The 57,671-nt window shown below is 34.1% G+C and carries 43 protein-coding genes, 1 tRNA gene, 1 other RNA gene and 1 pseudogene (1 of these 46 only partly in view); 18 read left to right on the top strand and 28 right to left on the bottom strand.

What is annotated here, in order from left to right; genetic code table 11:
- Positions 1-453: 453 nt before the first annotated feature.
- The 3 genes from FBFL15_RS05725 to FBFL15_RS05735 all read right to left on the bottom strand — a co-directional run bounded on the left by FBFL15_RS05725 (position 454) and on the right by FBFL15_RS05735 (position 3,893).
- Complete coding sequence (locus FBFL15_RS05725; protein ID WP_014083691.1) at positions 454-1,014, bottom strand: hypothetical protein; 561 nt, start codon at positions 1,012-1,014, stop codon at positions 454-456.
- 224 nt (positions 1,015-1,238) lie between these two features.
- The gene (locus FBFL15_RS05730) at positions 1,239-1,958 is read right to left on the bottom strand and encodes a hypothetical protein (RefSeq protein ID WP_014083692.1); all 720 of its coding nucleotides are present in this window, start codon (positions 1,956-1,958) and stop codon (positions 1,239-1,241) included.
- A 189-nt stretch (positions 1,959-2,147) separates the two neighbouring features.
- Complete coding sequence (locus tag FBFL15_RS05735) at positions 2,148-3,893, bottom strand: DUF262 domain-containing protein (RefSeq protein ID WP_014083693.1); 1,746 nt, start codon at positions 3,891-3,893, stop codon at positions 2,148-2,150.
- A 420-nt stretch (positions 3,894-4,313) separates the two neighbouring features.
- On the opposite strand from FBFL15_RS05735, the gene FBFL15_RS05740 reads away from it, so the two are divergent.
- The 7 genes from FBFL15_RS05740 (at position 4,314) to FBFL15_RS05770 (ending at position 10,651) form a co-directional block, all read left to right on the top strand.
- Positions 4,314-5,123 carry a sulfite exporter TauE/SafE family protein gene (locus FBFL15_RS05740; RefSeq protein WP_014083694.1) on the top strand — a complete coding sequence of 270 codons (810 nt, stop codon included), beginning with the start codon at positions 4,314-4,316 and terminating at the stop codon, positions 5,121-5,123.
- 79 nt (positions 5,124-5,202) lie between these two features.
- Positions 5,203-6,477, top strand: coding sequence for an NAD(P)/FAD-dependent oxidoreductase (locus FBFL15_RS05745; RefSeq protein ID WP_014083695.1), 1,275 nt, complete (start codon positions 5,203-5,205; stop codon positions 6,475-6,477).
- A 222-nt stretch (positions 6,478-6,699) separates the two neighbouring features.
- Positions 6,700-8,043 (top strand): cytochrome ubiquinol oxidase subunit I, encoded by a 1,344-nt coding sequence (locus FBFL15_RS05750; protein WP_014083696.1) that lies wholly within the window; start codon positions 6,700-6,702, stop codon positions 8,041-8,043.
- 19 nt (positions 8,044-8,062) lie between these two features.
- A complete protein-coding gene (gene cydB, locus FBFL15_RS05755) occupies positions 8,063-9,100 on the top strand; it encodes a cytochrome d ubiquinol oxidase subunit II (RefSeq protein ID WP_014083697.1) in 1,038 nt (345 codons plus the stop codon).
- Between the two features lie 415 nt (positions 9,101-9,515).
- On the top strand, positions 9,516-9,833 hold the full coding sequence (locus FBFL15_RS05760; protein WP_014083698.1) for a rhodanese-like domain-containing protein: 318 nt from the start codon (positions 9,516-9,518) through the stop codon (positions 9,831-9,833).
- A 23-nt stretch (positions 9,834-9,856) separates the two neighbouring features.
- Entirely contained in the window at positions 9,857-10,222 is a 366-nt protein-coding gene (locus tag FBFL15_RS05765) for a rhodanese-like domain-containing protein (protein ID WP_014083699.1), read from the top strand.
- A 126-nt stretch (positions 10,223-10,348) separates the two neighbouring features.
- The gene (locus FBFL15_RS05770; protein ID WP_014083700.1) at positions 10,349-10,651 is read left to right on the top strand and encodes a DUF202 domain-containing protein; all 303 of its coding nucleotides are present in this window, start codon (positions 10,349-10,351) and stop codon (positions 10,649-10,651) included.
- 107 nt (positions 10,652-10,758) lie between these two features.
- On the opposite strand, the gene FBFL15_RS05775 is transcribed toward FBFL15_RS05770, so the two are convergent.
- Positions 10,759-11,733 carry a zinc metalloprotease gene (locus FBFL15_RS05775; protein WP_014083701.1) on the bottom strand — a complete coding sequence of 325 codons (975 nt, stop codon included), beginning with the start codon at positions 11,731-11,733 and terminating at the stop codon, positions 10,759-10,761.
- 1,167 nt (positions 11,734-12,900) lie between these two features.
- Here FBFL15_RS05775 and FBFL15_RS05780 point away from each other — a divergent pair.
- Together FBFL15_RS05780 and FBFL15_RS05785 are read left to right on the top strand one after the other, a co-directional pair.
- Positions 12,901-13,644: a DUF2625 domain-containing protein gene (locus tag FBFL15_RS05780; protein WP_014083702.1), complete on the top strand. Its 744-nt coding sequence runs from the start codon at positions 12,901-12,903 to the stop codon at positions 13,642-13,644.
- 171 nt (positions 13,645-13,815) lie between these two features.
- Positions 13,816-15,165, top strand: a complete 1,350-nt coding sequence (locus FBFL15_RS05785) for a DEAD/DEAH box helicase (RefSeq protein ID WP_014083703.1) — start codon at positions 13,816-13,818, stop codon at positions 15,163-15,165.
- Between the two features lie 287 nt (positions 15,166-15,452).
- Here FBFL15_RS05785 and FBFL15_RS05790 read toward each other — a convergent pair whose 3' ends face one another.
- Both FBFL15_RS05790 and FBFL15_RS05795 read right to left on the bottom strand, forming a co-directional pair.
- Positions 15,453-15,962: a hypothetical protein gene (locus FBFL15_RS05790; protein WP_014083704.1), complete on the bottom strand. Its 510-nt coding sequence runs from the start codon at positions 15,960-15,962 to the stop codon at positions 15,453-15,455.
- 15 nt (positions 15,963-15,977) lie between these two features.
- Complete coding sequence (locus FBFL15_RS05795) at positions 15,978-16,742, bottom strand: MBL fold metallo-hydrolase (protein ID WP_014083705.1); 765 nt, start codon at positions 16,740-16,742, stop codon at positions 15,978-15,980.
- Between the two features lie 97 nt (positions 16,743-16,839).
- On the opposite strand from FBFL15_RS05795, the gene FBFL15_RS05800 reads away from it, so the two are divergent.
- Positions 16,840-18,288, top strand: coding sequence for a hypothetical protein (locus tag FBFL15_RS05800; protein ID WP_014083706.1), 1,449 nt, complete (start codon positions 16,840-16,842; stop codon positions 18,286-18,288).
- A gap of 414 nt (positions 18,289-18,702) precedes the next feature.
- Here the strand turns inward: FBFL15_RS05800 and FBFL15_RS16480 are convergent, their stop codons facing one another.
- Together FBFL15_RS16480 and FBFL15_RS16770 are read right to left on the bottom strand one after the other, a co-directional pair.
- Entirely contained in the window at positions 18,703-25,518 is a 6,816-nt protein-coding gene (locus FBFL15_RS16480; RefSeq protein WP_231847503.1) for a T9SS type B sorting domain-containing protein, read from the bottom strand.
- Between the two features lie 54 nt (positions 25,519-25,572).
- Positions 25,573-28,227, bottom strand: a pseudogene (locus FBFL15_RS16770) (valine--tRNA ligase); the annotation flags it as partial.
- Positions 28,228-28,415: 188 nt separating this feature from the next.
- Between FBFL15_RS16770 and FBFL15_RS05810 the strand changes: the two are divergent.
- Together FBFL15_RS05810 and lpdA are read left to right on the top strand one after the other, a co-directional pair.
- The gene (locus tag FBFL15_RS05810) at positions 28,416-28,847 is read left to right on the top strand and encodes a DUF1573 domain-containing protein (protein WP_014083708.1); all 432 of its coding nucleotides are present in this window, start codon (positions 28,416-28,418) and stop codon (positions 28,845-28,847) included.
- Positions 28,848-29,369: 522 nt separating this feature from the next.
- On the top strand, positions 29,370-30,758 hold the full coding sequence (lpdA, locus tag FBFL15_RS05815; protein WP_014083709.1) for a dihydrolipoyl dehydrogenase: 1,389 nt from the start codon (positions 29,370-29,372) through the stop codon (positions 30,756-30,758).
- A 53-nt stretch (positions 30,759-30,811) separates the two neighbouring features.
- Here lpdA and FBFL15_RS05820 read toward each other — a convergent pair whose 3' ends face one another.
- The 11 genes from FBFL15_RS05820 to FBFL15_RS05865 form a co-directional block, all read right to left on the bottom strand.
- A complete protein-coding gene (locus FBFL15_RS05820; protein ID WP_014083710.1) occupies positions 30,812-31,231 on the bottom strand; it encodes a protease complex subunit PrcB family protein in 420 nt (139 codons plus the stop codon).
- Positions 31,232-31,278: 47 nt separating this feature from the next.
- Positions 31,279-32,424 (bottom strand): N-acetyl-alpha-D-glucosaminyl L-malate synthase BshA, encoded by a 1,146-nt coding sequence (gene bshA / locus FBFL15_RS05825; RefSeq protein ID WP_014083711.1) that lies wholly within the window; start codon positions 32,422-32,424, stop codon positions 31,279-31,281.
- A 20-nt stretch (positions 32,425-32,444) separates the two neighbouring features.
- Positions 32,445-35,435: a serine hydrolase domain-containing protein gene (locus FBFL15_RS05830; protein WP_014083712.1), complete on the bottom strand. Its 2,991-nt coding sequence runs from the start codon at positions 35,433-35,435 to the stop codon at positions 32,445-32,447.
- A 9-nt stretch (positions 35,436-35,444) separates the two neighbouring features.
- On the bottom strand, positions 35,445-35,927 hold the full coding sequence (locus FBFL15_RS05835) for a hypothetical protein (RefSeq protein ID WP_014083713.1): 483 nt from the start codon (positions 35,925-35,927) through the stop codon (positions 35,445-35,447).
- Positions 35,928-35,932: 5 nt separating this feature from the next.
- Positions 35,933-36,562 (bottom strand): hypothetical protein, encoded by a 630-nt coding sequence (locus FBFL15_RS05840; protein WP_014083714.1) that lies wholly within the window; start codon positions 36,560-36,562, stop codon positions 35,933-35,935.
- A gap of 86 nt (positions 36,563-36,648) precedes the next feature.
- Complete coding sequence (locus FBFL15_RS05845; protein WP_014083715.1) at positions 36,649-37,440, bottom strand: (Fe-S)-binding protein; 792 nt, start codon at positions 37,438-37,440, stop codon at positions 36,649-36,651.
- A gap of 276 nt (positions 37,441-37,716) precedes the next feature.
- Entirely contained in the window at positions 37,717-38,163 is a 447-nt protein-coding gene (locus FBFL15_RS05850) for an LNS2 domain-containing protein (RefSeq protein WP_014083716.1), read from the bottom strand.
- Positions 38,164-38,338: 175 nt separating this feature from the next.
- Positions 38,339-39,658, bottom strand: coding sequence for a 4Fe-4S dicluster domain-containing protein (locus FBFL15_RS05855; protein ID WP_014083717.1), 1,320 nt, complete (start codon positions 39,656-39,658; stop codon positions 38,339-38,341).
- Positions 39,659-39,661: 3 nt separating this feature from the next.
- On the bottom strand, positions 39,662-40,618 hold the full coding sequence (locus FBFL15_RS05860) for an MlaD family protein (protein ID WP_014083718.1): 957 nt from the start codon (positions 40,616-40,618) through the stop codon (positions 39,662-39,664).
- A 72-nt stretch (positions 40,619-40,690) separates the two neighbouring features.
- Entirely contained in the window at positions 40,691-40,831 is a 141-nt protein-coding gene (locus FBFL15_RS16775) for a hypothetical protein (protein ID WP_158309088.1), read from the bottom strand.
- A 131-nt stretch (positions 40,832-40,962) separates the two neighbouring features.
- Complete coding sequence (locus FBFL15_RS05865) at positions 40,963-41,808, bottom strand: N-acetylmuramoyl-L-alanine amidase family protein (protein WP_148267896.1); 846 nt, start codon at positions 41,806-41,808, stop codon at positions 40,963-40,965.
- A gap of 96 nt (positions 41,809-41,904) precedes the next feature.
- Between FBFL15_RS05865 and FBFL15_RS05870 the strand changes: the two genes are divergently transcribed.
- The 3 genes from FBFL15_RS05870 to FBFL15_RS05885 all read left to right on the top strand — a co-directional run bounded on the left by FBFL15_RS05870 (position 41,905) and on the right by FBFL15_RS05885 (position 46,811).
- Positions 41,905-44,616 carry a putative LPS assembly protein LptD gene (locus FBFL15_RS05870; protein WP_014083719.1) on the top strand — a complete coding sequence of 904 codons (2,712 nt, stop codon included), beginning with the start codon at positions 41,905-41,907 and terminating at the stop codon, positions 44,614-44,616.
- A gap of 19 nt (positions 44,617-44,635) precedes the next feature.
- Entirely contained in the window at positions 44,636-45,016 is a 381-nt protein-coding gene (locus FBFL15_RS05875) for a RidA family protein (RefSeq protein WP_014083720.1), read from the top strand.
- Between the two features lie 367 nt (positions 45,017-45,383).
- Entirely contained in the window at positions 45,384-46,811 is a 1,428-nt protein-coding gene (locus FBFL15_RS05885) for an L-serine ammonia-lyase (RefSeq protein ID WP_014083721.1), read from the top strand.
- Between the two features lie 10 nt (positions 46,812-46,821).
- On the opposite strand, the gene FBFL15_RS05890 is transcribed toward FBFL15_RS05885, so the two are convergent.
- Positions 46,822-48,027: an NAD(P)-dependent oxidoreductase gene (locus tag FBFL15_RS05890; RefSeq protein ID WP_014083722.1), complete on the bottom strand. Its 1,206-nt coding sequence runs from the start codon at positions 48,025-48,027 to the stop codon at positions 46,822-46,824.
- Positions 48,028-48,215: 188 nt separating this feature from the next.
- On the opposite strand from FBFL15_RS05890, the gene FBFL15_RS05895 reads away from it, so the two are divergent.
- Both FBFL15_RS05895 and ssrA read left to right on the top strand, forming a co-directional pair.
- Positions 48,216-49,421: a serine hydrolase domain-containing protein gene (locus tag FBFL15_RS05895; RefSeq protein WP_014083723.1), complete on the top strand. Its 1,206-nt coding sequence runs from the start codon at positions 48,216-48,218 to the stop codon at positions 49,419-49,421.
- A gap of 31 nt (positions 49,422-49,452) precedes the next feature.
- Positions 49,453-49,849: a transfer-messenger RNA gene (gene ssrA / locus FBFL15_RS15990) on the top strand.
- A gap of 285 nt (positions 49,850-50,134) precedes the next feature.
- Here the strand turns inward: ssrA and FBFL15_RS05900 are convergent.
- The 5 genes from FBFL15_RS05900 to FBFL15_RS05920 all read right to left on the bottom strand — a co-directional run bounded on the left by FBFL15_RS05900 (position 50,135) and on the right by FBFL15_RS05920 (position 54,950).
- Complete coding sequence (locus tag FBFL15_RS05900; RefSeq protein ID WP_014083724.1) at positions 50,135-50,614, bottom strand: hypothetical protein; 480 nt, start codon at positions 50,612-50,614, stop codon at positions 50,135-50,137.
- 1 nt (position 50,615) lies between these two features.
- Positions 50,616-52,856, bottom strand: coding sequence for a M1 family metallopeptidase (locus FBFL15_RS05905; protein WP_014083725.1), 2,241 nt, complete (start codon positions 52,854-52,856; stop codon positions 50,616-50,618).
- Between the two features lie 124 nt (positions 52,857-52,980).
- The gene (locus FBFL15_RS05910) at positions 52,981-53,478 is read right to left on the bottom strand and encodes a DUF6702 family protein (protein ID WP_014083726.1); all 498 of its coding nucleotides are present in this window, start codon (positions 53,476-53,478) and stop codon (positions 52,981-52,983) included.
- A gap of 103 nt (positions 53,479-53,581) precedes the next feature.
- Positions 53,582-54,250 (bottom strand): carboxypeptidase-like regulatory domain-containing protein, encoded by a 669-nt coding sequence (locus FBFL15_RS05915; RefSeq protein WP_014083727.1) that lies wholly within the window; start codon positions 54,248-54,250, stop codon positions 53,582-53,584.
- Positions 54,234-54,950: a hypothetical protein gene (locus tag FBFL15_RS05920; RefSeq protein WP_014083728.1), complete on the bottom strand. Its 717-nt coding sequence runs from the start codon at positions 54,948-54,950 to the stop codon at positions 54,234-54,236. Before FBFL15_RS05920 ends, FBFL15_RS05915 begins: the two co-directional genes overlap by 17 nt.
- A 278-nt stretch (positions 54,951-55,228) precedes the next feature.
- On the opposite strand from FBFL15_RS05920, the gene pepE reads away from it, so the two are divergent.
- Positions 55,229-55,936, top strand: coding sequence for a dipeptidase PepE (gene pepE / locus FBFL15_RS05925; RefSeq protein WP_014083729.1), 708 nt, complete (start codon positions 55,229-55,231; stop codon positions 55,934-55,936).
- A 49-nt stretch (positions 55,937-55,985) separates the two neighbouring features.
- Here pepE and FBFL15_RS05930 read toward each other — a convergent pair.
- The 3 genes from FBFL15_RS05930 to FBFL15_RS05940 all read right to left on the bottom strand — a co-directional run.
- A tRNA-His gene (locus FBFL15_RS05930) sits at positions 55,986-56,059 on the bottom strand.
- A 71-nt stretch (positions 56,060-56,130) separates the two neighbouring features.
- Positions 56,131-56,847 carry a bacillithiol biosynthesis deacetylase BshB1 gene (bshB1, locus tag FBFL15_RS05935; protein ID WP_014083730.1) on the bottom strand — a complete coding sequence of 239 codons (717 nt, stop codon included), beginning with the start codon at positions 56,845-56,847 and terminating at the stop codon, positions 56,131-56,133.
- A 15-nt stretch (positions 56,848-56,862) separates the two neighbouring features.
- Positions 56,863-57,671, bottom strand: partial view of an isochorismate synthase gene (locus FBFL15_RS05940; protein WP_014083731.1) — the 3' portion only. The gene runs 253 nt beyond the window's last position; 809 of the gene's 1,062 nt are visible here — the last part of the coding sequence; the start codon falls outside the window, past its right edge; the stop codon is at positions 56,863-56,865.

Here is a 57,671-nt window from a genome sequence, read left to right on the forward strand (position 1 = left end):
TAACCAACAATAACACCAATAAAAAAGCCCTAATTTTGAAAAAAAGTAGGGCTTTTTTATACCAAATATATTTATAAAATAGTCCAAAGATGCGTAGTTATTTTTTAGAAAAAATTTTCAAAAAAAATCGTTGCATAGCTGGGCTACGGAACTATTTTTTTTTGAATAATTTTAGCAAAAAAGAACAAGTAGATTGGACTATTTTATATGTATATTTGGTATAAAATAGCATTTACTTACATTTTTTTTATAAAAAAAGAGGAACCAAATCCTCTTGAAATGCTAACAAAAACTTTTTGATAAACCCATAATGGTTGTTAATGGAATCGGTTTAACTCATGGATTTTTATTTTTTCTAGGTATTCGTTTTCTTTCAGTTCGTTCAACCCGAGTTTCATTGTTCGGCTTTTAGATGCAAGGAAAGGCTAGGTGTTAGTGGCTGGTTTTTATTTATTAAAATTTAACATCATCTCTTTCGCAATAATATTTTGCGGGTTCAACTATGCAACCTTCTCTATATTTATTTTTATAAATTTTGTTGTAAATCGTGTCTCCAAATTTATTGATTTTTCGAGTTACAATTGGTGAATCTGAGTAAAGTATTTCATAAATTTTATCTGTTTTTTTACATTTCAGACAAACAACTTTTCCCAGAATATTTTTCTTATATTTTGCAGTATAATTTAAATTCATTTCTACGTTGTTACTTTCAAATTTTTCAACTGATTTTAGCAAAATAGTTCCAATTCCAATTCCGCTACAAAAAAAGTCAAATGATTTTTCATTTTCAGGAGTAAATGTTAAATTAAAATCACCATTTTTGTCTGTATAACTTTCTGCTAATATTTGTCCATCTGCTTTAATAAAAATTTTCAGACCAACTATATCATTTTTTAGTATTGCATTTTTTGGTTTCAAATGTCCATTTATGAAAACTGGATTTTTTATGTTTTTGAAACTTAAAATGAGTAAAACAACAAAAATCAGTATAATATATTTTATCTTAAATTTCATTATAAATTTTTATCTTTCAATATTTTATTCTGTCTTCTATCGCTCGAAACTGAAGCATAACGGCAGTCTGTGAAAAAACCCCACAATCTTTCAACAAAAATAAGTAAAATTATTTGGTTTAAAAATTTATATTTAGTGTTTTTATGCCTGCAATATATTCAAGGAATTTCTTACAAGCCATGCGAAGGGATTCGCACGGGATGGGGGCGTGTGCGTTCGGTTTTTTATTTATTATATTCTTCGTCTTCTATTAATGGCTTGTAATTTTTAAATCGGTGAAAATATCCTTTTTCATATTTTTCAATTTTTAATAGTTTTTCCTTTCCGCTTTTGTCAATAAGTCTAACTTTTATTGTGTCTTCATATATTTCAACATTTGCAAATTCTCGCAATGTATCATTTTCTATTTTTGCAAAAGCCGTTTGTGAACCAAAATAAACTCTGAAAGCGTCGATGCAATTTAATTCCTTGTTGTATCTAATATTTGGAAAATTTTCTGAATTTTTGATGAATTTTAATTTTCCACTTTCCTTTTCAAAAATAAGTAACTTTCTAATTGTGTTTGCACCTCTTCCTGCAATTGAAGACTGGAAAGTTAAATCGTTTAATCCATCATTATTGTAATCTGTAATTTCTGGATTACAACTTAAAACACCATCTTTTAGAAATTCTAAACTTTGGATAATATTCCATTTTGAATTCTGTTTTTCAAACATTTTTATTACTACATAAACGCTGTCTATACATTTAAATTTTTTTAAGTCAATTTTATATTTTCCACTTATTCCAATTTTTGTACTATCAATAAAATGTTCTTCAAGTTCAGTTTTATGAGCTTTTTCAACTTTTACTGTTTTAGTAAATGGTTTTTGAATATCCAGTCTATTTTTATTTTTACAACCAATAATTATAAACACTAATAAAATTAAATATGAATTTTTCATTTTTTCGATTATTTTCTTGCGGTTTTCTGTAGCTCGAAACTGAAGTACAACGGCTCTCGGTTTTACGATGTGGCGGATTTTGAAGCACTTACTTTAAATTTAGCACTAAACTTCTTTTGAAAACTAAATGTCCAATTTAGCACTAAACCCGCCATTTCATAAATTTGCAGTTGTGTGCTGTGGTTCTTGTTAACTCTGTTTTATTAAATAATTTTGATTTAAAAATTCAATAAATTGATTTATAATTTCTTCAGTTCTATTTTTTATATCTTGCTCGGTGAAATCTGTATTACTAGAAGCTAAATTTACTAATTCAGAAATAATTGTTCCTTGTTTACGCTGTCCTTTATCATTGGTAAAGCCTTTATAATACTTTGTTTTATCAATAAATCTGTAATCAGCTGCTCTAATATTAATTTTATCCTCTAACAATACTTTATTGCCTATTGCTTCTAAATTTTTTGTGTTGGTTAAATTTTTGTCGTTTTCTTGCCTTTTTCTTGCAAATATGTGCTCTATATCAAAATTCGTGTTTATTGAGGGAATAATTTGATTTTCATTAATAAATGCCCACCAAGTTAAAATTGATCGTGTTATTGGCCGTCCATTTTTAAATTCAAAATTACTTATTGCTGTTTTTAATGAATTTACTTCAAATTTATGTTCCTCAAAACTCACATCCTTATTTGTAACTACATTTATCATTTCTGCATAAACAGGGGTACGTAATGCATTAACGCCTGGATTAGTAAATGCGTAACCCCAAACAAAAGCAATTACTTTATTTAAGAAAACATCTAATTTATTTTCGTCTAGCAATTCATTTTCATTTTTGTAATGCAAAAAATAGACTGATAAAAAGTAGGTCCACATTCCATTAGGTGCATAATTTAAAATGAATAATTTTCTTAAAATGTTTTGTGAAAATCGCTCTGTATTTTGAGTATAAACATCATTCCAAAAATCAACAAGTATTTTTAAATTAGGCAATGTTTCATCATTTTTAAGAATTGCATATTTATCTTTTTCATAAAATTTACGAAGTGCCTCTGTGGTACTTGACTTTAATCCCTGTTTTGCACGAACGAAATACATATACCTAGTAAATAGTTCGTCCATTGGAGTACCGTTTAAAGGTTTGAAAATTCTGCTACTTTTTTCTTCTAATTCTTTCCATTTTTCTATAAATACATCTTTTTGGTTTTTAGCACCATAATGTTTATAAAATTGAGCTTTAAAAATATCAGCATCAGACAAAGGAAGACCTCGGTCATTTAGTGTTGAAAAAATACGTAATGCAGTATCTTGAGACTCTGCTTCAATAGGAAGTAGAATACAATTCTGCAAAATTCTTGCTGGTAAATATGCAAAATAAGATGGGAATTCACTTAAAAAGTCATCAATTTTTTGTTGAAAAAAAATATAGTTTTTAGCATAATTACTTTTTTGTTCTTTCTCTACAACACCAGTTTTCAAAATATCAAGAAATTCATCTTTGTCATTATCCGTTGCTACTTCAGAATCTATTTTCAATTTACTTAAATCGGCTTCTCCAAATTCGTCTGTTTTCCATAGACATTGAGCGATTCTTTCTCTAGTGTTTTTGGAATTATTGTCTTGCATATTTCCAAACTTTGAGTAAAATGCACGTAATAATAACATTAAAGTTGTTAAACGTTGTTGTCCATCAATAACTTCTTTTTTATAGTTTTCATTTTCAAATGTAACTATAGAACCTAAAAAATATTCCTCATCTTTATTGAAATTTTCATAGTTATTATCAGGGAATGCAAAAGAAAAGATATCATCCCAAAGTGTTTGGCATTGTTGTTCTTCCCAAGCATAAGGTCTCTGATAATCAGGAATAAGAAAGTCTGATTTTTTATCAGAAAAAAGTAGCATTATTGTCTTTTGGTCAACATTTAGTTTTGACATATTTATATTGATTTTTTAATTTTTTAATTTTGTTCTTTTTTAGTAGGAGTTTCGTAATACCATAGCACACAACTACTAGCTATACGAAAGCTATTGCATTTTTTAAATCATTTATCAAATGCAAACATAAAACATTTTATTATTTTAGAAAACTATTTTACATTTTTAACACAAAAGTAAACATCTAAGCAAAAAGTTTGCGGTTTTATGTTTTGATGGCGGTGTCTTTGAGAGTTGTTTGCTCGAGCAATGTGCACAAGGTGCCGTGTGCTCCGTAATCACTTTTTTAGTATTTTTGTTTTCAAAAGGGGTTTCATTTTGATTTTTTTTGAATAAATGGGGGCATTGTGATAAATGTTACAGTCTATTGTTTTCTATTGGTACATCTTTGCATCATCAAATTTTAAGTTTTCAAAAATCATGGAATATATAGGTTATTTTGCATCCATTTTAATTGGTGTTGCTTTAGGATTAATTGGTGGTGGTGGGTCTATTCTTACAGTGCCTGTTTTGGTATATTTATTTGCCATCGAGCCTGTTGTGGCAACATCTTATTCGCTATTTATTGTTGGTTTAACAAGCGGAATTGGCTCTATTGGCTATTTTAAAAAAGGTTTGGTAAACATCAAAACGGCTATTGTATTTGGTATTCCGTCTATCATTGCTGTTTTTATGACTAGGGCTTTTGTAGTGCCTGCCATACCAAAAGTAGTAATGACTTTGGGCAGTTTTGTGGTTACTAAAAGCATTTTGATGATGTTGTTGTTTGCTGTATTAATGATTGCGGCTTCGTATAGTATGATAAAAAAAGACAAAAACAACAACAATGAATCAACTGCTGCTACTGAAGAACAAAAATTTAATTATCCCTTAATTTTGATAGAAGGTATTGTTGTGGGCACACTTACAGGTTTGGTGGGTGCTGGCGGTGGTTTTTTAATTATTCCTGCCTTGGTATTGCTTAGCAAATTGCCCATGAAGGAAGCCGTTGGTACATCGTTGGTTATTATTGCAGCCAAATCGTTGATTGGATTTTTTGGCGAAGGCGAGGGAGGCGTTATCGACTGGCCATTTCTGATGACCATTTCTGTTTTTGCTATCATTGGTATATTTATTGGTACGGCACTTTCTAAAAAAGTGGATGGAGCAAAATTGAAACCTGCATTTGGTTGGTTTGTATTGGTTATGGGAGTATATATTATAACAAAAGAATTATTTTTTGGAAAATAATTGGCTTTTGTAACAAAAGTTACATAACGATTAATTACAAATGTATAATATTGAAATCACAAATAAAATCAATAAAATTATGTCAAATCATTACCAAATATTAATTGTAGGTGGAGGCAATGCGGGATTGTCTGTAGCGGCTCAATTATTGAAAAAAAGAAGTAATTTACAAATTGCTATTGTAGAACCATCAGAAAAACATTACTATCAACCTGCGTGGACGTTAGTTGGAGCTGGAGTTTTTGATGTAAACAAAACCGTTCGGTCAGAAAAAGAAGTGATGAATCCAAATACCACTTGGATAAAAGATGCAGTAGCCACTTTTGACCCCTCTAATAACAAGGTTACTTGTACGTCTGGCACGTCTATAACTTATGACTATTTGATTGTATGTCCTGGCATTCAATTGGATTGGAACAAAATAAAAGGGTTCAAAGAAAATTTAGGAAAAAATAATATCAGCAGCAATTATAGTTTTGAATCTGCACCCTATACTTGGGAAATGATCAAAAATTTTAAAGGAGGAACAGCCGTATTTACCAATCCATCTACCCCTATAAAATGTGGTGGAGCTCCACACAAAATCATGTATTTGGCCGTTGATTATTGGCGAAAAAAAGGCATTTTAGACAAATGCGATGTACATTACGTGTCTGGAGCTACTATGATTTTTGGTGTGCCAGAATACAAAGCTACTTTGGAAAAAGTGTTGCTAGCAGGCAATATCAAAGTGCATTATGGAGCCAACGTTATTCAACTCGATGGCGACAACAAAACCATAGTATTTGAAACAAAAGATACACCAAGTAATTTAAAACAAGCCCTTTCAAAGTCGGCAGCTGGTTGTTACAGTATCAACGAAGCTAGTACAGAGGGCGATATAAGCAAAGTAACGTTGAGTTTTGATATGTGTCATGCAGTGCCACCGCAATCGGCTCCCGAGTTTATTAAAAATAGTCCAATTGCCGATGCTAATAATCCTTATGGATATGTAGAAATAAACAAAGAAACCATGCAACATACAAGGTTTGCAAATGTTTTTGCCCTTGGCGATTGTACCAATGCTCCTTGTAGTAAAACGGGTGCAGCTATTAGAAAACAAGCGCCTATTGTAGTAGATAACTTATTGGCCACAATGAGCAACAACACACCAACAGCCCATTATGACGGCTACAGTGCTTGTCCTATTCCTACACAATACGGCAAATTGATGTTGGCAGAGTTTGATTATTCAAACAAACCCAAAATGACCTTCCCATTTGATCAGGCCAAACCAAGATGGACCATGTGGATTTTGAAAACCAAAGTGCTACCATGGTTGTATTGGAACAAAATTTTGAAAGGAAACGCTTAAATATACTACACTTTACACTCGTAATCCTTTATTTTTTTTTATGTAAATCTCTTCCTATTGCAGGAAGAGATTTTTTTTGTTTTATTTTTCTAATTATTTGATAATCAAAATAATAAATACTTTTAAAAAAAGTAGTAGTGTAACATTTATCACATTTTTTGGTATGTCAATAAAGTAATTTTGCCCATACGATGAATTTATTACTTTTAAAACCCAACAACAATGAATGTAGAAATATTGGCCCGAATTCAATTTGCATTTACAGTAGCTTTTCATTACATCTATCCGCCTTTAAGTATTGGAATAGGTTTGATTTTAGTAATCATGGAAAGTTTGTATTTAAAAACCAATAAAAAAGAATATGAAGTTTTAACCCGATTTTGGATTAAAATATTTGCCATTACTTTTGGAATAGGGGTTGCAACGGGCATTATCATGGAGTTTGAATTTGGTACCAATTGGGCTACTTATTCAAGATATGTTGGTGATATTTTTGGAAGTGCTTTGGCTGCCGAAGGTTTGTTTGCTTTTGGGTTAGAAAGTGCTTTTTTAGGCGTTTTATTATTTGGTTGGCATCGAGTAAAACCTTGGGTGCATTTGGTGGCAACTGTTGGGGTGTTTTTAGGCTCTATGTTTTCGGCCGTTTGGATAGTGGTGGCCAACTCATGGCAACAAACGCCAGCAGGCTATCACATTGTAGGACAGGGCATTCATGCCAGAGCCGAAGTAACCGATTTTTGGGCCATGGTTTTCAATCCGTCTAGTGTAGATCGGTTGGTACATACTTGGCAAGGGTCGTTTCTGGCTGGAGCATTTTTGGTATTGAGTGTTCATGCTTATTATTTGCGTAAAAACAAATTTGTAGCCATTTCAAAAACGGCCTTTTCTATTGCATTGCCAGTTGCAACCTTTTTTTCCTTGCTTCAATTGGTTTCAGGACACAGTTCTGCAGATGGGGTAGCTATAAACCAACCCGCAAAACTGGCTGCCATGGAAGGGCATTATCAGCCCAACGCTCCTGCCGACTTGTATTTGGTTGGTTGGGTCAATCAGGACAAACAACAAGTCGCTGGACTCAAAATACCTGGCGGTTTGTCGTTTTTAGTACATCAAGATTTTCAAAAACCCATAGTAGGCTTGCATCATTTTGCCGAATCAGACAGACCCAAACAAGTAAACGCCATTTTTCAGTTTTATCACATCATGATTGCCATTGGAATGTTGCTTATAGGACTTACTTTATATGCCTCTTTTTTATTCATAAAAGGTCAATTGTTTAATCACAAACAACTGCTTTGGGTGTTTTCGTTTTCAGTATTGTTGCCACAAATAGCCAATCAGGTTGGGTGGTTTACGGCCGAAATGGGCAGACAACCTTGGGTAGTTTATGGTTTACTTCGTACTTCAAAAGCCTTTTCGCAAGTAGTTTCGGCCCATCAAATTGTGTTTTCGCTAGTATTATTCACCTTAGTTTATTTTGTTTTATTTTTATTGTTTATTTATATGTTAAACAAAAAAATCAAACACGGCCCAGATCATGAAAACATCGAATTAGCTTACAATTAAATTATTAATATATCATATCATGCAATATTTTTTAGGAATAGACTATCCAACGCTTTGGTATTTGGTTATAGGATTATTATTTTCGGGCTATGCCATTTTAGAGGGCTTTGATTTTGGGGCTGGAGCATGGCATTTGTTTTTTCAAAAAGATTTAAGTAGGCGAATTGCCATCAATGCCATTGCACCCGTTTGGGATGCTAATCAAGTTTGGCTCGTTATTGGCGGAGGGGCTTTATTTGCAGGGTTTCCCGTTATGTATGCCTCCATGTTGTCTATCATGTATGTGCCATTTATGTTGTTTCTCACCTTCAATATCTTGCGGGCCGCCGCCATCAAGTTTAGAAGTGCCGAGGAAATGTTGTGGTGGCGAAAAACCTGGGATATTGTTTATAGCGTATCCAGTATCATGATTGCTTTTTTATTGGGTGTTGTTTTGGGAAATATTTTGCAAGGATTCCCAATAGGCAAAAATTATTCATACAAAGGCGATGTTTTATTGGGTTTTCTTAATTCTTATGCCATCATGACAGGACTAACCACCTTGGCCATTTTTATGACTCAAGGAGCCATCTATTTATTGCTTAAAACAGAAGGACGACTTCACACCCGATTGACATTTTTGCTCAAAAAAGGAATGATTTTTTTCATCATCACTTTTGGAATTACAACCCTTTATACTTTGATATTTATTCCAAAAGTAACCGAAACGTTTAGAAACAATCCTGCTTATTTCATCATTCCGTTACTCTCCTTTTTAGCTGTTGCCAATGTGCCAAGGTTGGCTTCCAAGAAAAGGTATCTGTTGGCTTTGGTTTTTTCATCCATCACTATGATGTTTTTGTTGATGCTTGTTGCCCTTCAATTGTATCCAACATTGCTCATTTCTACCATCGATTCACGCTACGACATTACAATATACAATGCAGCCTCGTCCCAAAAATCATTAGGAATCATGCTAACCATTGTGGTTATTGGCACTCCATTATTAGCTGGATATTTCTATTTCCTTTACAGCACTTTCAACGGAAAAGTAAAACTAGACGATACCAGTTATTAATTCCAAAAAAACAGCACCTCAACACAAACCTTTTTTTGAGTGTTACCTATCTGTTTCAAACAACGATCATTGAACTCCAATAGAAATATCATATTATGAAATTATCTTTTTGATAACCACATTCAGAAACAATATTCGTGCAATATAATACCAAATATACATTTAAAAACAATTGCTTTTAAATAAATATGTTAAAATGTAACTTTTGTTACAATCATTTAGAACAAACATAACTAATTTTGCTCTATAAAACAGATACAAAACCATTTGAAAACAAATCTCCTATTTGTTCAAGTAATATCAAAATAAATAGGAAATGAATAGTTGAAGTGGAATTGAACAATTCATTTTTTTAGATTTAGTATCAAAATGTTTTAAATTAAAAAATATTTAACAATCATAAAATCAAATCATTATGGGAATTTTTAGTTCTATATTTGGTAGCAATCAAGACAGCCAAAATCAATTAGCATCAATAATCAACGACAATGCCTTTTTGGTAGATGTTCGATCAAAAGACGAGTATGAATCGGGTCATGTAGAAGGCTCTGTAAACATTCCTTTGGATCAAGTTCAAGCCAACATGGCACAATTTAAAAACCAAAAAAATATAGTGGTTTTTTGTAGAAGTGGCAACAGAAGCGGACAAGCCAAAGTTATTTTAGAACGAAATGGTATTCAAAATGTAACCAATGGTTGGACTTGGCAAGAAGTAAGAGCCATGTTGAATTAATTTTATTTTTTAAATATAAAAGCATGGATTTATTTATAAAAATTAGCTTTTGGCTCCTGTTTTTGGGATGTTTTCAACCTGCAAATGCCCAAATATCAAAATCAAATGGGTCAATCAAAAAAGCCATACAAGTGCAACAAACCACTTTTTATGTAGATGTACGCTCGGCAAGTGAGTTTGCGGCAGGAAGTGTAAAAGGGGCAGTAAATATCCCTTTAGACCAAGTAGCTTCCAATATCAATCGTTTTAAAAACAAAAAAAAGATCGTCGTATTTTGTAGAAGTGGCAACCGTAGTGCCAAAGCTATCGAAATTTTAAAACAAAACGGCATTCAAAACGCAACCAATGGAGGCTCTTTTCAAGACGTAGCCGCTAGCCTTGGTCAATAATATTTTTTATTTTTTTAGTTTATTACGCAAAAATGGAGCATTATTTTAGTGTTCCATTTTTTTATATATTTATTCAAAAATAATTTATTAATGTATCTTTTAATCAATTCAATATAAATACTTTACATGACAGCAACTGCAATCAATAAGGATTTAATCCTAAGAGAACAATTAGCCATACAACGCACCCATTTAGCCAATCAATCCACTTTTTTAGCCTTTCTTCGAACTGCAATGTATTTTTTAATGGCAGGATTAACACTTCATAACTTAATGAAAATCAACAACAGCTATTTGATAGAAGTGCCGCTTTTTGCTCTGGCATTTCTCCTTTTGTTGTTTGGCATAATCAATTATTTCAAACACAAAAAAAATATTATTTCAAGCCAAAAGCATATCGGCAAATACCAATTTGACTATTTGTCATAAAAAAACACAATTAAAATTATTATATAAATAATAATATTAATTGTGTTTTCTTAAATAATTACATAAACCTTATCAGATATAAGTAAATTTTATATCATGGTTTGATACTATTGTCCAAAAGAATATCTAGCACCTCCAGATACAAATAATGCTGCCATTCTGGCTTTTTGACCATTTGTAAACATGTACATGGCTAAATCATCGGTATAATCCATGTAATTCATTGTCATTTCTACCGGTGTTCCTGTACAGGTACTGTAATGTGGAAAAACAGGATTTCCATAATTTGGACCGTTATGGGATGGTGTGTCCAAAACCATATCATTTCCACATGTGGCATCTCCCCAAATGTGACGTAAATTTAACCAATGTCCTACTTCGTGAGTACCCGTTCTGCCTTTGTTATAAGGAGCAGAAACTGTTCCTGTTGTACCAAATGCATTGTTGTCTATCACAACCCCATCTGTTGAAGTTGCTCCTCCAGGAAATTGTGCATAACCCAATGTACCGCCCCCTAAATTACAAGACCACAGATTTAAAACAGTGGTAGGTGTGGTGGGTGCAATTCCTGTTGTAGTATTTTTCTTCATGGCATCATTCGTAGAATAAGAAGTAGTAGTAGTTTTCTTTCTAATAATTGATTGTAAATAAAATGTAATCTCTACATTGGCTTTTACACCTGCAAATAGTGAAGGTACAGATGAAAAATCTGTATTTAAGGCATTAAAATCTCTGTTTAGAACATCTATTTGAGATTGTATTTGTGCTTGAGAAATATTTTCGGCTGTTGTTTTATACAACACATTTACAACAACTGGAATTTGAATTTTACCATTGACCAATTTTAAATTTTTTGGATTTTGTAAAATCGTTTTTTCAGTAAAAGCCTCGATTTCTGCCATTTTAACAGATAAACTTGGGGTTTCAAGCAACTGCTGTTCTAAATGTTCTGCCGTAGCACAACCTCTTTTTTGCAAACTTCCTTCGCTTGAAGCTGCTTCTTCTGTTGTTGAACCTTTTTCTTCCTGACAGGAAAGCAAGCTCAACGACACAATTCCGATAGTAAAAATAATTTTTTTCATAATAAAATATGTATTTGTTTATAGTTCAAAAGTATTAAATTATTTTTAAAGTAATACTTATTTCATATTTATTTTTTTTATTATGTATATTTTTATCTAATTTATATATATATATTAGTTTATTAATAATATTATCATAAAATTATATAATATTATATTTAAAAATAAATAATTTTTAAATTAATTTATAATGTTCAATTAGGTATTGGAACTTTTTCTTAACATATATAATATTTTGATGAATAATATTTAATAATAACTTATTTTTAGATTTTTTGGAATTACTTTATTAATTTGGTAATGTTGTGTTCAAATTTATAAGCTTTATTGTACTACCATTCTTTTTTTTTATGCTGTAAAACCCATTTTTTTTCATAACTCCATTTTGAAGCAAACCTAAAAATATCTAGGAAAGTTAAAAACATAATACATTTGAATGCTTTTTTTCAAATTTTGAATTTATTTTATTCCAAACATCTATATAAAGAAGTCAAAGATGCATTCCGTGTAATTATACCAAATATATTTAAAAAATAGTCCAAAGATGCGTAGTTATTTTTTAGAGAAAATTTTTAAAAAAAATCCTTGCATAGCTGGGCTACGGAACTATTTTTTTTAATAATTTTAGCAAAAAAGAACAAGTAGATTGGACTATTTTATATGAATATTTGGTATTAATTGTTTTTTTGAAAAAATGTCAAATACAAGGAATACTTAGTGCTATAACAGAATTTATTTTGTCTCATTTTAACAAATAAGTAACAAAAGATTGGTTTATTTAATATTTGTATGTAGTATTATTTAGATAAATTACTAATTAAAATTATTATTTGTAATAAAATTTACGTTAATATATTTATATATTTATAAAATAAAATACATCATTCAACTTCGACTAAATTGAATTGAAGTAGCAAATTAATCGAACTACTTTATAAATTTAAAATATAATACAACATTATTTTTTAAATACCTAACTTTGTCGAAAGTTAAACTCTTAAAAATAAAATGGAATAAAATACCTATTTGCTTCGACTGTTGTTTTTTTTAAACTTGTGTATAAATTTGTTTTAGTTTGTTTTATAAAGTTACACATGTAATTTGGTTTAAAATTATTTCGATAATTATAATATTTTTATTAATTTTAATAAAATTAAAAACAATAAAATGCATCAAAAACACATTATCATCATTTTTTTATTATCAATTAGTCCACTTTTGGCACAATACCACATGAAAAATACGAATGAATTAATCAATCATCAGGAATCGGCTTGGCCATCTGTAAAGGATTGGATTGCAAAAGCTAAAAATCATGTTACGATTTTAGCTACAGATTCCATTAATGCTCGTCAAGCATTATATAATACTCAGGTTACAACTCGATCGCCCATGGGTGCAATAATTTTCAATACAGGAGGCTTGATGGTAGATCAGGGTTGGATTCGGATTTTGGGTTCTGGTAATGAAAAATTAACACGAAGTTTTTCAGATTGGAATAAAGGCAAGGCTTTTTCAGCATTTGGAAATAAGGCAGATTTCTTACTAATTGCCGACGACGCAGTTGGTGGTTTTTTTGTCCTTAATGGCGGTAAATTTGATGCAGATTTGGGAAAAGTTTATTATTTTTCGCCAGATAATTTGCAATATGAACCCTTGGATATGACATATACTGATTTTTTGAATTTTTGTTTTAATGCCAATTTGGATCAATTTTATAAAAATCTTCGATGGCCAAATTGGCAAAAGGAAGTATCCACATTACATGGCGATTCCGTTTTTTCTTTTTATCCTTATTTATGGTCTCAAGAAGGGCAACATTTGCAAACCAATACTAAAAAAATAGTTCCAATCGAAGAACAGTATTTTATTAATTTGTCTTTTAGAAAGCAATTAGGACTAGACGACTAACAATGTCTTTGTAGGATTTCATTTGTAAATGCAAGTCCACGAAATGCCATTTCAACTTTAGTTATTTAAAAAAACAAATTAATGATGAATCCCAATTTGATAGGTATATTGGTAATAAGCCTTTTAGAGTAATAAAAAAACGTATCTTTGCCAAAAATAGCAGCATATATAATGAGTACATTTGAATCCTTTAATCTCCCAAAATCACTACAAAAAGCTGTATCTGAACTGGGTTTTGTTACACCAACGCCTATTCAACAAAAATCTTTTTCGGTTATCATGTCTGGTAGAGACATGATGGGAATAGCACAAACGGGTACCGGTAAAACCTTTGCTTACTTGTTGCCCTTACTCAAAATGTATAAATTTACGCCTACTCATACTCCAAAAATTGTAGTTTTAGTACCCACAAGAGAATTGGTTGTACAGGTTGTTGAAGAAGTAGAAATACTTACTAAATACATGTCTATCAGAACATTAGGGGTATATGGCGGTGTCAATATCAATACCCAAAAAAAAGCGGTTTTTGAAGGTATCGATATTTTAGTTGGCACTCCTGGTAGAACCATGGATTTGGCCCTTGATAATTACATCCGATTTGATGAAACCCAAAAATTGGTTATAGACGAATTTGACGAAATGCTCAATTTAGGTTTTAGACCTCAATTGACTTCTATTTTGTCTATGATAAAAGGCAAACGACAAAACATCCTTTTTTCTGCAACCATGACTGATGAGGTGGATGAAATTCTAAACGATTATTTTGATTTTCCAGAAGAGGTAACCCTTTCACCATCTGGAACACCGTTAGAAAACATCACGCAATGTTATTATGATGTTCCAAATTTTAATACAAAAGTCAATTTACTTACCTTTTTATTGTCTGAAAACGAACAAATGTCTCGCATTTTGATTTTTGTCAACAATAAAAAAATTGCCGATTTGTTACACGACAAACTCGAACAAGTGTTCCCTAATCAGTTGGGAGTTATACACTCTAATAAATCTCAAAATTACCGCCTGAACACTATGGCCGCTTTTCAAGATGGCGATTTGAGGGGGATTATTACTACCGATATTATGGCTCGTGGTTTGGATATTTCAAATGTTACCCATGTTGTGAATTTTGAAATGCCCGAATTGCCTGAACAATATATGCACCGTATTGGTCGAACGGGTAGGGCAGACGCTATTGGCGATGCAATTAGTTTTGTAGCACCCCGAGAGGTGGAACAAAAAATAGAAGTAGAACTCTTGATGGAACAAGAAATTACTTGCACCCCATTTCCAGATGCAGTAGCAGTTTCTACCCAATTAATTGGCCCCGAAAAAGAAAAAAAATTAGTAAAGTTTTTATTAAAAAAACCCAAACTTGATGGCGATGGTGCATTTCATGAAAAAGCAACCAAAAACAAAAAAGTCAACCTTGGAGGCCCTTCCAAAACTAAGAAAAAAGTTTCGAGTTCCGTAAATAGAAATATTTTAAAAAACCGTGACAAAAAACGTAAGGAAAATAAATAAAAAAAATACCTCTAAATATTTATTTAGAGGTATTTTTTTATAGTAGCTATTCAGTTAAGAAACATCATCAATAGTAATACCAAATATATTTATAAAATAGTCCAAAGATGCGTAGTTATTTTTTAGAAAAAATTTTCAAAAAAAATCGTTGCATAGCTGGGCTACGGAACTATTTTTTTTGGATAATTTTAGCAAAAAAGAACAAGTAGATTGGACTATTTTATATGTATATTTGGTATAACTTATTTCACCATCAAATCTTCGTCTGAATTTCAAAAAAAAGGTTTCTAGGGTTGCACTTTTGGATACAATATCGTTTCTGCCACCTCAAAGGATAGCGACTCATCATCATTAATAAAATATTTCAAAAGTACCTCGCCCCAAATTGCCCCATCGCTATAATCGGCTATAATCCAGCGGTGATTCAAAACTTTTATTTTATTAATTACAAACTTGTTTGCCCCAATTGTAGTTTGTCCTGTATAAACATTGCCATCAGGATTTTTGTTATAATCCAATAATTGATCCCTAATTACAGGAATCAATCTTTGATAATCTATAACTTTTGTCCCTTGTTGATTTTCAAAATAGTCTTGTGCATTTTGGTTGTGTTCCAACGAAAAATAACCTTCGTCTAATAATTTACTGTTTATTACATTTAAACTATCAGTCATTTTTTTTTCATATTTTGCAAACCTTTTTTGCTCAAATGCCACCTGCTTGCTATAATAAGAATAAGTAAATATATTCAACAATACTATTGTAATACATAAATATAACATTAAAGAACGTTTCATATTGTAATTTTTTAATTAAACATTTAAAATTAAATTATCATAAGCCAAAAAAACATTTTCGGGCAAGTTGTTTTCTATATCTTGATGAAAGCCAAAAGTATGACTAATATGAGTAAGATAACTTTTTTTTGGGTTTATTTTTTTTATAAAATCCAAGGCTTCTTCCAAATTAAAATGCGTAGGGTGCGGTTCTATTCGTAACGCATTGATTACTAGCAATTTCAAGTTTTTTAATTTCTCCATTTCGTCTGCATCTATCGTTTTTATATCGGTCAAATAAGCAAAATCTCCAATTCTATATCCAAATATTGGCAATGTACCATGCCAAGCCTTAATAGGCCTAACAGTAGTTTTGTTTATTGTAAAATCCTGATTTTCAACTACTTCATTTGTAATAACACTAGGAGCTCCTGGATATTTATTTTCGGTTTCAAAAATATATTGAAATCGCATTTCTAAATTTTGTAACACCCTTTGGTGTGCAAAAATCGGCATATCGCCATACACAAAATTAAATGGCCTTATGTCGTCCAATCCAGCCGTATGATCTGCATGTTCGTGTGTAAACAAAATGGCATCTACTTTTTCACACTTAGATGCCAGCATTTGTTGTCTAAAGTCGGGGCCACAATCCACCACAATCGATGCGTCGTCTGTGGCTATCCAAACCGAAACCCGTAGCCGCCTGTCTCTTATGTCTTCACTCAAGCAAACCCCTTCTTTACAACCAATAACTGGTACACCCTGAGAAGTTCCTGTTCCTAGAAAATAAATAGTCATTTGATAATTTTTTGATAATATTTTGCAAAAATAAGGTTAATTTATTTTAAAAAACTAGCTAAATCATTAACTTTGCCATCGAATATCTAAAAAAATAATGGAAACAGCAATAAAACTAAAGGGAGACAAAGTCATACAGCAAATTCCTTCGATCAAAGACAAGGCATTACGTATCAATTTGAATGAAAATATTTATGGAACTTTTGCCGAAATCGGTGCAGGCCAAGAAACAGTTCGACATTTTTTTAGATCAGGGGGGTCCTCTGGAACTATTGCAAAAGCCATGTCGGCTTACGACAAAGATTTCAGCGATGCCATTTATGGCGTAGAAGACGATGGCAGATATGTTACAGAAAGTCGTTTGAAAAAAATGCTCACTTTTGAAGGCAAACTTATCGAAAGAAGATTAAGCCGTGAAAAACATCCTAATAAAATATTTTTTAGCTACGCAAATACTGTTGCAACTATCGATTTTGCAAAACAATTCAAAGGACACGGGTGGGTAGGCATTCGCTATCAAATAGAACCAGACGAAGATTATAACGAAATCATTTTACACATTCGTTTCAAAGAAACCGATGCCCGTTTGCAACAAGAAACCCTGGGTATTCTTGGTGTAAACCTTATTTATGGTGCTTTTTACAAATACAACGACCCCAAAAAATTACTCCGTTATTTATACGACCACCTCGATAAAGACCAACTCGAAATAGATACAATCAATTTTTCTGGCCCCCGTTTTGCCAACGTGGACAACAGATTAATGAGCTTACAACTCGTAAAAAACGGCATGACCGATGCCGTAATCTTTAATCCAGATGGTATTAACATTTTACCCGCTGCCATTTTATACAAAAAAAACATCCTTGCCCTGCGTGGTAGCTTTAGACCTGTTACGAAAGTAAATATGGATATGTATGAGAAATCCCTAAATATGTTTCTTCAAGAAAGCAAAGTAAGTAAAGAAAATACTTTGGTTATTTTCGAAATTACTCTTTCAAACCTTCGCACAGACGGCGAAATTGACGAAAGAGATTTTATGGACAGAGCAGAATTGTTATGCTCTCTCGGACAAACAGTGATGATATCTAATTTTCAAGAGTATTATAAAGTTGTAGAATATTTCTCTAATTATACAAAAGCTCGTATGGGACTTGCCATGGGAGTAAACAATCTTGTCGATGTTTTCGACGAAAAATATTACAGACACCTAAGCGGTGGCATACTCGAAGCCTTTGGAAAATTATTTTATCGAGATTTAAAAGTTTTCTTATATCCAATGATCGACGAAAATGGAGACATCATTACTTCCGAAAACCTAAAAGTACACCCTCGTATGAAAGAATTATATAAATTCTTTGCCTACAACGGAAAAGTAATCGATATTGTCGATTACGAAAAAGACAACCTCAAAATTTTCTCCCGCCAAATCCTCAAAATGATCAGCAAAGGCGAAAGAGGTTGGGAAAATATGCTTCCAAAAGGCATTGCCGAAATTATCAAAGAACACCAACTTTTTGGCTTCTTACCAACAAAATTAATCTAATACACTTCATCAATCATCATGCTCTTCCAAAAAATTAGGGCATGCCGCCAAAAAAAGAAAGCCCCCAATCAGCCAAACTGTTGATTCGGGGCTTCCTTTTTTTGTCGTCGGGCTATCACGAGCACATGGTGCCTTGCTCTATCCCTCATGCAAAAAAAAAAGGTCGAAAACAACATTCTTCATAAAATGTTGTTTTCGACCTCAAATGCAATATTTAAAACTTCCTACTTATAGTCAAAGTATGTCATCTACTTATCCTTGGCATGAAATGACCCCCCCAGAAAAAAGAACGAATCCATCATCATAAAAACCTTGAAACTAACTTATAATTTATTGAAACAACAATAATAAGCTAGCCATTTCATTCTTAATATTTAATACTTAATACTTAATACTTCATACTTAAAAAAAGTACTACCTTTTAAGTGAGAAATGGGCTTTAAATTGTTTAGCTAAAGTTTTTTCAATATAATCTACTGTAAACCAGTAATCTGTGGAAGGGAGTTGTGCTCCGTTTAGGGTTCCGTCCCAACCTTCGTTTTGATTTACAGAGGTAGCACTCAATTGTTTGAGTAGTTTTCCGTTGCGGTCAAAGATATAAATTTTTGTGTTAGGTTGCGATTTTAAACCCGTAATATTCCATGTATCATTAAATCCATCGCCATTTGGTGTAAAAAAGTGCGGATAATCAATGGTTTCTACATCCAATATCGTGTAAGGATCACAACTTTGATTTCCTCCCTCAATGTCCCATACCCAAAGGGTGTGCGAGCCAAGGCTCACGTTTTCAAATTTAGGACTCACCTGTTGTGGCCCATCGTCTAGGCTGTACAAGTAAGTTCCATAACCCGCTACGGTGGCCTCTATAATTTGATTGCTCTCAAAAGCATTGGTTATCGTATAAGACACCCCAGCTATTGGAGCCGCTGGCCCTGATTGATATACATCAAAACCAACAGAGGTAGTCGTACAGCCCAAAGTACTGTTGCTAATAACTTTGACACTAAATGTTCTTACGGCATCATTCACAGAGATGTCCCCGTTTTCGATGGTATAAGTAGCCCCCGTAGCTCCAGGAATCACCTGTGGAACGGCCGCTCCCTCCTTGACATACCACACGTAAGTATAATCGCCCGTTACCTGACTGTCTAGCGTAAGGGGTCTTACTACTTTTTTGGTCAAATAATCCACACAAATGTAGTTGTAGTCATTATTGGTTTGGATGATAGGATTAGGATAACGCTCTATTTTGATGTTGATGGTTGTAAAATCTGTACATTTTGGCAAATAAATATTGTTGGTGTTGGTTACTTTTACATATATCGTGGACAACACTGGGTTTACACCCGCACTACTTGGGGCAGGCGTAACGTAATTTTGAGCCTGAACCAAAGTCAATGCGTTGGTGTCATTGGCCAAGTCGGTTGCGTTTGTAAAATAGGACAATACAAAAGTAGCAGGATCCTGCCCATTGAGTATTAGACCATCAAATTGTGTCAAATCAACTTTGCCAATACCGTCATAAGGATCGCCATAGTTGTCGCAGGTTGCAAAATTTTGAGGCCCAGTGGCTCTGGCTCTGTCTTCTACAATAAGGGTTAGGGTGCCAATTTCGTTGGTACAACCCGTGGCATTATTTACGATTCTTACATAAATGGTTTGGCTGTGTGGCGTAGTGTTGGTAAACAACAACGGCAAAGCATTAGTTCCATTTTGTGCCTCGGTTTGCAAGGCATGAAAGGTAAGGGTAAAGTTAGCGGGCAACTGCGATGTGCCTAATAATAAAGCTATTTTGGGTTGCAAATCAAACTGAGCCAAACCATCGCTGTTGTCGTCACAAATTTTATAAACAGGCAATGTAGCCACGGTAGGTCTTGGGTTTACCGTTAGTGTTTGTTTTACCATCACAAAACAATGTTGCCCTTGGTAATCTGTTCGGGTATTTTCTACACGAATCCACACATCGCCAGCCACGGCGGCGGCTGTTGGGTTCAGGATTTCGTTTACAGGAGGCACGGCTGTTGCCTCTGCATAAGAACGGAAATACCTCAAGATCAAGTTCGGATCGCCATTCATAATATAAGTAGTATTAACCGTCAAATTGAAAACCGACAATGGCACATCCAACGGGTTGTTGGGATCGGTGTAATTGTAAGCACATTGAGTACCAAGGCTAGGAATACCCGTTGTTCTTGGTGTTGGTATTGGCAAGACTCTTATGTCGAGTTTGGTCCAGCTTTTGCATCCTGTGGCATTGTTGGTAACCATTACACCCAGCGTTTGAGCAAATGGTGTGGTGTTGGTATAAGCCGTTGGATTGGCAATAGGTGTTCCCGTTTGCGGGTTGCTGTAACTAGGATAATATGTTACGGTATAGCCCGTCAAACCTTGGGTAATTTCGTTGTTTTTAAGGGTCAAATCAAAGGTATAAAACTGGTCATTTGGATTGGCATCGGTGTCGCACACACTCAAAGCCGTAGGGATAGTCAAAGCCAAAGGCAAATTGACAATCAAATCAAAACGGGTAATGTTTCTACAATTGGTGCTGTTTCGTTTGATGCTGGCCCAAATGGTTTGCGGGTTGCTTATGTTGTAATAAGCAGCTGCATTTACAATTGGATTGGCACCCGTTAGGGCATCGGCTTGTGTCAAATGATAAGTAACAGTATAGTTGCTAGCGGCACTGGTTTGCAAGGCTAATAAACCTGCCGTTTGTTGGGGCAAATCAAAAAGGGTTAAACCATCTTGGTTGTTGCTATCGGTTTGATCGCATTTTGTCAAGTTGGCAATACTTCCAGAACCAGGAACGATTGGTGCAATATTGACATTCAATTCTATCGTAATGGCTTTTCTGCAACCGTATTGGTTTACGGCACTGGCATAAATAAATTGTACCAAAGCCCCACTGTTTTCATAATGTTGCGGATTGGCAATAGGATAAGATCCCGTTTGGGCATCGCTCAAGGTTTCGTGGTAAGTAATGGTAACGTTTATAGCACCCGCCAAAATATTGGCCGTAAGGGTTGTCAAATCAAAAAAGTATTGTCCATTTTGATTGGTATCGCAAATGGCCAAAGGTGTTGTAGGTACAACAGGCATAGGCAACGGATTGACAATCAAATCCATGGTGCTAATATTGGAACAACCTGTAATGACATTGGTTAATTTTATACCCAAGGTTTGCGAATATGCCAATACATTGGTATAACTGCTCCAGTTGGCCGGCAAAATGGCATTGGTATTGGCATTGGCATCTGCCAAACTAGGATAAAAAGTAACATTCATGCCTGTTTGTCCATTCAAAAGGGTGGTAATTTGGCTGGCCAAGTCAAAATTTTCAAATCCCAACGGAGCGTTAGCATCGCAAAGGGTCATTGATGTAAAGCTCGAAGGTACAAGGGGTAATGGTTTTACAATTAATTTAAAATTGCCAATACTAAAACAACCCGTTCCAGGATATTGTATTCTGAAATAAACCGTTTGTTGGTTGGGGCTAGTGGTATTGGTATAAAAGTTAGGTAAAGCATTGGTTTGGTTTTGAGCATCGGCTAGGGAGCTGTAATATTTGATAACCGTTCCAATAAGGCCATTGGCAATTTCAGCATCTTTGGCGTGCATGTCAAAGGTTTCAATCCCATCGTTTGTAGGAGCGGTGTTGTCGCAAAGCACATAATCGGTCAGATTCACATTTGGAATCGGACGCGGATTGACAATCAGTTGCAAGGAGCTTGTAGAGAAACAAGCAGGAGCTAAAGGATCGAATATTCGTACATATATGGTTTGAGAAAAAGGCGTGGTAATGTTGCAATAGGTGTTGGGCAAGGGTTGCTCGCCTGTTTGAGCATCGGTTAGCGTTACGTGGTAAGTAACGGTTAAAGAGGCGTTGTTGTTGGTAATTTGTGGTGTAGCATTGCTTAGCGTAAAACAAGCAACACCGTCGTTATTGTCATCACAAACCTGAAGGGCAACGGGTGTGTTAAAGGCTGGAGCCGATAAAATGGTAACCGTGGCCAGAGCCGTGTCGTCCACACAAGGAGCTACACCTGCAACGGTGTAAGTAAAACTGCTCGAAGCCCCTGGCGCTGGCACAAATGTACCGGCAGCAGCATTGAAAGTGCCACCTGTGCCAGAGGTTCTTGTCCAAACCCCGCCTGATTGTTCGCCCAACAAAATGTCTGCCAAGTTGATGGTAGTGGTGCTGGTTTCGCAAATGGTTAGTGTACCGTCTGTACCGGCATTGGGCACTTCGTTGATGTTGATGGTGGCCATACTAAAATCGTCTAAACAAGGAGCGCTACCGGCCACTGTATATTTGAATTGGCTTGTTGTAGCCCCCAAACTAGAGGTAAAAGTACCCGTTGTGGCATTGAAAGTACCACCAACCCCGCTGGTTCTGGTCCAAACCCCGCCTGTTTGCTCGCCTGTAATCAAACTGAATAAATTAACAGCAGCAGTAGCATCAACACAAATGGTGGTGTTGCCATCGGTACCTGCATTGGCCACCGCATTAACATTTACAGTAGCTAAACTGGAATCGTCTGGACACGGAGAAGTACCCGTAATGGTATAAGTAAAGGTGCTATTGGTAGCATTAGTAGGAACAAAAGTTGCCGATGCAGCCGTAAAAGTACCGCCCGTGCCGCTGGTTCTGCTCCAAACGCCACCCGATTGTTCGCCTGTAATCAAATCAAATAAATTGATAGCAGTGGTACTGTTTTCGCAAACCGTAGTGCTGCCATCGGTGCCGGCATTGGATGCTGGACTGATGTTTACAGTAGCTTGACTTGAATCATCAACACAAGGTGAAGCGGCAGTTAATGTATAAGTAAAGGTGCTATTGGTAGCACTAGTAGGAACAAAAGTTGCCGATGCAGCCGTAAAAGTACCGCCCGTGCCACTGGTTCTGGTCCAAACGCCACCCGATTGTTCGCCTGTAATCAAATCAAATAAATTAATAGCAGTGGTACTGTTTTCGCAAACCGTAGTGCTGCCATCGGTACCTGCATTGGCCACGGCATTAACATTTACAGTAGCCAAACTGGAATCGTCTGGACATGGAGAAGTACCCGTAATGGTATAAGTAAAGGTGCTATTGGTAGCACTAGTAGGAACAAAAGTTGCCGATGCAGCCGTAAAAGTACCGCCCGTGCCGCTGGTTCTGGTCCAAACACCACCCGATTGTTCGCCTGTAATCAAATCAAATAAATTGATAGCAGTGGTACTGTTTTCGCAAACCGTAGTGTTGCCGTCGGTGCCGGCATTGGATGCTGGACTGATGTTTACAGTAGCTTGACTTGAATCATCAACACAAGGTGAAGCGGCAGTTAATGTATAAACAAAGGTGCTATTGGTAGCATTGGAAGGAACAAAAGTACCCGATGCAGCCGTAAAAGTACCACCCGTGCCGCTGGTTCTGGTCCAAACGCCGCCTGTTTGTTCGCCTGTAATCAAGCTGAATAAATTGATGCTGGTGGTATCTGTAATACAAACTGTGGTGTTGCCATCGGTACCTGCGTTTACAGGGTTGTTTACTGTAATGGTGGCTGTTCCAGATTGGGTTTGGCTTTGAGATGGACTTCCAGAATCGGCAACAGAAATCAAATTATAAGCAAAAGTTCCTGCTGAAGTTGTAGGTGCAGCCACTGTTACAGAATTGCCCATAGTGGTGCTAACGGTTTGATTGGCACCTCCATTAATATTGTATGTAAAAGTGTAAGGAGCTACGCCATTGGCACCTGTAAAAGTAATATTAGGTGATGCGTCGTTCAAACAAGTGGCCGTTGTGCCAGCAATAGTAGCTGTTGGCAACGATAAAACGGTAACTGTAGCCGTTTGACTCACCGCTTTAGGGCAGTTATTGGCACTGGTAACACTTGTTATGTTGTAATTGAAAACCCCTAAAGTATTGGTAGGCACAGGTATAGACACGCTATTGCCAGTAGTAGTGGTTATTTGTTGGCTTGTGCCTCCATTAATATTATAGGTAAACGTATAAGGAGCTACGCCACCACTCCCCGTAAAAGTAACCGACGGACTGCTGCTGTTTAAGTTTACAGTAGCCGTACCGCTTACAACGGCATCGGAAAGGGGGTTGATGTGTAATTGAAATTGTCGGTATTCCGTACAATTTGAACCTATAAGATCGGTTACAGATACATAAATTGTTTGATTGTCTGTTCCCGGATAAGCATTCAAATTGGTAATGTGATTGGTACCCGCTTGAGCATTGGCACTACTAGTATAGAAAAATACTTCATAATCAGCCGCTGACAATCCATTGAGGATGATTGGTACAAACTGATTCAAATTAAATGTTGAATTAGGTTCACAAATGGATGATTGTTCAATGGAAGGTGTAATTAATGAAATTTCTGGTAAAGCGCTGATCTCATAATTGATTATTCGAGGAAAGCCACAATAATCAGTGTAATTACAGGATATAACCTCATTTGAAGTTATGGTATAGTTTGCTAAATTTGTGTTAGAAGTGTTATTAGACCAAACATAATTACTACCTAAATTAGGTGCATTCAAAATTATTGAATTGCCTACACATCCAGTAATATTTGTTATATCATTAGGAAATCGAACAATATGATTATTATTATACGCCCCTGTTGAAGCACTAAGCGACCAGAATAAATTGTTTTCACCAGAAAAAATATTTGTAATATGATTTCCCGTGGAACTAGCTCTTAAATTGTTATTGATGTATAATTCTAATTTTTGCTGAGTTAAACTTATATAATACCATTTAATTTTTACAGAATAGAAATTACCATCTTCGATATTGTTACAAGACGGCAGAAAGCAAATAGGATTATTTTGCAAGTCCATTATCAACTGAGAGTTTAACAGCGAACTATTTTTATAAATTCCTATGTGGTCGTAAATAATATCATTTGGGAATCCATTATCATAAGTATCAAATTTAATAACTATCATATTTTCATTCGATGGTAGTCCTAGAGAACTACCAACGCCTAAACTTGGAACACATAGTTTAGAGATGAAAAAAGCAATACCATCAGCTCCGTTTGAATCATTTATACCAAAGTTTAAGTCGAATTGTATTTCAAAATTAGTAGTTAAATTTATGGGAAATAAATTTGAAATCATTCCAGCTTGACTATTTAGATTAGGAGTGATAAGATATTCAGGAGGGGAATTAGTTATTAATGAAGCATTTCCTTGTATATTAAAAGATTGAGCATTTAAGACATTAAACATTAAAGAAATAAAAAAGAAAAAAATAGTTAACAAGGAGCTTTTAGAAATCAAATTAATATTAATTAAACTTTGCTCAATCGTTGCAATTTTTGCCAAAGCATCCGCTTCTTTTTTGCGTTCCATTTCGATTACTTTTTCTGGCGCACCTGCCACAAATTTTTCATTCGATAATTTTGCTTGTACGAATTTCAAGAAACCTTTGGTATAATTTAATTCTTCAGTCAACTTAGCCATTTCTTCTTCTACATTGATGTTTCCTGTAATTGGAATGAAATATTCATTCGATTTCAATCGGAAAGACAAAGCACCATCCACCTTATCAGAAACATAGTCCAATGCAGTGATGTTACCTAATTTACTTACTACGGAATCAAAATAAATTGTAGCCTTGTCGTTATTTACCACCTTCAATTCAATTGCATCTTTGAATGGGATGTTTTTATCTTTTCGAATCGTTCTAATACCTGAAATTACTTCGATAGTACTTTCAAAATCAGTAATTAAACTGGCATTAAACGGTTTCATTTCTGGCCAAGTCGAAACAATCAAGGCTTCTTCTTTTGTTCTTTCAGCCAATAACTGCCAAATTTCTTCGGTTAAGAACGGCATGAAGGGGTGTAACAATTTCAAGTTATTTTCCAACATTTCGATGGCTTTCGCCAAAGTTACACTGTCAATTGGTTGTTGGTACGCTGGTTTAATCATTTCCAAAAACCAAGAACAGAAATCGTCCCAAACTAATTTATAAATGCCCATTAAAGCATCAGAAATTCGGTATTTTTCAAAATTATCTTCAATCTCTACAAGGGTTTGTAGCAATTTAGCTTCATACCATTCAATCGCAACTTTTGACGATTCGGGTTGCGGAATAGTATCTGACACCTCCCAACCTTTAATCAGTTTGAACGCATTCCAAATTTTATTGGTAAACGCTTTTCCTTGGTTACACAATTCTTCGTCAAACATAATATCGTTTCCTGCCGAAGCACTTAACAACAAGCCCACACGAACACCATCTGCTCCAAATTTATCTATCAAATCTAAAGGATCAGGAGAATTTCCCAATTGTTTTGACATTTTACGTCGTTGTTTATCACGAACCAAACCGGTTAAATAGACATTCGTAAACGGTTTTTTACCTGTGTATTCATAACCTGCAATAATCATTCTCGCCACCCAGAAAAATAAAATATCTGGCCCCGTAACTAAATCATTCGTTGGGTAATAGTAGTTAAAATCTTTGTTTTCAGGATTCATTATACCTCCAAAAACCGCCATTGGCCAAAGCCAAGAAGAAAACCAAGTATCTAAAGCATCTACATCTTGAGTTAGGTTGTCTGTTGTCAGTTGTGGGTTGTTGGTTCTTTTTTTGGCTAAAACCAAAGCTTCTTCAATTGTTTCCGCTACCACAAAATCTTCTTTTCCGTCGCCATAATAATAGGCTGGAATTTGTTGTCCCCACCACAATTGGCGTGAAATATTCCAATCTCGAATGTTGTTTAGCCAATGGGCGTAGGTATTATCAAAACGTTTGGGATGCAATTTAATTTCTCCATCTTCCAAAACGGCTTTGATGGCTGGTTTTACCAAATCTTCCATTTTCAAGAACCATTGGTCTGACAAACGGGGTTCAATAACTGCTTTGGTACGCTCCGAAGTGCCTACTTTATTTAAGTGTGTTTCCGTTTTAGCCAACGCTCCAACCGTTTCTAATTCTTTGGCAATCGCCTCACGAACCACAAATCGATCTTGACCTTGGTAATGCAAACCAAAACTATTTAAAGTCGCATCTTCATTGAAAATGTCGATGATTTCTAAATGATGTTTCTCGCCTAAGGTCTTGTCCATCATATCGTGAGCAGGAGTCACTTTCAAACAACCAGTTCCAAATTCTACATCTACGTATTCGTCTTCAATAATTGGAATAACTCTACCACAAATTGGAACGATTGCCTGTTTACCTTTTAAATGAGCAAAACGCTCATCGTTCGGGTTAATACAGATGGCTGTATCTCCAAAAATAGTTTCCGGACGTGTCGTTGCAATAGTAAGGTATTCTTCTGCCCCCTCTCCTTCGGGGAGGGCTGGGGAGGAGTTGATTTTATATTTAAGGAAATACAATTTTCCTTGTTGTTCTTCATAAATTACTTCTTCGTCAGACAAAGTCGTTTTAGCTTCGGGATCCCAATTCACCATTCGGTAACCACGATAAATCAAGCCTTTGTTGTACAAATCGACAAACGAACGAATTACCGAAGCCGACATATCTGGATCCATCGTAAATTTAGTACGCTCCCAATCACAAGAGGCACCTAATTTTTTCAATTGATCCAAAATTACTCCGCCGTATTTGTCAGTCCATTCCCAAGCGTGTGCCAAAAATTCCTCACGAGTCAAATCATTTTTATTGATTCCTTCCGCTTTTAATTTTGCAACCACTTTTGCTTCGGTAGCAATAGAGGCATGATCTGTTCCTGGTACCCAACACGCATTCAATCCTTTCAAACGGGCTCTACGAATCAACACATCTTGAATGGTATTGTTCAACATGTGTCCCATGTGTAACACCCCAGTAACATTGGGTGGTGGAATTACAATTGTATAAGGCGTTCTATGGTCAGGTTCTGAATGAAAATAGTTATTTTTCATCCAGTAATCATACCATTTTTGTTCAATAGTCTTGGCGTCGAATTGTGCAGGAATTGTCATTTGTAATAAATTTGTATTTTAGATTTGAATATTCTAATAACGTTGGTTTGTATTTATTTATTATAATTTGCTCATTTTAATAAAGAGGCAAAAGTAACTATAAGTTAGCTATAAAAAAAGTAAAATAAAGTTTTGTGCATTGAAATTAAAAAACTAATTTTACAGTAATAAATTTAAAACTTTAAGAAATGAAAAAATTAATATTGCTGTTGGTATTATTTTTAGAAAGTATGGTTTTTGCACAATCAGGAGCTAAAATTGTTTTTAAAGATACAGATAATACCATTGATTATGGCACAGTTTCAAAAGACACTGATGACGGTGTTCGGAGTTTTGAATTTACCAATTTAGGTAATGAACCTTTAATTATTACTAATGTTCAATCATCATGTGGGTGTACTGTACCATCTAAACCAGATGGGCCAATATTGCCAGGTAAAACGGGTAAAATTACGGTTAAGTACAACATGAATCCGGGGGTTATTAGAAAATCAATTACTGTTGAAACAAATGCTTCAAATTATGAAGGAGGTATTGTAAAATTAACTATTAAAGGCGAAGTCATTGTAAAAAATGAAGTGAGTCCGTTGGAGAAGAAAAAATCGATGCTTGAAAAATAGCGAATAATCTTAATATGTTGATTGTTTTGCTTTAGGGATAGTAGTGGAAATCCTTTTAGAAGTCCCCCAGCCACCAAAAGGGCTGTGTTATATTGCAAGAATATAGTTTCTTTATGTGGTTATCAAAAAAGATAATTTCATAATATGATATTTCTATTGGAGTTCAATGAACGTTGTTTGAAACAGATAGCCCGACCCTTGTGGAACGCCCAAAGCACTAAAGATTAGATGAGCTGTTTTTTTTTGATTATAGTTAAAAATAATAATTTTTTATTAAAAGGCAAAAAAACATGAAAGCATTTCGGTAAGAAATGCTTTTTTGTTGTGAAATTCAAAAAAATTAAAACAGCCAATACTTTAAGTGTTTAAAAAGTAAGTAATTAAAAAATTATTTTTAAATTCGCAAACGAATATTAAACTAAAAAAACGATGATTTATAACGAATAATTGGAAATTGATTTTAATTATATCAGTTATAAAATTCAATTTTTGAATTGAAATTAACCATTAAAAAAAACATTTATGAAATACGATGTAATAGTATTAGGAAGTGGACCTGGAGGATATGTAACGGCCATTAGAGCCTCGCAATTGGGTTTTAAGGTAGCCGTTGTAGAAAAAGAAAATCTTGGAGGAGTTTGTTTAAATTGGGGTTGTATTCCTACAAAAGCATTGTTAAAGTCGGCACAAGTTTTTGATTATTTGAAACACGCAGCTGATTATGGATTAACGGTTTCATCATTTGACAAAGATTTTGGTGCTGTTGTAAAACGCAGTCGATCGGTAGCAGAAGGAATGAGTAAAGGTGTTCAATTTTTAATGAAAAAAAATAAAATTGACGTAATTGAGGGCTTTGGCAAACTTAAACCAGGCAAATCAATAGAAGTTACATCAAAAGAGGAAAATTTGGCTACATATCAAGCAGATCATATTATTATTGCAACAGGCGCACGATCTAGAGAGTTGCCCAATTTGCCACAAGATGGTCAGAAAGTTATTGGTTACAGACAGGCGATGACACTAGAAAAACAACCAAAATCTATGATTATTGTTGGTTCTGGAGCTATTGGAATTGAGTTTGCTCATTTTTATAATGCTATGGGTACCGATGTAACCATTGTAGAATTTATGCCGAATATTGTTCCTGTTGAAGACGAAGATATTTCTAAACAAATGGAACGCTCTATGAAAAAAGCAGGTGTGAAAATCATGACCAATTCGGCCGTTGATAGAATAGATACGACAGGAAATGGGGTAAAAGCATTTGTAAAAACTGCAAAAGGCGAAGAGGTATTAGAGGCAGAGCTATTGCTATCGGCAGTTGGTATAAAAACCAATATAGAAAATATAGGTTTAGAAGAAGTAGGAATTGCTACCGATAAAGATAAAATATTAGTAAACGATTTCGGACAAACAAATGTGCCTGGATATTATGCCATTGGCGATGTTACGCCAGGACTAGCGTTGGCACACGTGGCCTCTGCGGAAGGTATAAATTGTGTAGAAAAAATTGCTGGTTTGCATGTAGAACCTATAGATTATGGCAACGTACCAGGTTGTACGTATGCTACACCCGAAATTGCTTCTGTTGGTTTAACCGAAAAAGCAGCTAAAGAAAAGGGATATGAATTAAAAATTGGGAAATTTCCATTTTCTGCATCAGGAAAAGCAAAAGCATCGGGCAATGCAGATGGTTTTGTTAAGGTAATTTTTGATGCAAAATATGGCGAATGGTTGGGCTGCCACATGATTGGTGCTGGAGTAACCGACATGATTGCAGAGGCAGTGGTGGCACGAAAATTAGAAACTACGGGACATGAAATTCTAAAAGCCATTCATCCTCACCCAACCATGAGCGAAGCCGTTATGGAGGCTGTTGCCGATGCTTATGGCGAAGTTATTCATTTGTAATGAATTGTTTATAGAAAATAAAAAACCGTTTTTGAATAAAAAACGGTTTTTTTTTAATCAGTAATTACTATTTCTTTTTTAGAATTTATTTTAATAATAAAAAAGGGTTTACAAATTTCAACAACTTTACTTCTTGATGGTATTTCTTGGATTTTGATTACAATATTTTGTTCGGTTTCCTGAACACTTTCAAATTTTATTTTGTACCCTTTATGTTCTTTTTCGCCTAAATTGATCAGAATATAATTTGCTTTTTCAATATCAGTTGAATGGACTTTTTTCTTCAAATTTGGGTCGTTTAAAAGCATTTTAAATTCTTTGGCATTGGTAACCATTTCATAAAATTTAAAATGATTTCCACCCTCATCTGCTTCATACAACACTTCGTATAACACTTTGTTTGCCACCGTATTTTTATGTGATGAACAAGCCAAAACGGATATCAAAACCACGATATAACAGATTTTTTTCATATAATTATAATTGATGAAATTGGTAAAAAAAACTAACCATCTTAAATTTATTTATGGCTTTTTATTTGTTTTGAAAGGGCTTTTTGATATAAATTTTCATATAATGGTACAATTTTTAATATATCAAATTGTTTGGCTACTTCCAAAGCATTATTTTTAAATTGTTTTAAAATTTCGGGGTTCGATACTATCTTTAGAGCGTTTTCGGCCATGGCTTCTACAGCACCAACGGGGCTTAAATATCCAGAATAACCTTCGATATTTACTTCACGAAGGCCGCCCGAATTACTCGAAATAACAGGTACTCCACACGACATGGCTTCTAGGGCTGCTAAGCCAAAACTTTCTGTTTCTGACGGGAGTAAAAATAAATCTGACAAGCATAAAATTCGGTCTATTTCGTTACTATTACCAAAGAAAATTACTTTTTCTGTAATGCCAAGCGTTCTACATAAATCTTCGGCTTTTTCTTTTTCAGGACCATCGCCAACCATCAACAACTTTGCAGGAATTTGTTTTTGAATGTGATAAAAAATCATAACCACATCAGGTATTCTTTTTACTTTTCTAAAATTACTGATGTGCGAAATAATGACTTCATTTTTATTTGCAACCAAACTTCTTTGACAAGGTATAGACTTATCGCTAGCGTTTTTTTCAATTTCAATAAAATTTGGTACAACATGTATGTCGTTGGTAATTTCAAAAAATTGTAAAGTATCTGATTTTAAACTTTCAGAAACAGAGGTTACAATGTCTGATTTATTGATACTAAAAGTTACGGCTGGTTTATAATGTGGATGATTGCCAACTAGGGTAATATCTGTGCCATGGAGCGTTGTAATCATCGGTATATCAATGCCTTCGTCTTTGAGCATTTGTTTAGCCATATATCCTGCATAAGCATGTGGAATGGCATAATGCACGTGTAAAACTTCGATGTCATACAATTTGACCATATCTACCAATTTGCTCGACAAAGCCAATTCATAAGGTTGATAATGAAACAAAGGATATTCTGGAACATTTACTTCATGATAATGTACATTTGGGTTTAATAACGCTAAACGTACAGGCTGCCTGTAGGTAATAAAATGTATTTCATGACCTTTTTTGGCTAATGCCAAACCGAGTTCCGTAGCAACAACGCCACTTCCGCCAAAAGTTGGATAACATACTATTGCTATTTTCATGATAAATTCGTTCTAAAATATTAATTATAAATTGATTCTTGAATGATTTTTTGTATATTTTCTCGAATATTTTCTTTTGATAATTTATTTGGAGCATTTGAGTCTGGATATGTTCTATTGGATACAAATATATATATTGTTTCCGTTTTTGGGTCGGCCCATGCCATAATGCCCGTAAATCCTGTATGTCCAAAACTCATATCTGAAACACAACCACACGTTGGCCCCTCGTTGCCCAATTGTTTGTCAAATCCTAAAGCCCTTCTGTTGCCTTCTGAACAAAAATAACAGGTATTGAACGCATCAAACGTATCTTCAGAAAAATAAGTTATGCCTCCATAATGTCCTTTTTGCAAATACAATTGCATCATTTTGGCAACATCCATGGCGTTTGAAAACAGGCCTGCATGTCCAGAAACACCACCTTCCATGGCGGCTGCCATGTCATGTACATAGCCTTGAACCAATTGATGTCTAAAATAATTGTCGTTTTCCGTTGGTATGATAACAGATTTATCAAAATGATTCAATGGGTTGAAAGTCGTATAATTCATTCCCATGGTTTGATAAAATTGCGCTTCAACTAATTGGTCTAATGATTTTGCCGTCATGCGTTCTACATATTCTTTTAATAAAATAAATGTAAAATCACTATATTTGTATTTTTTTTCAGACAATAATGGGCTGTCTTTTATTTGTTTGATGATGGTATCGTGGTAATCGTTTCTGATAAATAAATTTTGTGCCACTTGTTTTGTAAATCCTTCTTTGGATTCTTTTGAATAATATTTTTCAGATGGAAAAGAAAGACTGTCTAATGTTTTTTTATAAAAAGGGATCCACGCTTGTAATTTGCCATAATGCGAAAGTAATTCTTTGAAAGTAATATTGGCTTTGTTTGATTGCTTTAATATGGGTAACATATCACCCAATGTAGTGTTTAAATTCACTTTGTTTTTGTCATATAATTGCATCACATTGGGCAAAGTAGCCACAATTTTAGTTACAGATGCTATGTCGTAAAGGTCTGAATTAGAGACTTTTACTTTGCTTTCATACGTCGGGTTTCCAAATGATTTTTGATACACCACTTTGCCTTTTCTTGCCACCAATATTTGCATGCCCGGTGTAATTTTCGATTCAATAGCTTTTTGAGCCATTTTATCTATTTCGGCCAGTTTGAGGCTATTCATCCCAACATTTTCTGGTACTGAAAAACCCAATCGATCAATTTTTTTGGTACTCAATCCATCGCCTTCTTTAAAATGGGGCAATATGGATACAGGTAACTTGCCTTTTGCTTCTAACGCTCCAAAAATAAGTTGGGCCGAAATTTCTTGTGCCATGTCGGCATTTTGATAGGATACAATCAAACCTTTCAAAAGGTCAAGATTGGGAATTTGCAATAAAGAATAAGGTCTTGTAAATACGTCCAAAATTACTTTATTGTTTTTGGCTAATTCTTGTATCCATTGTACTTCTGTTTCGGTAAATTCTTGTTTGGCCCACACTTTGTTAGATTTATGAAAACCAACAATTACTACATCAAACGATTGTAATTTAATGTTTAAACTGTCTATATTTTTATCTGAAACTTCGGTTATTTCGGTGTATTTTTTTAGGGTATTTAAAAAAACAGTTGCGTTATCATCGCCTAATTTTACAAAAGCAATTTTTTGCTTTGCAATATCTTTGATGGGTAATATTTCCGATTCATTTTTTAATAATGTTACCGCATTTTCAAACAATTCATATTGCAACGCATCACATTCTGGTTTGTTTAAATCTTTTACAAGTTGGGTTTTGTCAATTGGTTTCAAGTTGTTTAACCCAGATTTGTATTTGTATTTTAATATTTTCTTTACAGAATAAGACAACCTGTCTTCGGAAATGATACTTTCTGCGTAGGCTTTTTTCAATTTCTCGATAGACAAAGGTACATTTTCTGAATAAAGCAACACATCGTTTCCTGCCAAAAAGGCTTCTAAATCTATTTCGCCAGGCGACTTGAAATTACTTGCCGCTTTCATATTGAGTGCGTCTGTAAATACAAGTCCTTTAAAACCCAACTCTCCTTTTAATACATTTGTAATGATATTGTATGAAATAGAAGACGGATAATTAGGTCTTGATTCTAAACTTGGCACATTCAAATGGGCAACCATTACAGATTCTAACCCTTCTTTGAACATTTTTTTGTAAGGATAAAATTCTACATCAAAAAGTCTGTCTTTAGAAAAATTGACAATGGGCAAGCCTTTGTGCGAATCGGTTTCAGTATCGCCATGTCCAGGAAAATGCTTGCCTGTAGCAAAAACACCTTTAGAATGCATGCCTTTCATCAATGCAATGGCATGTTCGGTCACTTTGTGTTTGTTTTCTCCAAATGATCGAAAACCAATTATAGGATTTTTCGGATTGGTATTGATGTCTAATACTGGAGCAAAATTAAATTGAATGTTCATTCTTTTGCATTGATCGGCCATTAAAGCCCCCGTTTTTTCTATCAATTTCAAATTTTGAACCGCTCCCAATGTCATATTGGTAGGAAATCTGTAGGTAGAATCCAATCGCATATTCAAACCCCATTCGGCATCATTGCCAATAAACAAAGGCACTTTTGATTTGGATTGGTATTTATTGGTTAAATTGGCTTGTCTCATAGGTCCTCCCTGAAAAAAAATCAATCCACCAATTTTATAATTTGTAATTAATTTTGAAATATCGCTGATATGCTCCGCATCCTTATTGGACCATGTAGCTACCATAAAAAGTTGCCCAAATTTTTCATCTAAACTCAATTGATTGTAAATACTATCAACCCATTTTTTTTGGTTGGGCATGTCATATTCCTCTTCTGATGGCACAAATTTTGGAATTTCGTGTGCTACCAAATCTGCCGGATTGTTTGATGTAATAGGGGTAGGGCTTACGTTTTTTTTAGTAGCACAGTTGTAAACTAAAAAAAGACCCAAGCCTATAAATAATATTTTAAAATTAATTTTTTTCATTTTGATGCTTTAAAAAAATCTACTGTGCCAGCTTTCTGATGCTGGTACTTCCCAAGATTCATTGAATTCTAATATGGTGTTTACTAAATTGTTAAATACAATGGTATTTGCTGTTACGGCTTTGTCTTTTGCCATTTTTTTGAAATCAATTAATGATTTATGGGCAAAATGTTCGCCATTTTTGAATGTTACATTCATTTTGTCTAGCAAATCTATTTGGTATTTTGTTTCTAAACTTTGTATAAAACCAACCGAAGCGTCTATCGAACAGCCTGTTGCATTTTGAACTTCTTGATTTACAGCAATAATGATGAACCTGTTGTATTTGATTTGATAAGAAGATGCCAATCCAGCACCATGAGCCGACCATTGATTAAGAAAATTTTGTAAAGCAATTTCTATTTCAGAAATTTCCATGTCGGTCAATTTTCTATTCGATGGATAAATCCATATTTTAGATTCTTCTGGTAAATTTTCAAATGGGATGTACATTTTTATTATATTTTTTCTAAATAAGTTAGGACTTTAAAATATCTAAAGTCTTTGATTTTTGGGTCATAAAATTCAAACTCGCTATAATCGACTTTGATTTTATCATTTTTTTTAATTTTGTTTTCACGAAACAAATGAGCTGTATCAAAATAATCCAACAACAACAATTGATGGATTTTGTTTTTATTGTCTTTGAATACAAAGGTTGTAAATTGCTCTGTTTTAATTTCTAACAAAGTACCCGCTGTAAGATTGGATTTTGTTTCTTCGGTGGCACTTTTTGGCTTGTTATCTGCTTCTTCTGATGCTGTTTCTCCCAATTTAAGAATAATATCAGGACAATAATTGAACATTTTAATGGCAACTTGCTCACCAATTTTTCTTAATCCTTCTTGGTCATTAAAGCTAACTCTGTCTTTTGGGTCAATTTTATCCTCTATATTTTGATATTTTTCAATAATACAAATCCCAATATCCATTTTGAGGTTGTCTTCAGATTTTGATGTGTTATTCAGATTTTTGTCTTTTAAGCAAGCACAAGACTGTTTGGCAATACTGTCTAATATTGTAGGACTAATTTGCGAGTGTGCAATAAAAGCATATAAAAAAAGTATTGTTATAAATTTTATTTTCATAATATTGGGTGTAATTGATATAAAAAACCAATATTCAAAAAATGATATTTCAGTTTTGAATATTGGCTCTATATTGATGAATAAAGTTACAAATCATTGGCATTTGCTATTAATTCGGCTATATCCATAATTTTAACTTCGTTTTCTTTTTCTTTGTTTTTTATTCCGTCTGTTAGCATAGTATTACAAAAAGGACAACCCGCTGCAATAATATCTGGTTGGGTTTCTAGGGCATCTTCTGTTCGCTCAATATTGATTTCTTTTGTGCCTTTTTCGGCATCTTTAAACATTTGAGCACCTCCTGCACCACAACACAATCCGTTTGCTTTTGAGCGTTTCATTTCTACCAATTCGGCATCTAATTTTTGTATTAAGTCCCTTGGTGCTTCATATATATTGTTTGCCCGACCCAAATAACAAGGGTCGTGAAATGTAATTTTTTTGCCTTTAAAAGTACCTCCCTGAATGGTTAGTCGGCCTGTATCTAACAATGATTTTAAAAATTCTGTATGATGAATTACTTCATATTGCCCACCCAGTTGTGGGTATTCATTTTTTAGGGTATTGAAACAATGTGGGCAAGCGGTTACTATTTTTTTGGCTTCATAAGCATTTAATACTTCAATATTCATTAAGGCTTGCATTTGAAATGCAAATTCGTTACCGGCTCTTTTGGCTGGGTCGCCTGTACAACTTTCTTCTGTGCCAAGTACTGCAAAACTTACTTGTGTTTGGTTGAGAATTTTTACAAAAGCTTTGGTAATTTTTTTGGCTCTATCATCAAAACTGCCTGCACAACCTACCCAAAATAATACTTCAGGTTGTTTGTTTTCAGCTAGCATTTCGGCCATTGTTGGCACTATTAATTTTTCAGACATGATATTTTGATTTTTATGTTATGCAAATGAAATTCAAAAATGTAGTACCCATTTGCGACTAAATTCTAAATAAAACAGCAAATTCGATTAACATTTTTTGGGCGTTCCCCAAGGGTCGGGCTATCCGTTTCAATCTTTTTTGGTAATCATTTCAGCTGAAACGCATTGCTTAACACCAACAACCATCAACTATTAACCAATTACCAAAAAAGGATTTCCACTACTATCCCTAACGCAAATTACTGCAAATAATAGACTATAGCCCAATTGGCATGTTTATTCGTGTTGTCCGTCGTCGAATACTTGGATGGTTACTTCTTTGTCTATCAAATCGGTAAATTTTCCTCTGTATCGGGTGGCTTTTACTAAGTGATTGTCTATCCAGTGGTAGTTGCCTCCACGTGGTTTGCCCATTACCATGCCATGGTATTTAAAGCCGTGTTTGTTGAGCCATTCTTCTGTTACTTCTCGGTGTGCTTCTGTTCTGGAAGTAAAAAAGAAGATGATGTGTCCTTCGTCATACCATTTGTTGAGGGTGATAAGGGCATCTGGATACAGCTCGGCTGTTGCCATTCGCTCTGGTTCTTCGTTTGGAATGTCGTCGCAAATGGTGCCGTCTATGTCGATTAAATAATTTTTTACTCCGTTTGCCAATACGGGGCTAATAGTTTGTCCATTTTCTGTGGCTGCTACTAAATTTTTATCTAAATCTTGTGTACTCATGTTGTTGTTTGTTTGATATTTGACTTTTGTTGTTGTTTTTTTGTTTGTTGTTTGTTGTTTGTTGTTTGTTGTTTGTTGTTTGCGTGAGGGATAGTAGCGGTATCCTTTTCTTTTTTTTCTTTAAAAAAAGAAAAGATATAGCGAATAGCCCGACCCTTGTGGGCACGCCCAAATGTTACTCATTTTTCCAATTTAATCGGTCTTGTTGGTTGTATGGCCACGGGGCTCCATTGTTTTCGATGTTGGTCATCATGGCGTTTAATGACATGGGTGCGGCACTTTGTTCCATAACGAGGTAGCGACGCATGTCGATAATGATGGAAAGTGGGCTAATGTTTACGGGGCACTCTTCTACACAAGCGTTGCAACTGGTACAGGCCCAAAGTTCTTCGGGGGTTATGTAGTCGTGCAGCAGTGATTTGTTGTCTGGTATGAAAATGCCTTTGTTGGCATCGATATTTTTGCCTACTTCTTCTAGTCGGTCTCGGGTGTCCATCATTATTTTTCGGGGCGAAAGTAATTTGCCTGTTTGATTGGCTGGACAAGACGAGGTGCATCGGCCACATTCTGTGCAGGTGTAGGCATTTAGGAGTTGTACCCAATGGAGGTCTTGTACGTCTGAAGCTCCAAATTTTGTTGGAGTAGTGTTTTCGGGAGCTGTTGCATAAGGATTGGCATTGGGATCCATCATCAATTTGACTTCTGTTGTTACAGATTCTAAATTGTTGAGTTGGCCTTTTGGATTCAAATCGGCAAAATAGGTGTTTGGAAATGCCAATAAGATGTGTAAATGCTTAGATTTGTACAAATAGTTTAGAAAAATAAGGATGCCAATAATGTGTAGCCACCAACATGTTTTTTCGATCATCATGACAAGGCTTTCGTTCATTCCGTTGAAAAGGGGTTCTATATATTGCGAAATTGGGAATGCTCCTGCTGGATGGTAATGACCAAAATGGAGGAGTTGCAAATGATAATCGGCTGCGTTCATACAAAGGAATAGCGACATGAGCACCATTTCAAAATAAAGAATATAGTTGGCATCTGATTTGGACCAGCCTTCTAAATCGTTGTTAGATAATCTATTTATTTTCAGCACGTTACGTCTAATCCAGAATATACTAACGCCAATCAGTACTAAAAAGGCCAATATTTCGAAAGAGGCTATTAGAAAATTATACAAAATGCCTAAACCCGAAAAAGCACGGTGAGTGCCCAAAAGTCCGTCGGTAATGATTTCGAGTACTTCGATATTTATAATAATAAATCCTAAATAAATTATGATGTGCAATAGTCCAGCAACAGGACGTTTGGTCATTTTGGATTGTCCTAATGCAATGAGTGCCATGTTTTTCCATCGTTCGGAGGCATGATCGGTTCTGTCGATGTGTTGTCCTAGTTTGATGTTTCGGATGATTTTTTTGATATTGCCAATAAAATAACCAATCCCCATAGTAAGGATTATTGCAAAAAATATATTATCTAAGTAATTCATGGTTTATTTTTTTTGTATGGTATCAATTGTTGGAGCGATATATGGTTTGTTTTTTTTGCCAAATAAGGAAACATTTACATATCGAGTAGGATAAAGTCTTACGTCTTGTAAAAGAAGTTCTAGTTCTTTTGATGTTTTGGCTAAATTGTTATACATAGCATCGTCGTTGAGCATTTTGCCCATACTGCCTTTGCCAGCTTGCAAGTTGTTCATGATTTTATTGACACTAACCAAGGTTTGCTCTAAATTTTTAACTGTTTTGCCTATATTGGCATGGCTCAACGAATCGGAAATTTTAGTAAAATCGCCCGAAACTTTGTGAAAATTGGTTACAATGCCATTCATTTTGCTTTTGTTATCGGCAAGCATTCCGTTTACTTGTGTAGAAGCGGTATGAAATTCTGCAAGTGTTTTATTGAGATTGGACAAACTCGCTTTGATGTCTTGTTGTGCTTTTTGGTCTAAAACCTGATTCATGTTTTGCAACATTACATTGGCATTGTCTAGCAAGGTTTCTATTTTGGTTTTTAAAGGTGCCATTTGTGCAGCAAGGGCTTCGGCCATACCCAATTTGCTGTTTGATTTTAAAAAAGCCCCGTTTTCTGCCAGTGTTTTTTCTGATTTGTTTGGAATAAGGGCAATTTGTTTGCCACCAATGGGACTTGGTGCATATATTTCGGCAACGGTAGATGGGGTAATGTGGAACTCCTCTTTTACTTGAAGTTCGACAATATTTTGCCAATTTTCGTCGAGTTTTATACCAATTACTTTGCCAACAACTCTTCCGTTTATGGTAATTGGAGAGGACACAACAAGGCCTTCTACGTTATCGTATTTCACAAAAAATGTATTGTAGCTCGTAAATAAATCTTTTCCTTTAAGGAAACTATACCCCCAAATAAATAATAATATAGAGGCAATAACGAGTATTGCGGTTTTGATTTCTCTTGTAATTTTCAATGTCTTAAATTTTGAACAAAAATAAAATAAAATTTCTAATTAACAGCACTAACTTGACAAAAGCATTAAAATTTATATTTTTTTACCGTTTTTAAAGGTTACAATAAAGGCAGATTTGAAGCCTTTCTTCTTGGCTTGTTGTAATAAATTTTTGCAGGTTATACTGTCTGGAGTGGCACCATAATAATATTTATAGAGCTTGTTTTCGAGCAAATAGGATACTTTTTGTAGTCCTTTAAAATTTTGTGGCAGGGTGTCTAATTTAATTGGCGATGCCGAAATTTGTACTTTATATATGGTGCCACTATTGGCGGGATTGTTTAGTATTGGGCTATTGGGTGTTGTTACTTTTGGTGTGTCTTTTTTAATGTCGTTAGTTTCCTTTTTTTTTCGGAAATTTCGTCTTCGGTAGATTCAAAATATTCTCTTTTATATCTTAAAATGGCGTTGGTTATGGCTTGTGCTATTTCGGCTTGTCCTTCATCCGAATCTAAATATCGGCCTTCTACTTTATTGGATATAAACCCCATTTCTATCAATACTCTGGGCATAGCGGCTTTGTGAAGTACCATATAAGGGGCTTGTTTGACTCCTTTGTCCCCACGTAATTTTTTGCCTATTTTATAAAATTCATGTTCAATTTTGCTGGCCAATGAAATGCTTGTTTCTAAATACTCTTCTTGCATGAGCGTAAGGCCAATCATGGATTCGGGCGAATTGGGATTGTAACCTTTGTATTTTTGTTTGTAATCTTTTTCGAGGGTTATTACTTCATTTTCGGCTTTTGCCACTGCCAGGCTCGATTCGTTTTTAGTCATCCCCATCACATAGGTTTCTGTGCCGTCTGCCGTTTGATTGACATTGGCATTGCAATGTATAGACACAAAAATATTGGCATCGCTTTTATTGGCTATATTGGCTCGTTCTAATAAATCTATAAAAACATCGGTTTTTCGAGTGTAATTTACTGCTACATCGGACTGTTTTTCAAGTATTTGGCCTAATTTTAGCGCTACTGCCAAAGCAATGTTTTTTTCGACATGTCCATGGTAATTGGCACCAAAATCCTTGCCTCCATGACCTGCATCTAGGGTAACTTTAAATTTAGATTGACCAAATACTATGGGACACACCAATGCAAAAACTACTAAAAACCAATTCTTTACCTTGAATTTATAGTTATTATTCATAAAAAAGTTAATTTTAATATAAACGATTTGTTATTAAATTTAATAAATGACTATTTTTGACGAAAATTAATCTGTAAATTTGTCCAATCAATTTCAATGCCAAATTTTACAAAAATAGTATTTATAACATTGCGAACAAACTTATTTTATATCGTTTTACTGACTTTTATATTTGCAGCAAATAATTCTTATTTATATTCGCAAGATGTAAATAAGAAGACGGTTGTTGTACCCATCAAAGCACAAAAAGACACTACATTTGTGGGCCTTAGCACGCTATCCAAAAAAAATGATACCGTTAAAAACCAAAATGGAAAGGTCAAAAAACCTTTGATTGAATCCAAAATTAGATATACGGCTGTTGATTATGTAAAAATGAATCAAAAAACCAAAACGGTTACCCTATACAATAAAGCCGAATTGTATTATCAAGACATTGAATTGAAATCTGGTATTATTGTGTTGAATAATGATAAAAGCGAAGTATATGCAGGAAGAATTAAAGATTCTACGGGTAAATACACGCAATTACCTGTTTTTAAACAAGGCAGCAACGTTATTGAGCCCGATTCGATTCGTTTTAATTTTAAAACCAAAAAAGCACTTATTTGGAACTCACGTACTGAACAAGATGAATTTAAAGTAAAAGCCGAAATTACCAAAAGGGTTAACGATTCGGTATATTTTATGAAAAAAGCCCGATTTACTACTGCAAAAGATTTGGAACACCCTGATTATTATTTTCAAACGTATAGGGTAAAATTTGTCCCAGGCAAAAACGTTGTAACAGGATTGACAAACCTTGTAATTGCTGATGTTCCAACGCCTTTGGCTTTGCCGTTTGCTTATTTTCCATTATCCAAAGAAACACGAACTTCGGGTATCATTATGCCTATTTTTGCAGACAATTCTCAAAGAGGTTATTCGTTGCAAAATGGAGGTTATTATTTTGCATTGAGTGATAATTATGATTTGGCAGTACTTGGCGACTACTATACCAATGGTGGTTATGCCCTCCGATTTGAATCTTCGTATGCCAAAAGATATCGTTTTAGAGGAAATTTTAGTTTGCGATTTGAAAATTTAATCAACAGCGAAAGAGGCTTGCCCGATTATTCCAAAACAAATAATTACAACATCAACTGGTCCCACAGCAAGGATTCAAAATCAAGTCCCAATTCGAGTTTTACAGCATCTGTTAATATGGGTAGCAGTAAATTCTTCCAAAATACATATAATCAGAACTATGCTGGTTCTAGGCTAAATAATACTTTAAGTTCATCTATATCATACACCAAAAGATTTAATAGTGTACCACAAGTTAATTTGGCAGTGGCAGCTACACAATCACAAAATACTCAAAATCAACAAATTAATTTATCTTTACCCAACCTAACACTAAATGTAGATCGGGTTTACCCTTTTGCTCCAAAAGACGGCCTTAAAAAAGGATTCATAAAAAATATCAACCTACAATATAGCCTTGCTGGCCGAAATGATATTGCTACAACAGACTCGTTATTTTTGAAAAAAGCCATGTTTGATGATGCAAAAGTGGGGATGCAGCATACGATTCCTATCAGTACCAATTTTAAAATATTTAAGTATTTTAGTGCCTCTACCAATTTGAATTATAACGAGGTATGGGCCATCAAAACGATTAAAAGAAATTTTGATAGCAATCTAAATAGTGTAATAACAAGTAATGTTAACGGATTTGATGCTTTTAGAACTTATTCGTTTTCTACCAGTTTGGGTACAACCATTTATGGAACATTTAATTTTGGCGAAAATAAAAAAATAAAATCCATCAGACATGTTGTTCGGCCATCTATTTCATATAGCTACACCCCAAGTTTTGCAAAATATTATGACACCTATGCTACAGATGCCAGTGGAACCATTCGAAAAGATTATACCCGATTTGAAAACAGTATTTTTGGTACTCCAGGCAAAACCATGTCAAACAACATAGGTTTTAGTTTGAGTAATACTTTTGAAGCCAAAGTAAGAGACAAAGACAGTACTAAAATTGAACCTAAAAAAATCATGTTGATTAATAATTTGAACTTATCAACAAGTTATGATATTACGGCAGACTCATTAAAATTAGCCCCTTTGCGAATTAGTGGCGGTACTCAATTGCTCAATAATAAAATGAATATTAATTTTGGCACCACCCTCAATCCGTATGCTTTAAATAATAAAGGGCAAATGATTAACAAATGGAATATCAATAATGGAGGTAGTTTGTTAAGAATGACTAGTGCCAATATGACCATGAATTATTCTATAGCAAGCAGCAGCAAAGAGGATAAAAAGAAGAAAGAAAAAGACAATGTAAATGCTCAAAATGGAGGCAGAACAGACGATTTGTTTGGACGTAATATGGATTTGAGCAACCAACGTCAAAGTTTATTTGATAAAGAAGAAGATGAATCAGATCAAAAAGATACTGGATTTTTCAATACTAAAATCACTTGGGACTTAACCATGGCTTACTCTTTAACCTATTCAAACACTGCCCGTGAAGATCAAATTTCGGGCAATTCGTTGATGGTTTCGGGCAATATTTCCTTGACTCCCAAATGGAAAATGGGGGTTTCAACGGGCTATGATTTTGTTCAAAAAGGGGTAACTTATACCAATTTTAGAATGGAACGAGATTTGGACAGTTGGCGCATGAGCTTTAACTGGATTCCTTTTGGAACTTATACCTCATGGGGCTTTTTTATTGGGATCAAGTCGTCTATTTTGAAAGACATCAAATGGGAGAAAAATAAAATTCCAGACCGAGTATTGCGTTAAAAATTAAATATTATATCACATGAAAAAAGTAATCATCACAGAGCAAGCTCCAGCTCCAATTGGACCTTATAATCAAGCTATTTTAAGCGGTAACACCCTTTATGCTTCAGGACAAATAGCATTGGATCCTAAAACCATGCAAGTTGTTGAGGGTACCATTCAAGAAGAAACCCAACAAGTTATGGAAAACATGAAAGCCGTTTTGGCCGCTGCCGAAATGACCTTTGAACATGTAGTAAAATCAACTATTTTTATTACTGATATGCAACAATTTACAGCAATAAATGAAGTATATGGCACCTATTTTGACGAAAAAACAGCTCCAGCCCGAGAAACCGTTCAAGTAGCTGGACTACCAAGAGGAGTACGTGTAGAAATTTCAATGATTGCAGTAAAGTAATGCTATATTTATTATATTAATGGTCTATATTCTAATTTTGTTCAGCAAATTAGAGCGGTCCTTTTTGGGCGTTCCCCAAGGGTAGGGCTATCTGTTTCAAACAACGTTCATTGAACTCCAAAAGAAATATATTTTTGTGGAATATTTTTTTTTTTTGATCATCACATTCAGAAACGATATTCGTGCAAAATAACGTACCCCTTTTGGGGTCTGGGGGGCTTCTAAAAGGATTTCCATTGCTATCCCTATGCAAAATACGGTTAATATAAGCATCCCGCATTTTAAATTTAACATCATTCGGAAATTATTTTTTTTCATACAAATAAATGAAATCTGTGTGAAATAATCATTTGTAAAACTATATTTTATGCAAGAATGTATTTCAGTATTTGACATGCTCAAAATAGGTGTTGGACCTTCTAGTTCTCATACACTTGGCCCTTGGCGAGCAGCCGAACGATTTTTGAACGAATTGCAACAGCAACAAATTTTAGATAAGGTGCAGCATATTGACATTGATTTATATGGATCTTTGTCGCTAACTGGCAAAGGACATGCCACCGATTTTGCTATTATTTTAGGATTAAGTGGCCAGAATCCAGAGTATATGCCTATTGAAAATATTACTTCCATTATCGATGCCGTAAAAAAGGACAAGGTGTTATGGCTCAATAATCAATACCAATTGGACTTTTGTTTTGAAAAAGATATTATTTTTAATAAAAATTTCTTATCTTTTCATGCCAATGGATTAAAATTTAGTGCAACCTTGCTTGATAACCAACGCTATGAGGCTGTTTTTTATAGTATTGGAGGCGGCTTTGTTGTAAAAGAAGAAAGATTGAATGCAAAATTAAAAAGCCAAATCAAATGTGCTTTCCCATTTCCAATACAAAAAGCGTCAGAATTATTACAATATACTATCGATCAGAATAAAAAAATTTCTGAAATAGTTTATGAAAACGAAAAATCTATGCGAGCAACATCTGAAATTGATTCGGAGTTGATGCGAATATGGCATACGATGTTGGAGTGTATGTATGTAGGGTGCCATACCGAAGGTATTTTGCCAGGCGGACTTCATGTTCGCAGACGGGCATTTGACATGCATCAAAATTTAATAGGCTTATCCAACTACAATAACCCACAAGAATGGCTCGAACAAATTAGATGTACAGAAGTCAAATTCAGACAAATTCTAAAATGGGTAAGCTGTTTTGCTTTAGCAGTAAATGAAGTCAATGCCTCATTAGGTCGGGTGGTTACAGCACCAACCAATGGAAGTGCAGGCGTCATTCCAGCGGTATTGATGTACTATTTGGTCATTGAAAACCATCAGGCAGGCGAGGAAGCCATCAAACAATTTTTATTAGTTGCAGGCGAAATAGGAAGTATTTTCAAAAAAGGAGCTACCATTTCGGCAGCAATGGGAGGTTGTCAGGCAGAAATTGGTGTGTCTTCGGCCATGGCGGCGGCGGCTTTATGCGAATTGATGGGGGGCTCACCTGCACAAGTATTGATGGCTGCCGAAATAGCCATGGAACATCATTTGGGTTTAACTTGCGACCCTATTGGCGGCTTGGTTCAAATTCCGTGTATAGAACGCAATACCATGGGAGCCATAAAAGCCATTAATGCGGCAGAACTCGCCTTAGAAACAGATGCAAAAAATGCAAAAGTTCCTTTGGATAAAGTAATTGATACGTTGTGGCAAACCGCACAAGATATGAATGCTAAATACAAAGAAACTTCTGAAGGTGGATTGGCCATTGCCGTTAATGTAGCCGATTGCTAACCTTTTTATTCTATTCTAGGCCATCTACATAATTTTGTAAATAGGCAAAGCGAGGGGTTAATTGGCCATTTTCGGTCATTTTAGCCCGCTCTAAAATGCCATCTTGATCCCCATTAAAAAAGGCTGGAATGACATGTTCTATAAACATTTGCCCAAATCCTTCACTGGCATCTTTTGGCAACTCGCACGGCAAATTGTCCACTGCCATCACTACTATGGCTGCTGGATGAAAATAATCAACTTCTTGATGGGTAGAAGGCAAATAGCCATAAATTGGATCTTCTATGGTAGAGGCTCGTAGTGTACAAGCTATGGGATCTGCAATATCACAAGACACATCGGCAACTACTTTTATTTTACAATCGGGTGCATTCAACTGCTTTTGCGTCAAAATTTTAGGGGCATTATTGGCATAAAAATGACCAGAAATATAAATATCTGAAACCTTTGTAAATTTTTCAAAATCGGATTCATACTCTTTTGGATTTTGGTAAAAATCCTTATAATTCAATAGCTGTCCGTCTTTTCGTTTGTTGTAATCCAAAACATCTATTTGTGTAAACACGGGTGTGGCATAAATTTTTTTTAGAAAATCATCTGCAGATACTTGCTTTATTTTCATGCCAACCAAAATTTCTTTGATTCCCATGCCCACTTTGCCTGTTCCTGTTACTACTATTTTGATAGGTGGAAGGGTTGGTCTTTTCAATCTACTAATTAGTTCGTCTTTTGATTGTAAACTTGAAGCTTTTGGCAATTGAAACAACTCAAATTTGATTCCAAATGCCCTAAAAGCGTTGTATGCCCCAACAATTCCTGCATATTTACCAAAACCTATTAATCGTTTATAGTCTGCATCAACAATGGTTTCATGGTCTAATAAAGTGATATTTTTTTCTAAAATAGCTTTTAGTAAGGCTCTGTTGTAAGGCTGTTTCTTGATAGTATGCGAAAAAAAGAAGTATTTTTTGTTAGGAATCAAAGCTTCAATAGGCACTTCTTTTACACCAAACAATACATCACAATCAGACAAATCATCTACCACTTCAAAGCCTTTTTCTATATAAGACTCGTCTGAAAATACTCTAATGTCAGATTTTTCAATTTTTATTTCAGATTCTTTAAATTGTTCTTTAAAACTAACCAAGGCTTCTGGCGAAAAAACGACTCTTCTGTCTGGCGGGTTTTTACGCTCTTTTATTATTCCAAATTTCATTTTTATTAATTTAACATTTAATATTATTATTGTTACAAATATAACATTTTAAAAACATTTACCATAAATTTATTTTATTTTTAAAAGGTTAATTATCAAATCATTAAAAAAAAACCATTTCTAATTCTAAAAAAAACTTTTGGCACCCAAAATGTTTATTATATTTGTTTTTTGAAAGCACAAAAATAATGAAAATAATCAAGTCAATCACGTATATCTCCATCCTTTCTATGGGTCTATTTTCTTGTCAAAAATCGACACAAAAGATATTACCCACTGTTCAAAAAATCAAAACAAAAACGGGTTCTTTTTTAGAAATGCAACCCAACCCAATGGCAGACTTGCCCAAACTTTCAAATACTGATTTGCAATCAAAGCAGCAGCTGATTTTTGATTTTTATAATAAAAATTGGAAAAACAACATGAATGGCAGTTTTTTAGTTGCTCAAAATGGTCAGATTATTTTTGAAAAATATGATGGTTTTGCTGATTATGAATTACAAAAAAGTATAACTCCACAAACGCCCTTGCACATTGCATCGGTGTCAAAGGTATTAACAGCTACCTTGATTCTTAAATTGATTGATCAAAAAAAATTGGCCCTTGATCAAAAAGTGAATACCCTTTTCAATTTATTTCCTTATCCAGAAATAACCATCAAAACGCTTTTAAATCACAGGTCTGGATTAAGAAATTATGCCTATTTTACGGCCGAAAAAGGCATTTGGGACAAGCATAAAATACTAACCAACCAAGATATTTTAGATATATTAATCCATAAAAATATCCAATTGGAGTTTCCAACAGACAGCCGTTTTAGTTATTGCAACACCAATTATGCCTTATTGGCTTTGGTTATCGAAAAAATTACAGGTTTAACTTATGCCGATGCCATGAACAAAATGCTATTCAAACCATTACAAATGAAAAACACGTATGTATTTGATTATCAAAAAGATAAAGATACAGCTACACCATCATATAAAGGAAATTTTAGAAAAGTTGGTTTGGATTATTTAGATGGAATTTATGGCGATAAAAATATTTTTTCTACACCTAGAGATTTATTACAATTGGATTTGGCCCGCCGAAGCCCTAATTTTGTACATCAAAATTTGCAAGAAGCCATTTATAGAGGGTACAGCTATGAAAATCGTGGAGCCAAAAATTATGGTTTAGGTATCAGGATGATAGAGTGGACAACGGGCGAAACCCCTTTTTATTTTCATAATGGATGGTGGCATGGAAGCACGTCTTCATTTATAACATTAGGCAAAGAAAACGTAACCATCATTTCATTGTCAAATAAATTCAATCATGAAACATATAAAGTAAAATATATAGCCACTTATTTTGGTGATTATCCTTTTAAAATAAAAGATAGTTTGGAATAAAAAAAAATTGTATATTTGCAGCAATTCAAATGGGGTCGACTGGTTTTGACAGCAAGTCGAATTGAACAGTAAGCAGGTCGAGAACTGGAGTAATTCTCGTAAATAAAAGGCTTCAAACATTTTACACGGCGAAGGAAACTACGCTCTTGCTGCATAATCTGAATCATAGTAAGATTAGCCTCGTCCTACAAGGTAGGAAAGCAGGATTCTCCTCAAAGGCTTTGGTTTATAGCATTTGATACAGGGGAATCGTAAAGATAAACCTAGATTACCGTTTGTTTCGTACGGTTTTCGAAAATTAAGAAACTAAGTGTTTTGTGGTTGTTTCTGACCTAGCTCAACATCGAAAATTCAATCAGAAAATAAGCCTGTAGAAAGCTCTTTAGTTGCTTGTTTGGACCCGAGTTCGACTCTCGGCGACTCCACAAAAAAACGCAAATATCTTATTTTTAGATAGTTGCGTTTTTTTATGCCTCAATTTGTTTTTTTTGATGAAAAGTAGCTAATACCAAATATACCTATAAAATAGTCCAATCTACTTGTTCTTTTTTGCTAAAATCATTCAAAAAAAATAGTTCCGTAGCCCAGCTATGCAACGATTTTTTTTGAAAAATTTTTCTAAAAAATAACTACGCATCTTTGGACTATTTTATAAATATATTTGGTATAAAAATATTTCTTGGATAATAACTGATTATCATCAACGAAGTATATCATTCAAAACTAGTTTTATATAGTTCTAACAATTTTTTTGAAAAAAATAAAGACGAAAAAGAATCAAATGCAGTAGGATTATTTTTTTCTAAATCTTCAAATTTGTCAAAATATAATTGTAATTGTTGTGTTGATAATAATTTTCTGTAATCTTCTTCTTGTCTTATTAGTGTTTTGATGTATAAATTGGTGTCTTTTTCGTCTTCAGACACAATCATTTTTTTATAAATAGCAAGTAATTCTTTGTATTGTTTGATAAATAAATCTCTAAAAATAGGATTTTGTTCATCGGTATAATGTACAATTCCAAAAGTAATTTTTCCTTTGGTTTGCCAAAATAATGTTTCGCCTTGATCGCCATTTTTTACAAAATTTTGCATAACAGCAACCTTCAATTTGATGGTTTTGTCTATGGATTGAGACCATAATACTATTGGTAAAAGCCCTATCAATAGCCCAATAATAAACCGTTTTTTCATTTTAATCAAACTTAGATTTTACTTCTTGTTTTGGCCATACATTGTTTGATGTATCAATATCGGCCGTTTCGGCATTTGGATCGATCACTATTTTTGAAATTAATTTTTGTGTTGCAAATGTTCTTGTAACATAAGCATCGTTCAAGCGCCAAATTTGTGCTGGAAAAGTTTGCTTTTCAGTAGTACCATCATCATACGTTATGGCAACAATTAACGGCATAACTAAACCTCCAGGTTTGTCAAAAGTTACTTGATAAAAGTACTTTGGTGTGTTCAGTTGGGCTATTTGTTGTGGCGTAAAGTTGGCTTTCAAAAAGGCATCTAATGCAGTAATTTCGCTTGTTACTAGAGGTTTAAGAGGGTTTTCTGTGCTTACTTCGTTCAAAAAAACTTGTGGTCCAGAAGTTTTAAATCTATTTTTTCTATTCACTTCTGGAGCTACAAAATCTTTTTGGGCTTCGTTTGAAACCACAAACTGCTTGACCTCTTTTATGCCAATATCTGTATAATCAGTGGTGTAAAACCATCCTCTAAAAAACCAATCCAAATCTGTTCCAGAGGCATCTTCCATTGTTCTAAAAAAATCTTCGGGAGTTGGATGTTTGAATTTCCATCTGTTAGCATAAGTTTTGAAAGCATAATCAAATAATTCATGTCCCATAATGGTTTCTCTTAAAATATTAAGTCCTGTTGCTGGTTTGCCATACGCATTGTTGCCAAATTGGTGTATGGTTTCGGAGTTGGTCATTATGGGTTCCAAAAATTTTTGATCGCCACTCATATACGGTATAATTTTGCTAACAGGCCCTCTTTTTGAAGGAAATTTTGTATCAAACGTTTTTTCTGCCAAATATTGCATAAAAGAATTTAAACCTTCATCCATCCAAGACCATTGTCTTTCATCAGAATTGACAATCATCGGAAAAAAATTGTGCCCAACTTCATGTATGACCACACCTAGCATCCCATATTTTACAAAATCCGAATAGGTGCCATCGGCTTCTGGTCGGCCAAAATTCCAACATATCATCGGATATTCCATACCTTGATCTTGTGCATTTACAGATACGGCTTTTGGATATGGATAATCAAAAGTGTAGCTAGAATAACTTTTGAGTGTATGAGCCACGGCTCTTGTAGAATATTGTTCCCATAGTGGATTGCCCTCCTTTGGATATAAGGAAACTGCCATTACTGTTTTTTCTGATAATTTAACAGCCATCATGTCTAAAATAAATTTTCGAGAGGTTGAAACACCAAAATCCCTTACATTATCGGCCTTAAATTTCCAAGTTTTTTTCTTGTCTGCAAATCCTTTTTCGTTTTGCATGGCCTCATCTTGAGTTACAATTACAACAGGTTTGTCAAAACTTTTTTGTGCTAATTCATATCTTTTCAGTTGCTCTGGAGTATATACTTCGGCTCTGTTGAGTAAATTTCCTGTTGCTTCCATCACATGGTCTGCTGGAACGGTTACGTTTACTTCAAAATTTCCAAATGGTAAGGCAAATTCACCTGTTCCCCAAAATTGCATATTCTGCCAGCCCTCTACATCGTTATATACGGCCATTCGTGGATAAAATTGAGCTAAAACATACAAATTATTGCCATCGCTAAAATGTTCATATCCAGACCTTCCGCCTTCTATCATGTAATTATTGATGTTGTATTGCCATTTGATTTTAAGGATTATTTTTTGACCATGAGCAAGTGGTTTTGATAAATTAATTCGCATCATGGTTTGATTGATGGTATAAGATATTGGATTGTTTAAGGCATCTTTTACAAACTCAATTTTAAAACCACCATCAAATTTTTCTTCTAAATATTTTCTGGAAAATCCAGATACAGAAATAGAGGGATCTATTTTTGAATTTTCCACCAATGGTGTTTTAGAATCTTTGGCCAAAATATTTTGATCTAACTGCAGCCACAAATACTCCAAACTCTCTTTGGCATTATTGGTATAGGTAATGGTTTCAAAACCATATAATTTTTGATTTTTATCATCCAATTCAATATCCATTTTATAATCCGCTTGTTGTTGGTAATATTCTGGACCAGGTGCTCCAGATGCGGTTCTATACATATTAGGTGTAGCCAAAAGATCATACATTTGTCTGAATTTGTTACGGTCTTCGTGTCCCGAAACTTTCGTTTTGGCTGTTTCATTAGTCTCTTGTGCCTCGATGAAACCTGAATAGGTGATACATAAAATAATTAGGAATAACTTGCTTTTCATAAATAATTTTTTTTATGATGGATGTTGTATGGATATTTAAGTATTATTGTTTTAAAACAAAATACAAATATATTATTTTTTTATATATACTGATTCATTTTTGATAATAAAAGCATTGATTTTTTTAATATTTAATAACTTCTTTAAAATAGGTATTGGTAAACAATAATGTTTTTTTCTGATTATTAATCTGGGTTTGAATGATGTTTTGTTGATCGGGATGAAGTTCTAAAAAACTTTTATTTTCTATTTCTATTTTCTTAATGGTTTGAATATCAACTATTTTCAAATAACAAATCAACACATCATCTTCTATTTCTTTTAAATGAAATACCATGTTTTTTGGGGTTCCATTAATAGTTATTTTGATATTTTCAAATAAATAATTTTTCAACAAAACACTAGCTTCTTTTGTTTCGGAAGTGTCTCCAATAAGTGTTTTTATATGGTGTTTTTTATACAATACTTCGTTCAAATCGTCTATAAACAATCGACAAGTAATTTGAACTTGTTTTTTTTGTGGCACAAAATTAATTTGATACATCGAAACATAAAATTTATGCATATTGAAACACAATAATAAGGATGCAGTTATGATAATGAGTATTTTTTTTTTGTTCATAATCTGTTGATATTTAGTATAATAACAATTTTTATTTTGAAGGGTTGCTTTGTAACAACTGTTTGAACTGTATGGCCAATTCAACCATTGTAAATTTCAATTTTTATATATTTTTGGACTGCATTTGAGTTTTAAAAGCCGTATTTTCAATTAAAAAATATTTGAAAGCCATCACTTGATTTGGTTCTATTTGAAGTGTTTTAATATAATATTCGTCGGAAATCAAAAAATTTAATTTGCCCAAATGCAACTCTTTTTTTTCGGTTTCTAATGCTCTTTTTAATGTATTTGTTCGACCACTCAGGTAGTTCAATAATGGGTCTAAACTCATGGAAACCGCTACAAAATTCCAATCCGTGGCCGTTTTTAAATGGCGTTCTGCAGGAGTGTATTTTTTAATATTTTTGTTTACTATTCCTAAATTTTCAGTTGTAATGCTATTATTTTCTACAATAACTTCGTCTAATTGCTCTATTTTTTTCTCTAAGGTAATGATAACTTGTTGATTAAAATCTTTTTCGTCTATAATTTTTCTATAATAATTATAATTAATGGAACTCAATACTAATAAATCATCTGTTTGTGCAGCAATAGTAAAAAAGCCGTTTGAATCGGAAGTTGTACTCTTTTCGGAAGTCAAATTGATAATTTGGATGCCTATTACGGGTTTATTTTCAGACATGATTTGCCCTTTAACCACTTTAGTAATTTGTGCCAATAGTGTGTTTGAAAGAAAAATAAGAAGTAAAAACAGATTAATCTTGATTTTCATTTTTTAAAATGTCTAAATATTGTGTTGCTAAATTGGTCATCAAAAATTTCATCATGCTTCTGTTTTTAGCATTCAAAGCTTTTCTAAATTCGGTATCTTCAATCAAATAATATTGAAAAGATTTAATATAATCTCCAGGTATTTGAAGGGTTTCTGTGTAATATTTATCTTCAAAAATTGTTTCAACTTTAGTCAATGCCATTTCATCTTTTTCAATAGCAACTTGCCTTTTTAGCATTTTAGTTCGGCCAGAAAGTAAATTGATCAACGGATCGATTAAACCAGATTTTGCTGTAAACAACTTACGTTCGGCAGGCGTATAGTTGGTCGCTGGCTTAGACAAAATACCTAAAGACACTGCATCTAGCTCATTTTTTTGTACTACAACTTCATCTAAAACTTGAGCAATTGGTATTAAATGGATTATAATTAAGTCTTTAGTTAGATCTTTTTTGTCAATAATATACCTTTTATATTCATATTGTTTAGAAACAAATACTATAATATCATCTTCTTTTGCATTTATCATAAAAGTTCCATCGTTATTGGATTTTGTACTTTTTTCTGTTTTCAAATTGATAATATCCACCCCAATTGCGGGCAAATCATCAGATTGTAACCTTCCGTGAATGGCTCTTAATTGCTGTGAAAAAGAAGTAAATGAATATAGAAATATAATAAATGTAGTTATTTGTTTCATTATAAAATGCTATTGGAATTTTAAATAATTTAAAAAAGTAAATATATATTATTTTGCACTCCAATTTCTTAATTGTATTCTAAAATTTTGTTAATTCTTTAAAATACAGTACTTTTGATCAACTTAAATTATCTTTATTATTGATTTTTACGATCTTATTTATATGCGTAAAATATTTATTTTTTATTTATTTTAGAATAAATTTTTTTATATAATTATAAATAAATATGTATATTAAACATCTTTTTTATATTTTTAAAACTAAAAAAATTACCAACATGAAAAACGCTTTAATTGCCAGTTCTTCTACAATTTATGGGTCGGCATATTTAGAATATTTGTATCCAGAACTTCAAATTTTATTTAATGATGCAAACACCATATTGTTTATTCCTTTTGCAAGACCCAACGGTATTTCGCATCAAGAATACACAGAAAATGTAGCATTAGCATTCCAAAAAATAGGAAAAAAAATAATAGGCTTGCATCAATATGATGATTATCAACAAGCTATTTTAGCTGCTGAAGGCATATTTACTGGGGGCGGCAATACATTTTTGTTAGTTTCAGAGCTTTACAAACACCAACTTTTTGATGTATTGCAAACAGCAATAGCACAAGGAACACCTTATTTAGGTACAAGTGCAGGGAGTAATATTGTAGGATTAAGCATGCAAACCACCAATGATATGCCTATTGTATATCCACCAAGTTTTCAAACGTTGGGCATTATTCCCTTTAATTTGAACCCTCACTACTTGGATCCTGTCGAAAACGGGACACACATGGGCGAAACCCGTGCCACCCGTATTGCCGAATTTCATCAATACAATGCTATACCCGTGTTAGGGCTTCGAGAGGGCAGTTGGTTAGCCGTGCAAGGCGAAAATATTGTACTGAAAGGGCCATTGACTGCACGATTATTTGAAAAAAATAAAACACCAATAGAAATTGTACCAGAAACAAATTTGAATAATTTGAAATAAAAAGCCACAAAAAAAGCCTTGATTTTATCAAGGCTTTAAGGTATTCTTGGGTGGCTGACCGGGTTCGAACCGGCGACCCGCGGCACCACAAACCGCTACTCTAACCAGCTGAGCTACAACCACCAGTTTTACGAGTGCAAATATAAAACAATTGTTTGATTATACAAAAGAAAATTGAAAAAAAATCACATTTTTTAGATTAAATCTTGTAAACTATTGATTCCCAAATACCTTTCGGTAGTAAATCCTTCGGCACAATCGGTGCCAATGAGTCTTCCAAAGTCTTTTGTGCGATAATCAATACTTTCTAAAAAATTTTGAGTCGAAATAGGTGTAGCGATTTCATTTGAATCGGGGTTGTAAAACTGTGAGCTATAGGCCAAAATGGCTGCTTTTTTGATGTCTAAAAACCCCGTAATATCTACGACAAAATCTGGTTCTATGGGATTCCATTGTATATAATGGTACACCGCTTTTGGTCTAAAATGTTGTTGTTGTTGTCCTTCATAAATGGTTTCTATTTTGGCCAAACCCGCTAAAAAACAAGCATCCGAAACTAATTTACTGCCTTTTCCGTGGTCGATATGCCTGTCTTGAATGGCATTGCATAATACAATCGAAGGTTGGTATTTTCTAATGATTTGAATAATTTTCATTTGATTTGCTTCGTTGTTTTCAAAAAAACCATCACGCATTTGTAAATTTTCACGAACAGAAACACCCAATATTGCTGCTGCATTTTGGGCTTCTTGGGCTCTAATTTCTTTTGATCCACGTGTGCCCAATTCTCCTTGGGTCAAATCTATAATGCCTACTTTTTTGCCCAGCGAAATTTCTTTGGCAATAGTGCCTGCACAGCTTAATTCTACATCATCAGGATGTGCTCCAAAGGCTAAAATATCTAATTTCATCATTTTTTTAAGAATTTATATAAAAATCCGTTTCATTGTTTCCAGTTTATTTTGGGTTTCTTCCCATTCTTTTTCAGGATTACTGTCTTTTGTAATGCCGCCACCAACATACAATATGGCTTGGTTGTCTTGTAATTGCATACATCGTAAATTTACAAACAAATCTGTATCTTGTTGATTATTAATGCTATTGAAATTGATTTCTCCTAAAAAACCCGAATAAAATGCTCTGTTATAATTTTCATGTAACGATACATATTTTTTGGCTTGTTCTTTTGGAAAACCACACACCGCTGGAGTAGGGTGTAGGATATTGATCCAGTGATGTAAAGCACTTTCGTTTTTTATAGTACCACTAATAGTAGTTTTTAAATGTAATAAATTTCCTGCTTTTAATGTAATAGGGTTCTGAACTTCGATAGTGTTTACTTCATTTTTTAAGTTTTCAATGATATAATTGGTTACTATTTGTTGTTCGTCTTTTTCTTTTTCATGCCATACAATTGGATATGGTGGGTTGTTTTTTTGAGTACCTGCCACAGACATGGTTTCAAATTGTTGATTTTCTATTTTTAAAAGCCTTTCTGAAAAAGCCCCCATCCAGAGTCCAACTTGTGGATGAAACCAGCAATAAGCAAAAGCCTCGGGATATAAATCAATCATTTTGCTGTATAAATCGAAAATATCGTAAGTATTTAATTTAAAAACTGCTTTTCTAGAAAGCACTATTTTTGTAAATTCATGTTGATGAATACGGGCTATGGCATGTTCTATTTTTTGGATATAATCCGATTTGTCAGTATATGAGGCTTCAACAAGCGGGT

Origin of the sequence: Flavobacterium branchiophilum FL-15, assembly GCF_000253275.1 — a bacterium.
Lineage (GTDB): Bacteria > Bacteroidota > Bacteroidia > Flavobacteriales > Flavobacteriaceae > Flavobacterium > Flavobacterium branchiophilum.

Coding starts and splice junctions, on each gene's coding strand:
- FBFL15_RS05735 (WP_014083693.1), bottom strand. CDS start 3,893: ATGTCAAAACTAAATGTTGACCAAAAGACAATAATGCTACTTTTTTCT.
- FBFL15_RS05785 (WP_014083703.1), top strand. CDS start 13,816: ATGAGTACATTTGAATCCTTTAATCTCCCAAAATCACTACAAAAAGCT.
- FBFL15_RS05725 (WP_014083691.1), bottom strand. CDS start 1,014: ATGAAATTTAAGATAAAATATATTATACTGATTTTTGTTGTTTTACTC.
- bshB1 (WP_014083730.1), bottom strand. CDS start 56,847: ATGAAATTAGATATTTTAGCCTTTGGAGCACATCCTGATGATGTAGAA.
- FBFL15_RS05840 (WP_014083714.1), bottom strand. CDS start 36,562: ATGAAAATAAAATTTATAACAATACTTTTTTTATATGCTTTTATTGCA.
- FBFL15_RS05890 (WP_014083722.1), bottom strand. CDS start 48,027: ATGAAATTTGGAATAATAAAAGAGCGTAAAAACCCGCCAGACAGAAGA.
- FBFL15_RS05760 (WP_014083698.1), top strand. CDS start 9,516: ATGGGAATTTTTAGTTCTATATTTGGTAGCAATCAAGACAGCCAAAAT.
- FBFL15_RS05895 (WP_014083723.1), top strand. CDS start 48,216: ATGAAAATAATCAAGTCAATCACGTATATCTCCATCCTTTCTATGGGT.
- FBFL15_RS05870 (WP_014083719.1), top strand. CDS start 41,905: ATGCCAAATTTTACAAAAATAGTATTTATAACATTGCGAACAAACTTA.
- FBFL15_RS05820 (WP_014083710.1), bottom strand. CDS start 31,231: ATGAAAAAAATCTGTTATATCGTGGTTTTGATATCCGTTTTGGCTTGT.
- FBFL15_RS05830 (WP_014083712.1), bottom strand. CDS start 35,435: ATGAAAAAAATTAATTTTAAAATATTATTTATAGGCTTGGGTCTTTTT.
- FBFL15_RS05790 (WP_014083704.1), bottom strand. CDS start 15,962: ATGAAACGTTCTTTAATGTTATATTTATGTATTACAATAGTATTGTTG.
- FBFL15_RS05835 (WP_014083713.1), bottom strand. CDS start 35,927: ATGTACATCCCATTTGAAAATTTACCAGAAGAATCTAAAATATGGATT.
- FBFL15_RS05850 (WP_014083716.1), bottom strand. CDS start 38,163: ATGAGTACACAAGATTTAGATAAAAATTTAGTAGCAGCCACAGAAAAT.
- FBFL15_RS05810 (WP_014083708.1), top strand. CDS start 28,416: ATGAAAAAATTAATATTGCTGTTGGTATTATTTTTAGAAAGTATGGTT.
- FBFL15_RS05885 (WP_014083721.1), top strand. CDS start 45,384: ATGCAAGAATGTATTTCAGTATTTGACATGCTCAAAATAGGTGTTGGA.
- FBFL15_RS05800 (WP_014083706.1), top strand. CDS start 16,840: ATGGAAACAGCAATAAAACTAAAGGGAGACAAAGTCATACAGCAAATT.
- pepE (WP_014083729.1), top strand. CDS start 55,229: ATGAAAAACGCTTTAATTGCCAGTTCTTCTACAATTTATGGGTCGGCA.
- FBFL15_RS05875 (WP_014083720.1), top strand. CDS start 44,636: ATGAAAAAAGTAATCATCACAGAGCAAGCTCCAGCTCCAATTGGACCT.
- FBFL15_RS05745 (WP_014083695.1), top strand. CDS start 5,203: ATGTCAAATCATTACCAAATATTAATTGTAGGTGGAGGCAATGCGGGA.
- FBFL15_RS05845 (WP_014083715.1), bottom strand. CDS start 37,440: ATGTCTGAAAAATTAATAGTGCCAACAATGGCCGAAATGCTAGCTGAA.
- FBFL15_RS05740 (WP_014083694.1), top strand. CDS start 4,314: ATGGAATATATAGGTTATTTTGCATCCATTTTAATTGGTGTTGCTTTA.
- FBFL15_RS16480 (WP_231847503.1), bottom strand. CDS start 25,518: ATGTTTAATGTCTTAAATGCTCAATCTTTTAATATACAAGGAAATGCT.
- FBFL15_RS05780 (WP_014083702.1), top strand. CDS start 12,901: ATGCATCAAAAACACATTATCATCATTTTTTTATTATCAATTAGTCCA.
- FBFL15_RS05770 (WP_014083700.1), top strand. CDS start 10,349: ATGACAGCAACTGCAATCAATAAGGATTTAATCCTAAGAGAACAATTA.
- FBFL15_RS05910 (WP_014083726.1), bottom strand. CDS start 53,478: ATGAACAAAAAAAAAATACTCATTATCATAACTGCATCCTTATTATTG.
- FBFL15_RS05750 (WP_014083696.1), top strand. CDS start 6,700: ATGAATGTAGAAATATTGGCCCGAATTCAATTTGCATTTACAGTAGCT.
- FBFL15_RS05855 (WP_014083717.1), bottom strand. CDS start 39,658: ATGAATTACTTAGATAATATATTTTTTGCAATAATCCTTACTATGGGG.
- FBFL15_RS05900 (WP_014083724.1), bottom strand. CDS start 50,614: ATGAAAAAACGGTTTATTATTGGGCTATTGATAGGGCTTTTACCAATA.
- FBFL15_RS05905 (WP_014083725.1), bottom strand. CDS start 52,856: ATGAAAAGCAAGTTATTCCTAATTATTTTATGTATCACCTATTCAGGT.
- FBFL15_RS05865 (WP_148267896.1), bottom strand. CDS start 41,808: ATGAATAATAACTATAAATTCAAGGTAAAGAATTGGTTTTTAGTAGTT.
- lpdA (WP_014083709.1), top strand. CDS start 29,370: ATGAAATACGATGTAATAGTATTAGGAAGTGGACCTGGAGGATATGTA.
- FBFL15_RS05765 (WP_014083699.1), top strand. CDS start 9,857: ATGGATTTATTTATAAAAATTAGCTTTTGGCTCCTGTTTTTGGGATGT.
- FBFL15_RS05730 (WP_014083692.1), bottom strand. CDS start 1,958: ATGAAAAATTCATATTTAATTTTATTAGTGTTTATAATTATTGGTTGT.
- FBFL15_RS05795 (WP_014083705.1), bottom strand. CDS start 16,742: ATGACTATTTATTTTCTAGGAACAGGAACTTCTCAGGGTGTACCAGTT.
- FBFL15_RS05915 (WP_014083727.1), bottom strand. CDS start 54,250: ATGAAAATCAAGATTAATCTGTTTTTACTTCTTATTTTTCTTTCAAAC.
- bshA (WP_014083711.1), bottom strand. CDS start 32,424: ATGAAAATAGCAATAGTATGTTATCCAACTTTTGGCGGAAGTGGCGTT.
- cydB (WP_014083697.1), top strand. CDS start 8,063: ATGCAATATTTTTTAGGAATAGACTATCCAACGCTTTGGTATTTGGTT.
- FBFL15_RS05775 (WP_014083701.1), bottom strand. CDS start 11,733: ATGAAAAAAATTATTTTTACTATCGGAATTGTGTCGTTGAGCTTGCTT.
- FBFL15_RS05920 (WP_014083728.1), bottom strand. CDS start 54,950: ATGAAACAAATAACTACATTTATTATATTTCTATATTCATTTACTTCT.